Consider the following 57671-nt stretch of genomic DNA (forward strand, 5'->3'; position numbering starts at 1 on the left):
CGTGCGGGCGCCGTGACGGCGGCCAGCGTTGGGCTGATGGTCTCGATGACCGGTGGGGCTCAAGCCGCCACCCCGAGCGTTCCTGCGGCCAGCGCGACAGGCAAGACGGTCTCAGCGCTGCCGACGTTGCCTGTGCCCTCGCACCCGACCACGACCACGGTGCGTTGGGGCTCTCGTGGGGGCACGGTGGAAAGTGTCCAGTCGGTCGTGGGCACGACCGCTGACGGAATTTTCGGCCCGGTCACTCATGCTGCGGTGAAGCGGTGGCAGTCCCGTAACGGGTTGGTTGCTGATGGCATCGTTGGCCCGTTGACGAGCAGGGCGATGGGACTGAACGCCACGAGCAGTGATAGCCGTTCTCAGCAGAGCTCCTCACGGAGCAGCGCCCGTTCTTCGAGCACGAGCTCGAGTGGGGTGTTGGGTTACGCGCAGCAGTACACCGGGATCATGTACTCCTGGGGTGGCACCAGCCCTCGACGGGTTTCGACTGCTCGGGGTACACCCAGTACGTCTACGCCAAGGTCGGTGTTGATCTGCCGCGTACTGCTGAGGCGCAGCGTCAGGCCACGACCCCCTTTCAGAGCCCCGCCCGGGGATTTGGTGTTCTGGGGTGCCCCGGCATGGCACAACGCGATCTATGCCGGCGACGGAATGATCTACGACTCCGGCAAGCCCGGATCCCGACCCAGAAGCGGAAGATGTTCTCCGGCGTGACCAGCTATGGCCGCGTTGGCTGATTGGTGAGTGGACTGGTGGCCCGTACCCGATCGTGGGGTGCGGGCCACTGGTGTCCGGCACCAGACGCGTCGTTACGATAGGTGGTAGTAGCCCGGTTGGTCACGCGGAAGGGACGTTCGTGGAGGCAAGGCAGCGTGTTTGAGGTGGGGCGGGCCTCGCGTGGTGCTGTCTGGGGCGCATGGGTGAGCACGGTGTGGATGGTCGTGGTGGTGTTGTCGCTGGTGTTGATGCATGGTCTGGGGCTGTCCCACACCGGCACCGCGCCGAACCTGGCTGCGCCTACGGTCGCTGCTGCGTCTCACGCTTCAGAGGTGGCCACGAGTGGTGGCCACGGTGGACCCACCGTTCCGGCTGCGGGCCGCATTGGGCACCAGGAACCGGGCCCTGGGCATTCCACGGCGCTGGCGCAGGCCTGTCTAGCTGTGTTGACCGCGCTGATTTTGGTGGGGACCTTCTTGCTGTTGATGGGCCGGGGGTGGGCCCGGTCTGGCCGTCGCCTGCGGGAGTTGGTCGCGTCACCGTTCTGGGACCCGGCGATGTGGTGGGTGCACCCCCGTACTCATGAGTTGTGCGTGATGCGCACCTGAGGGAGGCGTTGTAGCGCCGGCTGAGCGTCGTGGTCTGGCCGGCCTCAGCAAGGTCCTTTATCCTCCCAGTACCAGGAGCACTCTTATGTTCTACCCACGCACCTTCGCGATGCCCGCCGTCGCTGTTGTCATGACGTTCGCGTTGTCCGCCTGCACCACCGAAGAACCCGGTTCTACCGAGCCCAACGCCTCGGACCAGCAAGAGTCCGCCGAGGAGTTCAACGACGCCGATGTCGAGTTCACGACCGGGATGATCCCGCACCACCAACAAGCCGTGGTCATGTCCGAGATGGCGATCGACCAGGGCGGACCCGAGGTCGCTGATCTCGCCGAACGGATCCAAGCCGCCCAAGACCCTGAGATCGAGACCATGACGGCCTGGTTGCAAGACTGGGGCGTGGACGTCCCGACCGGGATGGGCGGGATGGGCGACATGGGGATGATGAGCCCAGGTGACATGCAAGACATGATGGACGCGCAGGGGGACCAGTTCGACACGATCTGGTTAGAGATGATGATCGAGCACCACGAAGGCGCGATCAGCATGTCCCGCACCCAACAAAATGAAGGCCTCAACACCGACGCGGTCACTCTTGCCGGAACCATCATCGATGCCCAGCAGAGCGAGATCGATGAGATGGAGCAGATGCTGGGCTCGGACCAGTGAGGTCACCAACTCCCGGGCCGTCCCCGCTCCCACGCGCCTTCACAGCCCTGGGCGCGGCCCTCGGCATTGTTCTTGTGGCGGGGTGTAGCAGCACCCCAGAACGCTTAGCGCCGCAAGAGCCCACGGGTTCGGGACTGGCGATCGCGGACACCCACGTCCACGCCATCGAACGGGCCGGGCCATCGGGCGGCATCGTGTTAGCCACCCATGACGGGTTATGGGCCGTCGACGGGAACCAACTGTCCCAAGTCGGTCCCCAGATCGACCTCATGGGTTTCACAGTGCTGAACGAGAGCACGTACCGGGCTTCGGGGCACCCAGGCCCGGGCGTGGAGCTGGCTGAGCCGGTGGGCCTGATCGAAACCAACGACGCCGGCCGGACCTGGTCGGCGCTGTCCCGGGCAGGAGAGTCCGATTTCCACCTCCTGGACGGCAACGACACCGTCACCGTCGGTTTCGATGGAACGGTGCGCTCCAGCACCGATGGGCAAACATGGCAGGACGCCGCGACACCAGAAGACCTCATCGACCTGGCACTGCGACCAGCAGGAGGAGAGCTACTAGCCAGCACGGCCAGCGGGCTACAACGCAGCCCCAAGGCGGGAAACAGGTGGGAGCCTGTGCCATCAGCCCCACCCTAGTACTGCTGGACTGGGCTGATCAAGACACCGTCGTCGGCATCAGCGACACCGGGGCCGTCCACGTGTCCACCGACGGTGCTGCCACCTGGCAGGACAGCGAACAACTGGCCTCAGCAATCCAAGCGATGTCCGCTCAGCGAACACCCCGGGGTGACATCGAACTTCTCATCGCTGGGGAAAACGATGTCCAAGCGGTCATCATCGACTGATAGTTCTGAGCGCAACCCTCACGCAAAATGGTGGACCGGGCGCGGTAGTGCAACTCCGGCCCGATCCCAGACGCGCCGTCCCGTAGGTGCTGATGGGCTCGGGCTTCAGGAGCGTACTAACCGGGCGATAGCCGCAGAGGCCTCGTTGATCTTGTCCTGCGCTTCGTCGCCGCCACTGTGGATGGCCTCGCTCACGCAGTGGGTGAGGTGCTCGTGCAGCAGACTGATCGCCACGGCTTCCAGTGCTTTAGTGGCTGCCGAGATCTGGGTGAGGACGTCGATGCAGTATGTGTCTTCTTCGACCATGCGCCGTACCCTCGCACCTGCCCTTCGGCGCGTTGGAGTCTCTTGATCTGAGAATCCTTGGTGTCGGCGTACCCGGGGCGCGGGCGCCTCTCCGCTTGTTGTCATGGCGATATCACTTTCACGCGGATCAAGGGTGCGGGTGCACTCAGAGGTTCTGGGTACGTAAGCGTAGTGCGTTCCCGATGACGCTGACCGAGGACAGCGACATCGCGGCCGCTGCGATGATGGGGGAGAGCAACAACCCGAAGACCGGGTAAAGCACTCCGGCCGCGATGGGGATGCCGGCGCTGTTGTACATGAACGCGAAGATCAGGTTCTGTCGGATGTTGCGCATCGTCTTTGGGACAAGCTGCGTGCGTGCACGATGCCGGTCAGGTCACCACCCAGGAGCGTGACCCCGGCGCTTTCCATGGCCACGTCCGTCCCGGAGCCCATGGCCAGGCCTACGTCGGCTGCCGCTAACGCTGGGGCGTCGTTGACCCCATCGCCGGCCATCGCGACCACCCGCCCCTCAGCGCGCAACTGGTTCACGATGTCCACTGTGCTCCGGCAGCACCTCGGCCTCGACCTGATCGATCCCGAGCTGGTCTGCGACAGCGCGGGCGGTGGTTTTGTTGTCACCGGTCAACATGATGACTTCGATGCCCTCAGCGCGTAGCGCCTTGACCGCGTCTTTGGTCGTGTCCTTGATCGCGTCGGCGATCGCGAACACCCCGGCGGCGACCCCGTCGACCCCGATCAGGATCGCGGTCGCCCCTTGGGCGCGGTACTCCTCGGCTTGGTCGTGCACACCGCTGGTGTCCACGTCCTGTGACTGCAGGAACGTGGCACCGCCGATCACCACCGGCGGCCTTGCACGGTACCGCTCACCGCGGCCCGTGGGCGCCTCGAAATCGCTGACGTCAGCAATCTCGAGGTTCTGGTCGTGAGCGGCCGCAACGATGGCCTCACCCAACGGGTGTTCAGAGGCCCGCTCGACGGCGGCCGCCAACTGCACCAGCTCCGTGGTGTCGAACCCGTCGCTAGGCGCGGTGTGAGTCAAACTGGGCCGGCCCTGGGTGAGCGTGCCGGTCTTGTCCACCACCAACGTGTCGACTTTCTCCATCCGCTCCAACGCCTCCGCGTTCTTGATCAGCACACCCAGACCTGCCCCGCGGCCCACCCCGACCATGATGGACATGGGCGTGGCCAGACCCAACGCGCACGGACAGGCAATGATCAACACGGCAACAGCAGCAATGAGCGCGTAAGCGAAGCGGGGCTCGGGTCCCACGAAAGCCCACACCGCGAAGGTCAGGACCGCTACTGCGATCACGGCCGGAACGAACACTCCTGCGACCCGGTCGGCCAGGCCTGGATCGGCGCGCGGGAGCGTTGGGCCTCGGCCACCATCGCCACGATCCGCGACAACATGGTGTCGCGTCCCACCTTCTGCGCGGTCATCACCAACCCACCGCTCTGGTTGATAGTCCCCCGATGACGCTGTCTCCAGGCGCCTTGGTCACCGGCATCGACTCACCCGTCACCAACGACTCATCCACCGATGACTGGCCCTCTTCGACCTCACCATCGACCGGGACCCGCTCCCCGGGACGGACCCGCAACCGGTCGCCAAGCTCAACGTGTTCTAACGCGATCTCTTCGTCGCTGCCATCATCACTCACCCGGCGCGCGGTCTTGGGGTCATGTCCAACAACGCCTTGATCGCCCCGGAGGTCTGCTCCCGGCCCGCAGTTCCAGGACCTGACCGAGCAGGACCAACACGGTGATGACCGCTGCCGCTTCGAAGTACACCGCGACCGTGCCGTTACCGTCCCGGAACGAATCGGGAAAGATCCCCGGGGCCAGGGTGGCGATGACGCTGTACAACCACGCGACGCCGGTACCCATCGCGATCAGGGTGAACATGTTCAAGTTGCGGGTACGGACCGAGGCCCACCCGCGCACGAAGAAGGGCCACCCCGCCCACAACACCACCGGGGTCGCCAACACCAACTGGATCCACGCCGAAACTCGGGAGGGCACCACGTCATCGACCGCACCGAACAGGTGCGTGCTCATCTCTAGCAAGAACACCGGTGCCGCCAACGCCGCGCCCACCCAGAACCGGCGCGTCATATCCACCAACTCGGCGCTGGGGCCGTGTCAGCGGTCACTGTCGCGGGCTCCAAACCCATCCCGCAAATCGGACAAGCGCCCGGCCCCATCTGACGGATCTCAGGGTGCATCGGACACGTGTACTCCACCTCCTCACCCCGGCCCCTCCCGGGCAGCCCCAGAAGGTTCACCGTCGTGGTCGGCCTGCGGTGCGGCATAACGGTCCGGGTCAGTCGTGAACTTGCATGGCAACCTGCGGAGCAGAAAACGAACCGCTGACCGTCGTGCTCGGCGCTCAGAGCATCTTCGTCTTTAACCCGCATCCCGCACACCGGGTCCGTTCCCGCCCCAACCATTGACTCTCGCTCGTCTTCCACATGACTACCCATACGACCAATATACCCCCTAGGGGTATTAGGCTGTACCAGTACCCACAGCCAGCTGACTCCATCCCGGTCAGGCGGCGACGGTGTTCCAGACCGCGCCGGCCGCGATCCCGAGGCCGACGCTGAGGGCTGCGGTGGCCACGGCCAAGCGCCCGGACCAGCGCCCTATGCCTAAGGGGTCGGGCGCTGGGTCACTGCCGGGACGGAACGGTTGGGCGATCCACCTCAGGTAGTAGAAGAGGCTCAGCAGCGTATTGATAAGGACGACGATGGACAACCAGGCCAGGCCGCCGTCCCAAGCTGCGGTGACGGTGGTGAGTTTGCCGACAAAGACAGCCGTCGGCGGGGTGCCGACGAGACCGAGCAGCGAAACCGCCAGGCTCACGGCAAGCCACGGGTGGCCGCGGGCGATCCCGCGGTAGGACTCCAAAGTGCGGTGCTGGGGAAGCGCAGCGGTGACAGAGAACGCGGCGATGTTGGTGACGGTGTACCCGGTGAGATAGACCAGCAGCGAGGGCAGGGCCAGCGCGGAGTGGCCGGCTACGGCGATGGGCACCAGCAGGTAGCCAACCTGGCTGACGGTCGACCACCCCAGCAGCCGTCGCGGGTCGCTCTGCCAGTAGGCCGCCAGATTGCCGAGCGTCATGCTGACCACGGCCAGCACCGCCACGAGTAGCGGCCAGGCGAGGGTGTCCGGAAGCGTGAGCATGAGGCGGTATGTCGCGATGACGGCCCCGATTTTAGGGATCGTCGTCAAGAACGTGGCGGCCGTGGCGTTCGCGCCCTGCGCGGCGTCCGGCACCCAGAAGTGGGCGGGGAAGCCGCCTGCTTTAAACATCAACCCGACGACAATGGCCAACACTGCTGAAGCGACCGCCCCAGCAGGTGCGGCGGGAAGGCGGTCGGTGAGCTCGGCGTACCCCGTGGTACCGGTCACGCCATAGAGCACGGTGACCCCACCCATCAGCACAATGCCGAACAGTGCCCCCAGAAGGTAGGTCTTCATGGTGGCTTCGGCGCTGGTGGCACCGCCAGTCAGGCCGATGAGCCCGTAGAGGGGAATGCTGGCTAGGAGGAACCCCACGGCCACGACCATCAGATCGTCGGCCCCCGCGAGCACGAGGGCGCCGGTCGCCGAGAACAGCAACAGCGCGTACGTCTCGCTCTCTCGAGGCGAGCCGGAAATCTCGTCGGTGGCTATGCCGAGCACGAGCAGGGTTCCCACCGCCACCAGGATCCGGGCCACCCCAGTCGTGGTGTCGACGGTGAATGAACCCTCAAACGCGGATTGCGCCGGGCCGCTCAACGACAACGCTGCGCTGACCCCCGCTCCGAGGAGCGCAAGGGCGGCGACGATTCGGGTCACCCACTGCCGGTCGCGGGGCAGGAACGAACCGCCTAAGAGCGCGGTGGAGACCACCGACGAACAGTATGATCTCCGGCAGGAGCAGCAGTGGGCGCATCGACTACCGACCGACCAACGTGATCAGCGTCTGTGAAGCCGGCTCGATGATGGCCAGCAGGGGGCCGGGGACCACCCCGATGGCCAAAAGAGCAGCAGCAGCGGTGCAACCGCCCACATTTCGGTGGGGCGCAGATCCGCGAAGTCCACCGAAGCGCCACGCGTTGTGCCGGTGAAGAGTCGTTGCAGCGCACGCAAGAAGAGTGCAGCGGTCAGCAGTATGCCGAGTAGGGCGACCGCGGTGATGGGTGCGGTCGCAATACTGCCGGTGAAGATCTGAACTCGGCGATGAACCCGGACAACCCCGGCAGCCCCAACGAGGCGAAGGCTCCGATGGCGAACAGGGTGGCCATCCGAGGCGCCGGGCCGGCTAGTCCGCCGTAGGCACCCATGTCGTAGGTCGCGGCGCGATCGTGCAGCACCCCGGCCAGCAAGAACAGGGCCCCGGTGATCAGTCCGTGGCTGACCATCTGGGTCACCGCCCCAGTGACGGCGACCTCGCGTGCGGTGGCGTTGTCGCCGGCAACGAGACCCGCGACACCGACCGCCATGACGATGTAACCCATGTGGTTGACCGAGGTGTAAGCAATCATTCGTTTAAGGTCCTGCTGTGCCAGCGCGACGAGCGCGCCGTAGAGGACGGACACCACGCCCACCGCGATGATGATCCACGCCCATGATCGCCACGCTTCAGGAAGCATTGGCATCGCGACCCGCAGAAACCCGTAGGTACCCATTTTGAGCAAGACCCCGCCAGGACTGCTGATCCGATGGCGGGGGCGTCGGGTGGGCTGGCGGCAACCAGGTGTGAACGGGACCGTCGGGGTCTTGACCGCCAGCCCGAGCAGAATGGCGCCGAGCACGAAGCCCCTGGCGACCGGTCGACCGGCCAACGGCATCTCTTGGGCCAGGCGGACCATGTCGAAGGTGTGCGGCTGCGCTGCGACGTAGAGCCCGATGAACCCGGCTAGCAGAGCCAAGGAGCCCAGGAACGTGTAGAGGAAGAACTTCAGTGCAGACCGGGCCGCGTCCCCGTGGCCCCACCCGGCAATGACGAAGTACATCGCCACGATGGACAGGTCGAAGAACACGAAGAACAAGATCAGGTCGGCGGCCACGAACACGCCGAGGCTGACGCTCTGCAAGAACAGGAACAGCGCCGCCTGAATGCGCGTCCGCTCGCCCTGACGCAGGGCATAGACCGCGCAACTGAGGAAGATGATCGCGCTCATCGCAAGCAGCGGAAGCGACAACCCATCGACTCCCACGTGGTAGCTGCTGTCGACGCCGGGGATCCATGGCACCTGTTCCTCGAAGGCCAAGGCTCCGGGGGCAGGGCTCTGGTAGCGGATCCACACGGCCACGATCAGCGTGAGGTCGAGGGCGGACACGACCACCCAGGCCCGTCCGGCCACGACCGGCGAAAGCTTGGGCAGGGCGAGGAGCCCCACGGCTGCGGTCAACGGCAAGAAAACGATCAGACTGAGCACGTTCATCCCCCACAAACACCAGGAGCAGGAAGCCGACCGCGAGGATCGCGACGACCTGGAGGGTAGTGGTGCAGCTGACCGGTCTGCGGCCGACGGGCCAACGCGCCAAGACTGCGGACCCCGCGGGTGACCCACCCCACCGCACCGTCGAAGACCCGGTCGTCAAAGTGGCCCGCACGATCAGCCGCGCGAAGCGCCACGGCCGAAACCACACCGACCGTCCCATCGAGCCCTCGGTCATCGAATCGCCCGGCACGCTGTGCCAACCGAAGCGTCGCGGCCGAGGCCGCCATCACCCCGGCGTCGAGCACCCGGTCATCGAAGCGGGCCAGGGCATCGGCCAACCTCACCGTCGGGGTCACCACGACGCCTCGAGCGGCGGCCTCCAGACCCAACCAACCCCGAGCCCACCTCGGTCCAGGTGCCCCCCAACGGAAGACTGCGCCGAGCACGGTGAGCGCCAGTGCAACCGAGATCAGCAACTCGAGGGCGCTGGCGCTGGGATGGTTGCGACCGTCGAGGGAGTGGGCGAGCGCCGCGCCCCACGGGCCGAGCGCCAACACTCCGAGCAGGACCGCACCCGTGGCCAACATCACCAGGGCGGGTATGCGACGGCAGGCACCTCTCGCGTCCCTTGCTGTTCGGAATCGTGTAGCGCCTGGGCCTGCGCTGCTTCTTCCGACGAGGTTCGACGCCACACGACGACCAGGATCTTGGCCGCATACCCAGCGGACAACGCCGCCGCCGCCAGCCCGACGACATACAGCGCCATCGAGCCTTCGAGGGCTGCCGCAAGGATCTCGTCTTTGGTGGCCCACATCGACAATGGCGCCACGCCCGCCAGCGAGAGGGCCCCGAGTCCGGTCACGACTCCAAGCAGCGGCCACCTCCGCCCGGCCCCCGCAAACCGGGCAAGGCCTTGGTGCCGAGCGCGGTGAGCCACAGCCCTGCGGCCAGGAACAGCAGAGCCTTGGTGGCTGCGTGTGCGACTAAGTGGGTGGCGCCGCCGGCCACACTGCCCACCCCTGCCGCCAACACCACGAAGCCGAGTTGGGCACAGGTCGATGCGGCGAGAAGCTGTTTGAGGTCGCGCTGGGCCAGCGCCACGGCACCCAGAAGCAGCGCTGTGGCCGCACCGATCCACGCAGTCACGGGCCCGGCCCACCCGGTCATGGCGAGCAGCGGCTCGACCCTCAGGAGTAGATAACCGCCCATCGCCACCATGGCCGCCGAGTGCAGCAGGGCGCTTACCGGGCTGGGGCCGGCCATCGCCGAGGACAACCAGAACGAGAACGGCAGCTGCGCTGCCTTGCCAGCGCGGCCACCAACACCCCGGCCGCGATGACGTGTCGCCACCCCGGGGAAGCATCGCCAGGTCGCCTATAACGAACCCGGCGCCACCGGCTAAGGCGGCAGCCGCTGCGACATACAGTCCGACGTCGGCGCTGCGCGTGGTCACGAAGGCGGTCAGTCCCGCGCTGACCCGGTGGTCGTCGCGCCACCAGAATCCGATCAGTGCGTAGGACGCAGCGCCCATCAACTCCCACGCAAACAACAGGGTCGGCACGGTCGTCGCGGTCGCGGTGATCAACGCGAAGGCCGCGAAGAGCAGCATCAGCCCGAAGAACCGGGGCCGGGCATCGCCGATCTCACCGGTGGCCACGATCAGAGCCAATGCTGCCACCAACGCGATGGTAGGCACCAGCAGCGCGCTCAGGGTGTCGACCGCCAAGGCGAAGTCGGTGCCCAGCACGAACGGCACGGCCACGCTCGGTCGCATCACCGACACGCCGACCGCGAGCCCAGCGGTCGCTGCCGCAGCGGCGATCGCGACCGGGGCGGCGATCCGTTCGGCGCGCGGGCTTAGGGCGAGGACGGCACCGACAATGGCAGGCAACACCACCATGGACCACAACAGGGTCGGAGCGAGAGCGATCACCGGGACAAGTCCGTGGCCATGTCGGTCATGTCGGCCCCCGCCTGGCGGTGCATCAGTGTGGCCACGGCGAAGCCCATCGCCATTTCCACGGTCATCGCCGCAATGACCACGAGCAACAGGACCTGCCGGAGGGCTCGGGTGCGGTGAACCACCAGAATCCGGCGGCCGCGATGATGACGCCGTTGATCATCAGTTCCAGGCCCATCATGACCATGACCACGACCTGCTGCGAGATCGCGCCGTAGAGGCCGATACTGAAGAGTGCGGCGGCGAGTAGGAGCACCGTTTCCAGGGTCATCGTCCGAGTCCTCCGGGTTGCGGGTCGCTTGCGGGTCGACGCTTGAGGTCATCGCCCATCCGGTCATACCGGGTGCGGTGCGCGGCGAGCACGACCCCAGCAACGATGGTGGAGACCATCACCGGGCTAATGACGGCCATCACGAGCATCTGGGGCCCATCAGCGCCTCGCCCAGTGCTGCGGTCACGTCCGGTGCAGGCACACCTCGCCTGGTGGGCCAATCGATGAGGAGGATGCCGGCCGCAAGGACGGCAAACGTCAGGGCGGCTGCCGCTATGGCGCGCCGGTTGTCGTGGACCATGCTCATCGGCATCAACGCCGGGTTCATACCCATAAACATGACCATGTAGACGGCCATGATCGCCATCTCCATGACCATCATCAAGATGATCGTGACGCCGATGTAGTTCTGCTGCAGCAGGAGCACGTCGATGCCGACCGCGACGAAGGAGATCGCCAACGCATAGGTGGCACGCGCCATGGAGTCGACGTAGAACACGGCGGCGCCACCGACGATCGCCACGATAGCGAGAACCCAGTGGGCGATGTCGATCAGGATGCTTGCCTCGGTCATGACCCGGTCCTGACGACGGCGACGATAGAAACGATCAGGTCCTGCGCGACCACCGCGGGCAGCAACACCACCCAGCCGAGTTCCATGAACGTGTCGGGGCGCATGATCGGCATACGCCGGCGAAGCCAGACCAGGGCGCTCAACAGCAAAACCGTCTTGACCAACGTCCACACCCAGTCGGGCGCGAAGGGCCCGGATCCGCCACCGAGAAACATCGGCACGGCAAAGGCGGCACCAGCGGCGAGCAGGGCGTAACGCCCGGCGGTGAACAGCAACCGGTCGACCCCGGACAACTCGGCACCCACGCCTCCACCGATGTCGGCACCCAGTGCAGCGGCGAACGGTCCCCATACCGAGAAGGCGACGACTCCCAGGCAGTACACGCCGAAGGCGACCGGCATCCACACCACGAACCACTGGCCCTCTTGCGCGGCGGCGACCGTGCCCACGTTCAAACTCCTGCGGCAATCACGGGCGCCACCAGCGCGAACATCAGCGGCAACTCATAACCCAAGCCGTGCGCGAGGAACCGGTATCCGCCGACTAGCGAATGCGCCGAATTGGGCCCCCAGCCGACGAGCCACACCAACGCCCAGACCACGACGTCCATCGCGTTGAACCAGACCACCCCCACGTCCAGCGGCGCGATGGTCCATCGCCCCAAAGGTACGACCGCCACCATCAGCAGGGCCACGACGAGCAGGCCCGCGCCAGAGCTGCGCCACAACAACGAGTCGGCCGACACGGTGCTGCGCCGGCGTTGCCGCAGAAGCCGCGCGCTCTCCTCCATCGGCCCCGCGACCGCACCCCTGAGGTATGCCGAACCGTCGGATCCGTTGGTCCGCTCCGCCCGTGCGGTCAGGACGCTATTCAGCGCGGCAGACAGAAAGACCATGACCCCCAAGATCGCCGCGCCGACGATCGCCCAGCCCGGCGACACCGCGACCATTTCAGCCCCACCCATGGGTGGCCGGGATCGGCGCTGGTGTGGGCGGCATGTTCAGGGACGCGATGACGAGGCGAGCCGCGGCGAGGTCCAGGCCGACGACAGCAATGGCGACCGCACTCGGGCTCAGTCTCGGGGCCCGCTCGCGTGTGTCATCGGCCGCGTTAACAGCGGCGGCGTCGACGGCTTGGTCGAGCATGGTCCTCAGGCGATCCCACGTATCGCCCTCTAGGTGCTGCGGAAGACCGTGTATCTCGATCTCCTGAGGCGTCAGCGGTCGCAACCCTCTCAATGACCTTCGCAGCACTAGAGAGCGCGTGACTTGGCGGCGCAATCGCTTCAGCGAAGCGTGAACCTCAGGTGCAGTGTCAATCTCTGATGAACTGTATGAAGTGAGTTGTGCGTTGCGGATTCGGCGGGCAAGGAGGCGGCGTCCTCCCACCCGGCTAAGGCCAAGAAGCCGGCCAGGTTGTCGGCGCGCCAGGCCGAATTGGGTGCCTGCGAGACGGTGGAAGCACCCGTCTCGGGGTCATCGATGATCGATCCCTCGGCGCGCAAGATGACGTCGCCACCCGCGGTGCAGCTCAACACGAGCCCGGCTGGCCAGTGCGGCAAGACAGGTCCTAGGCGCAGATGGAGCACATCCATCTCGAGGACCATCCCTATCCTCTTCTCCCTCAGCCAGCGCGATCCCGTCCGGCGCCATTTCCATGTTCCCGTGGTCCATGTCCCCGTGGTCCATGTCCCCGCGGTCCATCGCCTTGTCATCGCTGGTTGATTGGCGCTCGTGGTCCCGATGAGCCGCGTCTTTGCGGTGGCTTTCGGTGTCGACAAGTTGATCCGCGACTGCATCCAACGCTTGGACGATGTCGGTCGTCTCGTCGAGATCTGTCCGCACACGTGGCCCCGGCATCTCCTCCCACAGTCGGCTGACCACACGGCTCAGGTCAGGGCCAGGCATGCCACACACAGCTAGCACGTCGGCGTCGGCCGGGGTGAGGCCCAGACACCAGCCACGCTCGATGAGGTCCCGTTCCAATCGGGCCCTCACCAGCCAGGAGCCGGGTGTCTCGACAATGAGTACATGAGCGCGACGTGCTGCGACCCGGGCGAGCACGTCGCTTAAGCCCATCGCAGACCGCCTTCACGCCATACCCACAGCACCGCCACTAGCAAAGCTCCGAGGAAAAGGAACATCTCTAAAACCGCCGAAAATCCAAGGTTGGCAACAACGACGGCCCATGGGTACATGAAGAGCATCTCAACGTCGAAAGCCAGGAACAGCAGCGTCGCGACGTACCACCGTGCGTGATATCTCGACAGGGCGTGCTCTTGTGGTGCCCACCCCGACTGGAACGGAAGCGAGATCAGGGCAGCGGGCGACACCGCAGTGAGACGGCAAAGACCGTAGACCGCGGCCACCGTAGAAACGGCCACGGCCACCATGGACAGGATCCCGAGAAACACCACATCTCTTTCCTCATGCAGAGACAAAAAGCGAACCTGCGGCACGGCAGGTGGATACCCCAGTACAGTATGCCCTCTCGTGCTTCGGCGCAGTCTTCATGCTCCAGTGAAGGAGTAGGTCTGCTGCGGACACAAGCGCCTTGTCCGGTCACACGCGCGACATAGAGTCATTCTCGTCGGGGCCGGCCCTGCATCACCTCGACATCCGCTCTCGAGGTGTCACGACAACCTCACCGCAATTGGGAAGAGCCGGTAAAACACATGGATTGGTTGGCGACTGCAGCGGGCGTTGTGCTCGTTCTACGCGACATCTTCCACACGCTGGGAGACCCCGAACGGTAGGGGCTCCTTAGCCGTTTCGTGTTGCGGACTGCGTGGCGACTCGCGCCAACCAGAGACAGTTTTCGTTGTCAGATCTCACGGCGACCAACCTAGCCACGGAGTCCTCCTAGGCATCAACCCAACATCTGGACGCCCCACTGCCGGCCCCCCGCCAACCCGCGTCGCCGGACTCCTTCTCCCGCTTCGAGTGCCCCCAGAGCCCGTCCTCAACGAGGACGTCGCGGTCGAGCAGACCGAGATCCCATCGGTAAGAACCACCTAAAGTGGACTTTGGAACTGGGGCGTCCCCTTGCGCGAAGCCGAGTTCGGCCGGGACATCGTCGGCGCAAATCCAAACGCCAGCCTCCCCGGGCTTTCAAAACGCTTCGCCAGAGTCTTCTTGCCCAACCCTGGAAAGACTATGCCCGACCTCGGTCCTTGACCCTGTTGGACTCACGTCCGCCCGTGCCTACCCTGACAGCGGCCTTCGCCACGTTGCTGCGAACTCCGTCGACGGTGCGCGTGCCGAACGCTGGCGCGGTCGTTGCCCGCGCCAGCTTGCTGCCGCAGGCACCTGGTGTTCGCGCATGGCGGCCTGATCGGCGCGGCTGTCTGCTCGTGTCCTCGCAGCGGCGGCCGCCTGGCTTTGACGTGCCGCTTCGTCGTCTGCTCGTGCTTGTCCGCCCCGCAGAGCCGGGGTGTCCTGCAGGCCCGTGTCTGGCTTGCTGTTGAAACGTTCCCCCTCGGGGTCGTTCACGCGCTCCTCGGCCAGGTCATGAGAGAACTTCTTGACGAGGCTCTGCTCGGCGGCAGCGGTGGTCGCTTCCCGTTCGGCCAGTGCCCGGTCTGACCCGTTCTGGGTGGTCAACCATGCAGCATCCCCTGGGACTGCTTGATCTTCCTGCCCGCTGCGAACCTTGCGCAGGTAGTCCTCGACGTCGAAGCCGAAGCGGGTGCCCATCGTGGTCTCCAACGCTTCGCGGGTGGTGTTGTCGCCGACGATGCTCGCTGCCCGCCATGCCGCCGCGAGATCCTCACTGCTTCCTCGTTCGCGCCACCGGTCATCGCGGGCCCGTTCCAGCAGGTCCCGCGGGACCTCTTGGCTGCGGTCGCCACCTCAGATTCTCGTTCCGTGGATCCGGTGGCGCGGGTGAGCCGGCGAGCTGGCACGCCCCAACGGTCTTCACAGAGGGCATCGAGCTGTTCGGTAGCGGTAGCCGCGCGGGGATCGCGGTCAGCCCACACTGTGGCCAGGGTGTACCCAGCGGCCACCGTCTCCGGCTCGGCACCAGCGAAGGTGCGGGGGTTGGTCAACGGGGCGTACACCTGGTGTGCGGCCTGCCTACCCCGATCCTGCTCCCGCCCGCCAGCGCGTGTGGCTTCTCGGGTCGCGGAACGATCCTGGCGTTCTAACCGGTCAGCCGCCCGGGAGGCAGTCGCCGCGCGATCGCGTGCCTCATCCGCTGCCGCCCGGTCCTGGTCTGCGCGCCGGCGGGCCACCATCTCCACCATCCGTCCGGCGATCATCATCGCCATCCGGGCCTGCTGAGTCAGGGCTTGCGCGCCTTCGTCGAGTTCGTGCTCAGCCATCATCGTCCCCGATCGTCCAGGTTCCGGTCCCGTTGGCCCGGCCGGCCCACGTCGTCATGGGTGCGCCACCGGCGACACCCAACGTCTCTGCTTTTCCTCGCAACTGCGCCTGCACCTGGGCCAACCGCTGGCTCTGGACGGTGGCTACTCGCTGCGCGCGGACCCGTTCACCCCGTGCCTCCTGAGCGGCGCGCACCGCCTCGGTAATCCGCATCATCTGCTCCACCACGGCGAGGGTTCCCCGCGCGCTGGACGGTGACCCTGCCATCGCCAACAACGACAGGTGCCGTGCAGCGTCGCGCATCCCCGAGGTGGCCGCCCGTGCTTGGTAACGCCGGTCCTGGCTGGCCCGGGCCATCTCCCGAGCGGCAGCCGAATACGCCGCAGCTTCTGGGCCTTCAGATTGCAGCGCCAGTTGCGCCCAGACCGCCGCCGCCTCCCGGGAGGCTGACATCCACTGCCCATCAGCCGGACCGACCTTGCCCAACGCGATCGCCTGCGCGGCCAAATGTTGCTGCGTGGTGTTCCACCGTTTCAGATCCAACGGGGTCTCTTTGCGGGGTGGGACCGTTGCGGACCTGGTCCACAATTCCAAAGCCTGCGCCCGATTCTCCGGGGTGTCCTCCCACGTCTTACGCAGACTGGTCAACGACAAGTCGACACCCAACTGCTTGCCGCCTTTCCACCCCGCATCCGACCCCTTATCGGCCGTCACCGAGTACCCCGACACGACACTGCGCCCACCCTTTTCAAACCGGGGCCGGATACGCACCCCTGCCGGCGAACGTCCCTAATGAACTGGGCCTCCGTGGCGGCCTTGACCGCGCTCGAACGCACCACGTTGCTCAGCCGCGTCAACGCGTCAATCGGCTCCTTGGAGTGCTCCCACCAGTTCGCGCGGCGGAAATCCCCCGCGATGGTTCCGGGCTTGCCTTGTGCTGAGCCGAATCTCGCACCGGCCGCAACCCGTACCGCTCCTCAATACCGTCGGCAGCCGCACGGGACCGCACCTTCCAGTAGCTCTCATCCCACCACGCACCAGCACTGTTGACCTTGCTGGCCATGATGTGAATGTGGTCGTTACCGTTCTTCGACAGCCCGTGACGCACCGCCGCCCACCTCGCATCGGGTTCCCCGGCCCGCCCGGCTAGCCCCAACTCCTGGACGTAATCGGCGGCGATACGACCCACCGCTCATCACTCAACTGCCCTTCCTCTGAGCTCAGGGAAAGCACCGCGTGAAACACGTGCGGCCTATGCGCAGGCCCTTCCCGGCCCACCCACGGTTCGTCGACCAGGAACTCCCCATCACGTTCAATATCCGCCGGCTCCGAACCAGAACGGTTCTTCGGGCCGGCCTCCTCGCTTACTCCTCGGCCCCCGGCAGCCACCAACAAAGACTCACTCTGCTCAGACCACGCCGATTCCATCGCGCGCCCCAAGGCCCTGCTCGTACTGAACCGCCATTCCTCACCGCCGTGAATCATCGCGTCGTCTCCGGGGAACCACAACGGCGTCGGCCCGTCCAACACCGCGGCGCCCGTACTCGCAATGATCCGCTGCTGCGAATGCTCATTGTTCTGTCCCGGCCCCAACAAATAACTCATCCCGCGGCCTAAGTCGCTGCCCGGCTGACACACCTTGGCGATCATGCGCTCGGGTCCAACGAATCGGCCAAGGCCTCAGTCCGTGCGATAACCCGCTGCATCGAACGCAACGTCGGCTCCAACTCCAACGGAGCTTGTCCCGTGGCATTTGTCGCAGCGGTCAGCTGGTTCAACAACACACCCTGACGGCCCATCAACCGGATCAACCCGCGCACGTCGTCATGCACCAGCTGCGCCTTCATCGCAGCCACACTGCCCCCACTGAACGTGGACCGGATCATCAACCTGGCCACCGACAGCCCCTGCTGCTCGGCCATCGACGACAACCGCTCGTACTCCGCATCGTTGACCTTCACCACCACCCGCCGGGATCGACGGGCCCCGGCCTGCGGACGCCGGCGCTTCACACGTGCAAAGCCACCATCACCACCCACCGCAGCCACCTCCCAACCGGTAGTAAACAGCCCAGCGCAGCGACCCACGACCGTGGGACCCAAACCCCAGTTTGGCACAACGACCGCCAGGACGACAGTATAAGGTACACCTTTGCTACATCTTGCTCGTATCTAACTAGGTAATAGAGCGGCCTCGGCCCGGTCCATTGGATTCCCCTCCCGCGACCTTTGAGCATCGGAACCGCGCGGGCCCTGTCAAGGGCCTCCGCTTCGCTTCGGTGCTACACATGGCCTCCGGCCACCCTGGACAGAGCCCGCTTATACGGAGCCGGTTTTAGACGCGGCGGGAGGGGGAAAGGATGGTTGGGGAGCAAGTCTTTCTGTTGTCTCAGCCATGACACAGCCAAAACTGTTCTAACGCCTGTTACCTTGCGCCTACTTGTCCAACCGAAGGGGGAGCATGCTCCACAACACACTGGACCTCTCTGCTGCTGTAGGCCGATACGCCGTGGCGTACGTACGTGAGGTGTGCGCTCAGGCACATGTCGGTTTCAAGGAGACCTCCGCCGGCGAAGATCTACTTGCGGTCGACGGGAGTATTGAGTATCCAGCGCTCGATCTCCGCGTACAGATTAAGGGCTCGACAACGCCCAGCCTTGCACCGCAAGCCGGAACTCTGAACTTCGCGATCAAGGACAGTTGGAGGGAAAATGGCAACGTAATGCGCTACCCACTTACTTCATTTATGTCCTCATGGAGAGGGACGTAAAAGCGTGGTTCGAGTACGAAAAAACCAACACCCAAGCGGGCGCCTACGCCCTCTGGTCAAGGGTTGACAATCTTTCTGGGACGGCCACCCACGTTGAGTTCGATCGTACGCAGCGTTTCAAATCCGACACTGTCGGTGCTTGGTACGAGGGTGTCTACATGAGCGGCTACGGCGGAACGTGGACCAATGTCTGACCCCACCTACGGGCGCAGCAACCTCCCCAGAGCAGGTCGCCTGCAGGCACCTTCCCAGCTTGAAGTGATGACCGCCGCTGATGCGGTGCTCTTTAGGAACTGGCTGCGCCAGGTCGGGTGGACGCAGCAGAGCGAGGGGCCACTTGGTGAGCTTCTAAACTTCGGCGATTCCACAGTGGCATTGCCTAGAGAACTCTGGCGGGACCCCATCGTCGCGGTGGGAGTTGCGGAGCGAATTGCCTCTGCGATGAATCGTGATCTTCGCGACGTGCTGCGTCGCCTCGTCGTACCGCTGACTGACCGCATCGAGTTTCGTCTGGTCGGCCTGGCATTGGAGAACGGCAGAATCCCACTTGGCGCCGCATCTGAGGCACTCAAGAACGGTCGCAGACTGCTCTCAGCAACGGGCACAAGTGCCATCGCTCCTGCGCGGAGCGTTGCTCGTAGGTACCGGCCAGCCGCTCAACAACTCGCACGAGATGCGGAACTAGCCCATACCGAGGATGGCTCCTTCATTTTCCCACTGGTCATCACCCTCGAGCGGACCACCGACCCGTTGATCACCTTCGATCAGGATTCGGTCGTGCCAGAACCCTATGAACGCCGGGTAACTCGAACCCTTGCTACCGCTGTCGCGTCCGCGGTAAATCTCACAGGAAGATCTATCGACCAGCTGCGTGATGACGATCTTGACACCGCGTCGAGCGTCGGCGTTAGTCGCGAGCTATGCCTATCTCTAGACGAGATGGTGAGGAACTCTTCGGTTGACGAGGTCGCTATCAGCTTTGAGTGGTCGCCTGCCTTTGGTCCTACCGATTCACTTCCAACCACCGTCTACGTCCCCCGCGAGATACGACCTCAACTACGAAAATTGGCACGGCGGCTGGCCCGCCCTGAGCCGATTCCCTCGGAAGTTTATTCGGGCCCCATCCTAGAGATCGGTCACTCCTCAGAGGACGACGACCAGGATGGCTTCTTCTTCGTCCTCGACACTTACTTCCGGGAACGAAAAGCAAGTTGCGAGTGATGCTCACGAAAGAGAATCACGCCCGTTCAATCTCTTGGTACCGGGACCGCGCAACAGTCATCGTTATGGGCACCGCCCATCAGATGCAATCTGGGCTGTTTATGTCCCAGACTGAGCGAATTGAGGCATGGACCAGTAACACTCTGTCCTCGTAAGCAGGTGGCTGAACCGACATGGTGTACTTCCGCAGTTGCGGCTGCTGTGAAGTCGAGCGAACCCAGGATATCGATAGCCCGGGATCACACCTCTCTTCTTCGTCATCCGAGGGGCGCCCGCCAGCTGCGGGCAGCGGACACTGCTTCATCCGCTGCTACTGGTCGCTTAGGTAGCCCTAGCGGGGTCTACTGTGTTTGTCCGGTACCGGTATGCCACTAGAGCCCGACACGAGGCCCGCCAGCCAGGCGACGAACTCACCTGCGATTCCTTGCCAGCAACCTGCAGTCGAGTGTCTTAGAACAGGAACGGGTTAGACGGAGCAAAGCGTCCATAGCGGGAATGTCGGTGGTCGTACCTAGCATCGAAGGATGGCTTACGGATGCACTGCCCCCGTCTACGGACACCGCTCATCTGCGGCAGCTTCGCGATGCCCAGCGTGTGGCTTCGTTCGCTTGGTGGCGGGGTTTTTGCAGCGCTCCGTGGCGGTCTTGTTGCCGCGATCACGCAGGACTGGCAGCAGGTAGGTGTCGCGGTCTGAACCGAGAGGGTGCGCCCGGTCGGGGCCGTTTGGATCGCTGCCGCTACGTCAGAGTCCGAAGGCTCCACCGCCGACGAGGATCACGATGCCGAGGCCGATGAGAACAATGGGGAAGAGGATGTGCTCCCAGCGTTCGAGCACTTCGGCGATCGGGGGGCGGGTGGCGACGAACTTTGCCAGGGCCACCAGGACCGCGACAAGCGCGAGGAAGACGATGCAGTAGGCGACTACCGCGAGAGGTTCCACGCTGAGGAAGACAGGGTGTAGACGCCGATGTTGTCGCCGCCGTTGGCAAGGGTGACGCCTGCGACTGTCCACACGCCGACCTTCTTGCCGGCAACCTTGGCCTCGTCGTCATCGTCGTCATCGTCTACGCGCCAGGCCTGCCATGCGGCCCAGAGGCCGAGGCCCAGAGGATGAGACCGAAGTACGGGATGGCTGCCGAGGGCAGGAATGCTCCGGCACCGATGGTCACCAGGACCGCGGCACCGAGGATGCCGGCGAATCCGAGGTACTGGCCGGCCAGAATGCGGGCGGTAGTGCCGCGCTGGCCTGCCCTCGCGCGAAGAAGAGGGAGAGCACGATGATGTCGTCGATGTTGGTCGCTGCGAACAGGCCCATCGCCTGCAAGACCGAGGTGAGGATCATGCGCCCTCCCCAGCTGCGTCACATCCGGGAAGCGAGCAGGCGGGATCGATGCACGGGGCGTCTTCGTCCACTGCCAGGGTGGCATCGACCAGTGCCGTCAGCGCCTGCGCCAGGTGCGAATCGGCGATCTCATATCGTGTCCGACGACCCTCGGGCTCGGAGACGACGATCCCGCAATCGCGCAGGCATGCCAGGTGGTTGGACACGTTCGGGCGTGTCAGGTCCAGATCTCGGGCCAGTTCCGCCGGGTAAGCGGGATGGTCGAGCAGGGTCAAGATGATCCGGGATCGAGTGGGGTCGGCCAGTGCACGACCCAGGCGGTTCATCACGTCGAGACGCGAAGCAATAGTCAGCATGCACTGAACTATACAGCGCGCACTGAACACTCGGTCACAGGCGTCAGCCCAGATCGCATGCCCGTAAGGGGAACCCTCACCGGACACCACCGCTACTTATCGAGAGGAACGACGGCACGCCTGGCGGGCTGTCCCGCAAGACCCGTCCGGTGAACTGTCCGGTGAAGGGAGGCTATATGACACACTGGGGAGCATGTCCCCCTTGAAGGTCGGCTATGCCCGAGTCTCCACCGACGAGCAGGACCTGACCGCGCAGCGTGACGGACTCGCGGCGTTCGGCGTCGATCCCAAGCGCATCTACGTCGATCACGGGCTCACGGGCCGCAACGCCGACCGTGAGGGCCTGCGGCAGGCGCTGGCTGCCTGCCGGGACGGCGATACGTTCGTGGTCACCAAGCTCGATCGGCTGGCGCGTTCAGTCCGTGATGCCCACCAGATCGCCGACGACCTCGCGGCGCGGGAAGTGAAGCTGAGCATCGCCGGATCGGTGTACGACCCGACCGACCCGATGGGGAAACTGTTGTTCAACGTGCTGGCGATGGTCGCCGAGTTCGAAGCCGACCTCATCCGTGCCCGCACCCGCGAGGGGATGAAGGTCGCCAAGGCCAAGGGCCGGCTGCGCGGGAAGTCACCGAACTCACCCCCGGCAAGAAGCTCACCTCGTCCAGCTACATGCTGCCGACGAGCACACCGTGGGCGAGCTGGCCGAGCTGTTCAGCGTGGGCCGCTCCACGGTCTACCGCGCCCTTCAGCGCGCCGAGCGCGGGCGCGAGAACGCCTTGCAGTAGGTGCGTCGTGGACGCTCGAGCGCGGTGGCGAATCCTCAGGCTCCACGTCGAGGACCAGGTGCCCCTCGCGCGCTTAGCTCGCGAGACCGATGTAGGGCTGCGGACCCTGGAGCGCTGGCACGCCCGCTACCGCGCCGACGGCTACGCCGGACTGGAGACAGCCTCACGGGCGGACGCCGGCTCCCGCCGCCTTCCGCCCGACCTCGTCGACCTGATCGAGGGCCTGGCACTGAGCAAGCCGCGGCCGGCCATCGCCACGATCCATCGCAAAGTCACGGGCATCTGCGCCGCCCGGAGGTGGCCGGTCCCCTCCTACTCGGTGGTGTGGGACATCGTGCGGACCCTGGATCCCGGCATGGTCACCCTCGCCCTGGAGGGCGCAGCGTCCTACCGCGACAAGCACGAGCTGGTGCTACGCCGGCAAGCAGAGCTGCCCCGAGGTCGGCGCGGCGTGCTCCGGTCACCGCCAGGACGATGGCGGCGATAGTGAGCACGGCGGCGGTGCCGGTGAAAACACCGCGCCGAGACCGGCTACACCGAAGGCCAGCAGCAAGGGTGCCCGATGCAGAACAGGCGCACTGCTGCACCAGTACCGAGGACCAGGCGTCCCCGGCGCTCCGGCCCGGGCCTCGGATTGGGCCAGTGGATACGAGGGATCTCAGGCGCAGCAGGACGTCGGCATCTGGTTGCGGAAGAGGCCGGCGACGATGCGCAGACTCTCCGCCATGGTCAGGTACGGCGCCCAGGTGTCGGCCAGATCATCAACGGTCATGCCGGCCTTGATGGCGTAGGTGGCCGCCAGCATGATCTCCCCGGCGCCGTCGGCCAGAGCGTGCACGCCCAGCACCTTGCCGGTCGTGGCGTCAACTACGAGCTTCACCGCGCCCCTGGTGTCGTGCTGGACCAACGCCCGAGGGACGTCGGATAGGCCCAGGACCCGGCAGTCGCACACGTACCCGCGGGCGAGGGCCTCGTCCTCTGTCAGCCCTGCCGAGGCCAGCTGGGGCCTGGTGAACACGACCGCAGGCAGACCGGTGTAGTCCACGCGTGCGGGCGTGGCCCGACCGTCGTCGGCAAGTGCGTTGAGCGCGGCGGCCCGACCGCCGGCGGCGGCTACGTAGACGTACTGAGGAGCCCCCGAGACGTCACCGGCGGCGTAGATGCGCGGGTTGGAGGTGCGCTGGGACTCGTCGACCACGACGAAGCCCCGCTCGTCCACGTCCACCGCGGCAGCGGCCAGGTCCAGGCCGTCGGTGCGCGCGAAGCGCCCGGTGGCCACCAACAGCCGTGCTCCGCGGACCTGCGCGCCGGAGGCGGTGCTCACCACGACGTCCTGTCCATGAGGACCGATGCCGGTGGCCACCGCGGTCGCGTGCTCCTCGACCACCGTGATGCCATCGTCGGCGAAAACCTCCCGAAGCCCCTGGGCCAGCTCCGGCTCGGCGTGGGGCGCCAGACGCCCGACCACCGACACCCGGGCACCGAGGTGGGCGAACAGCTGGGCCTGCTCCATCCCGACATAGCCGCCACCGATGACGACCAGGGACTTGGGCAGCTCGGTGAGCTCCATCGCCGTGGTCGAGGTCAGCCAGTCCACGGACTCAAGGCCGGCCACGTCCGGGACGGCGGGGGTGGAGCCGGTGGCGATCAGGTAGGCCGGGCCCGCAGCACCGCGCCGTCGACGGCCATGGTGTCCTTGTTCAGGAAGGCGGCCTGGCCCGAGCGGACCTCGAAGCCGTAGGCGGCGGCTACGTCGGCGTACTTCGCCTCGCGCAGGCTCTCGATCAGGCCATCCTTCTGCGCCACTAGGGCGCCCAGATCCACCGGTCCGGCTGACGTCGGGACGCCTGCGAAGGGGTTGGTCAGCGCGGCGTGCCGCGCTCCGGCGGCCGCCAGCAGCGTCTTGGACGGCACACAGCCGATGTTCACGCACGTGCCGCCGAGGACGCCGCGTTCGATCAACACCACCTCTTGCCGGCCTGGCTGGCCGCGATCGCCGCCGACATGGCCGCGCCTCCTGACCCGATCACGGCCAAATCGACGTCGTAGTCCTCACCCATATCGCACATCTCCTTTGCGTTGCACGTCTCCAGTGACCAGAATGGACCTTCCAGTGCAGGAAAGGTCAAGATGAACGTGGAAGCCGTTCGAGCAAGGAGGCGCCGTGCGGATCGGTGAGCTGGCCGAGGCCAGCGGCACCACAACCAAGACGCTGCGCTTCTACGAAGAAGCCGGGCTGCTGCCCGCACCGGACCGAACCGCCAACGGCTACCGCGACTACGCCGCTGAAGCCCTGGCGCGCCTGGGCTTCATCCGCCGCAGCCGCACCGCTGGGTTCACTCTGGCCCAAATCCGCGAGGTCCTCGACATCCGCGACGCCGGGGTCGCACCCTGCCGGCACGTGCAAGATCTGCTCGAGACCCGCCTGGACGACCTGGACCGCCAAATCGCCGACCTACAGGCACTGCGACACACCGTCGCCCAACTCAGCGACGCTGCCGCCACGGTCGACCCGACCAACTGCGACGCCACGACCATCTGCCGCTACCTGTGATCCGCACGGTCCCGAACCTGGCTGGTGCAGTGCCCACCGCTTGGTGCCGAACAGCGTCCCGGGGACCGATCGACCCGGCCCCGCTGGCCATCGCTCGTCAGTGAGACCGCCACGAAGCGACCGAAGAACCCCGCCAATTAGCGGACGGAGTCACACTCGAGAGCCTCGTTGAATAGGTCCAGCACTTCGTCCCGGCCCGACAGCACCGGGGGAGAGACCCCAAACGATGGTGTGAACGGGTTCTGACTCGTCACCACAACAACACCCCACTTTTAGAAACCTTTAGCATCTTCATCATTTTTAGCATGCCGAGATATCTCCTGTCCGAGCACTGGCGCGCCAAGCAGGGGAGGAGCGGCAGGCTGATTCGTAATCGACCGTTTACGAAGCAGCCTGAACACTGACGGAGGAAGTGGTAGTTCGTGCTTGCGTGTTGATCCGAAATCTTGACTCGAAACTAAAGTGATCCGATACTCGTGGGGGAGAGTGCTTTCGGGTCACGAACGGGTTGATAGGGGAGTGGAGTGGCTGAATATGGGTACGCCCGGGTGTCCACGGCAGATCAGTCGGTCGCTCTGCAGGTCGATGCTCTGGTTCAGGCTGGGGTGCCGCTGGAGAACGTTGCCCGGGAGAGTGCATCGGGGACGAGTACGACGCGGCCCATGCTGAATGAACTCCTTGGTCGGCTGGAGCCGGGGACAGGCTGACGGTTTGGCGGTTCGACCGTCTGTTCCGTTCAACCCGGCATCTTTTGGAGGTCACGGACGATCTACGCAGCCGTGGTGTTGAGTTTCGTTCACTGCGAGACAATATCGACACCACTACTGCTTCTGGTCGGTTCTTTTTTACCGTGACCGCAGCCCTTGCTGAGATGGAAGCCGATCTCACTCGTGAACGCACCAAAGCCGGCCTCGCAGCAGCCAAGGCCAGCGGAAAACAACTGGGCAGGCCCACCAAGATCACTCCGGCCCAAGCAGACATGATCCACCGACTCATCAAAGAAGGCCGGTCGCAGAGGCAAGCGGCCGCGGCCACGGGAGTGTCCGCATCCGCGGTCGGCAGACTAGTGCGTTGCGAAGTTGTCCCGCGCCCTTAGTCACGACCTCGCCACAACTCAGTCCGCAGCAGGTGCAGAACGGGAAAGGCATGAGATTCCCGGATGCCATCATGATTTGGCTGGACTAGCAACTGTCCTACGCAGTACCAAGATGGGAAAGCAGGCTATGGCCGTTCCAACATACGAAGCAATGATGCGTCCAACGCTAGAGGTTCTCGCAGATCGGGGCCGTCAACCGTTTCGACAACTTGCGGAGCTCGTCGCAGACGAGATGCGCATTGAGAAAGCTGAGCGTGCCAGCACCATTGAGAGTGGACAGACTGTCTACGTGAACCGGGTCGGCTGGGCTGTCACCTACCTGGTCCAAGCAGGAGCAATACGTAGACCCCAACGGGGTATTGCTGAGATCACGGACCGAGGACAAAAACTTCTCACCGAAGTCGGCGGACCTATCTCAAATGCGGACCTTGCTCAGTTCGAAGATTTTCAGGAGTTCCGCAAACGCAGCAGACGTAAGACCAAGCCTGCGGGTTCTGCGATGGCCGATGACCTGAGCCAATCCACGCAGACACTGAACACTGACGACACGCCGGAAGAAGTCATCGTACACACTGTGGCCACCGTCCATGCTGCGCTGACTGGTGAACTTCTTGATCGCGTCATGCAACTCCACCTACTGCTTTCGAAACGCTCGTGCTCAGGCTCCTGGAGCCATGAAGTATGGAACCTCTGGCCAAATCGAGCCGACTGCAGCCTCGGGAGACGCGGGCATTGATGGTGTCATCAGCCAAGACCCATTGGGCCTTGACCGTATCTATGTTCAAGCGAAGCGGTATGACCGCGATAGGTCCATCGGGCGACCGGTTATGCAGGCCTTCGTTGGTGCGTTGCAGGGTCAACAGGCGGACCGAGGTGTTTTATGACCACCTCTCGATTTACTGGCGAAGCCCTTAGCTACGCCGACCGGGTCGGTGTTCGCATCATCCCCATCGATGGCGATGAAATGGCCTCTCTCATGCTTAAACACAGCGTGGGTGTGCAACCGGGCTACGCGGTGACCCTCATGAAACTCGACGAGGATTTTTCGAAGACCTCTAGCAGCCACCACTAGGGAGCAGTAGGGCTACATAGGAAGACGTCTTTTCGTTGAGGCTTCGCCGCGGATGAGGGTGACAATCCAGGCGGACGAGATCGGCAGTGGGAGCGGTGAGCTCATTCCCTCAGGGCCATGTGCTCAAGGCCAGCAGTGTGGCACGCCACCAAGTGCGTGGTCGCGCGGACAACCACGCACTTGGTGCCGTGGGGGAGTGGGCTCAGCTAATCAAGACCTAGTCAGTTGGCGGCGAAGCCTACACCCGGTAAACGTGCAGGTCGCTAGTCTTCGACGATCTCGAGGTCTGGAAGGGAATCCACGATTTTCATGGTTTCTACGGACACTGTTGTGACCTTGGCGATGAGGTCGAGGATGTAGCGGGGGTTGCCCATTTCGCGTGACCAGTCGTTGGGGTCGTTGACGATGCCCGAGGGTTTGTCGACCTTGACTTGGTACCGGTCAATGATCCAGTCCAACCCTGAGCGTGAGCCCAGCATGTATCGCTGCGCCTCCTCAGGTAGGCCGGAGATGGTGATCGAGGGGGAGTAGTGGATGACGGTCTGGTCTTTCTCCTTGCCCTGTTTGCCGTATTTCATCTTTTGCACTCGTAGCGCGTCGTACAGCGCTTCCCCTTTGAGCCCTTCCGGTATGCCGTCGACGACAATCGGATAGGGCTCGACATTCTCGTAATCGATATGTAGTCCCAGGAGTTTCTCGCCGGCGTCGCGGAAGGTGGGAAACTGGTTTACGTCGATGCGGGGGATGCGTGGGAGCGAGCGGTTGAGGTCGGCAGCGAAGCGGGTGCGGTAGTCGGGGGAGTGCAGGAAGCCATAGATGAACGCGAAGACGTCGTCTTTGGTCACGTCGTTGCCGTACCAGGTCCGGTACTCCTTGAGCGTGGCATCAGTGATGTTGTCGATTCGACGGTAGCCATCGACAACATCAGCTGAGAACTCGAGGGTGTCGCTTGCGACGGCTTCGTAGGTGTATCGGGCGAAAAACTGGCTTGGTCCCGAGCCCCACATGCCGAGGTCGGGGAGAGCGTCCACTGCATGGGTTGAAAATGGCTTGTCGTTTCCGGGTCCCATGACGACGAAGCCGTAGTTGGGGTGGTTGGGGTGGGGAACATCGACGGCAGTTTGCCTCGACGATGATTGAACATTGCATCGAAGTGCACTGCCATCTTCGAGAAGGGCCGATATGCCCCCACGACAAGGTTGCTCTCGGTCGCAGCTCGCTTGCGTCGAACGAGGCTTTGTTCCAGGCTCGACGACCAACTGATCCGTGTGGGGTCATTATTTTTGAGTTCTTTAGCTGACTTCTTAATCTCTATGCCGGGGTTGCTGGCCACAAACTGATTGAGCTTCTCTACCTGGGCATTATAAAAGTTAGCCATGCGCGAAACATTGGCTTCTACCGCGGCGGAGGAGTAGTTGTAGATCCACGGATCGCGGGTTGTCTCTAGTCCTCGGGTGGCTGCGGCGAAGATCGCCTGTTTGTCGCCGCTCACCGCTTGCCATTGTTCGAACTGTTGGGAGCGTTGGTTGGTCCAGTCGCCTGCGTCGTTTGGTTCGATGGTTTCCCAGTTGAGCGTGTCTAGGTGCGAGTCGTTGACGATGGTGAGTTTGTCTTCGCGGGTGAGGTAGTTCCCGATGTCTCGATAGTGGACGGTTGCTCTGTTGCGGTTGGCGTTGGGGTTCTTAACGAGGAAGGTGACGGCGACGGTGTTGCGTGACCCGGAGCCGAAGACCTTGCCACCTTCTTTGCGGGACTGTTCGCCGGCGGTGCGCTGGTTCCCGCGCAGGTTGTAGATGTAGATGTCGGTGAATTCGTCGGCGAGGGTTTTGCGTAGGCCGTCGGCGGTGTTGGCGTCGATGAATCCGCCGTTGGTGACGAACCCGATGAGTCCGGCGTCGCCGATGCGGTTGGTTGACCAGCGGATGGCGCGGACGTAGGAGTCGTAGAGGCTGTTCTTGTTTTTCGCGGTTGATTTCTTGGCGAAGGTGTTTTCGATGGATGTGTCGAGGTGGGCGTATTTGATGTTGGCGTTGTTGTCGTTGCCGCTTGTTTGGCCGACGGAGTAGGGCGGTTCCCCCGACTGTTGGCGCGTGTTGCACGCTCACCGACGCGCCGAACGACGGGGCCTCCTTGATTCGCATGAGGATCCATGTGAAACTTTCAGGCATGAATTCACGTCTGGCTGGAACCGACTGCGGCACCGACCGTCCCTCCCAGTTGCCGTCCGAGGGCATCACTTCGATGGAGTACCTCAGCTCGTTGGCTGACCTCGCGACCCGGATCGTACGCCAGCGCATCTCAGACCTCCCAGAGTCAAGAGGTGAGTGGGACATGATCCGCGCACTTCTCAACCAGATGGTCGATGGAGAGGAGGGCGAACGAGCGCGACAGCTGCTCGTGCAGAAGGGAATCCGCTGCGTCCGCAAGCCCTCGGAGCGCGACCGCTTCTGGTTCACGATCCCAGGGTGTTCGAAGCCGGTGCACGTGGTGGCCCGTCCAAAGACCGCGCCGCCCGCCCCTGAAGTTGTCAAGGTCCAAGGCGAACTTGAGCTCAGCGGGTTGGCGGAGGCAGAGCAGGACGCCGGCCTTCGGCTCTTCATGCTGTGCGAGAAGGATCGCGGCGGTATGGGTCTGGCCTCCGTCTCCTTGGCCCTAGTGTCCAACCCGCAAGCACGGTGGATTCTTGAAGGGTGTCAATCGTCGATGAGGTCCTGGTCTTTGCGGGATCAACATCGGCGATGGCGTCAGCATCGTCTCTGTCCGACGAGGACGAAGGTGTGTTCCGGTCGGCGATGGCTCGTCGCGACGTGGTTGTGGCCGACGTCGACTTGGGTTCGCTAGGTGGGGAAGGGGTTGAGTCCGCAGCCGAGCCGGAGCAGATGGGTGAGTCCGGTGCCTGAGACTTTCACCGTTTTTGGAGACCGGGTTCGGTGGGCTCGACAGTTGCGCCGCCTGCTGGCGCGTGAGGTAGTGGAATCGCTTCCGATCAGTGCGCCGACCTACTCGCGCATCGAGAACTCCGATTCAACCGAAGTCGACCCACTTGTTGCGCACGCACTTGCCTTGGCCTTGAGTACCCCCCTTGGATGGCTCAACGCACCTCCACGAGCCTTCGCCACCTCGAGTGGGACACAGTTTAGGGCGAACAGTCGGATGACGAAGGAGCGCAGCAGACGGTCACTTCTTGGTTGACTATGTACGCAGAGCTCCTCGCGACACTGGACCGAGTTGTCACCCTGCCGCCGACCACGTTCCCGTTCCAGACTGTCCTGGACGCCGAGCCGCGTGACGCAGCGCAGCAAGTGCGTGCGTCCTTGCGGCTCGGCCCGCCCAGCCCATCGACAACCTGATCCGTTCCTTGGAGAGGCTCGGCGTGTTCGTTGGGGTGGTCAACTTCGAGGAAGAAACGCACCTCCGCAACCATGACGCATCCTCAAGTTGGTTCAACCTGCAATCCGGCCGCGCTGCTCCAGTCGTCCTCATCCGGGAGCACTCGTCATGGGAGCGTGTCCGATTCTCGGTGGCCCACGAAGCTGGGCACCTTGCGCTCCATCGGCAATCAAGTGGCCCTGAACGGGAACAAGAAGCCACCGAGTTTGCGGCCGAGTTGCTTCTCCCCAGCGCAACCCTTCGGGCGCAGTGGCCACGGCACGTGACTGTCATGGGCCTGTTGGAACTGAAGGAACGATGGGGCATGTCCATCGCTGCTCTCATCCAGCATGGCTACCGCAACGAGCTCCTTGACGACGACCGGCGAGTGTCCCTCTTCAAGCAACTGTCGAATGGGCGTGATCCGAGGACCGGTGAACGCTGGCGGTTGCGTGAACCTGGGGCGACCTCCCGAGCAGTCGAGCGACCCCTCCTCGTTGCTAACGCGATCGAGGTCGGGTTTGGGTTATCCCCCGACCTGCAAGCGTTGCAGGGTGAGCTTCCGCCAGCTCGGTCGGGCGAGGTGGTACTCGGAGTTCCTACTGAACTTCGCGACCAGCTGGTCGCGGAGCATGCGCGCTCAGGTGGAGGCTCGGGCGACTGAGCGGCTGGACAACGTGCTTCCGCTGCGGCGTTGATCAAGACGACGCCGCCCCCGCATAAGGACTTGGCGGCTGGGGGCGGCGTCAGGCTGGGCGCGGCCTCGTGCCCGCGCCAAGCCTACCGATCCTGCTCCTTCGTGTAACCGTCGGGTAGAGCGTCGATCAGAGCACTGAAGGGACCGATGTCGTACTTGTTGCACGCGTGGGTGTAGAAGTGGAGTTCCCCCGACTCGAGGGTTAACCCGTGTTGCTGTCCCTTCAGCGCTGACCGCCGTGACCGGGGACGATCGGAACCCGCCAGCCAAGGGTGCCCGGGCTAACAACTTCCTTGGCGGCTCCGGTGCTCCGGTGCTCCGATGGATCGACTACTTCCGTGTCAGTCCCGCGCGACGGGCAACGCGAGCTTCCCGCTGGCGTTGGGCGACCGCGGCGATGGCCTCAGCCATCTGGGTTTTGGACATCTCGATTCGCACGTCGTCGGGTATGTCGTCCCTCCTTCTGCTCCCGGACATGATCGCCTCGCAGAACTCGGTCCCGCAGTTCTCGCACCAACCCGCCTCTGTCATCCGGCCGTACTGCTCGTCGTCGGTGAGCCGGTCGATGGTCTTGTCAGCCCACAGGCCCGCGCTGGGCGGGTCATCCCCGCAACCACACGAGTAGGCCAGGTAGTCGTTACTACGGATTCGGTCCCAGACGGAGCCAGCGATGACGATCTGGTGACGGTCCGCGGCTTGTGCGCACTTCGTGGCGTAGTTGACGGGCCGCCCAGCCCAGACTGCTTCCTGCTCAGCTTGGTTGCGTGGTGTCCCCAGGTTCTTCACGAGCACCCGACCCATAGCGATGCCGACCTTGAAGCCTGTCTCTGGCCCACCGCTCGCACCCCACTTCGTCTCCAGCTTATCCACTAACGTGCTGCTAAACGTGCGGATCGTGACCCCTGTGCACAGGGCCCTCGCGATCGCACGATCACCCCAGAACAGACCGAAGCCGCCGTCCCCCTGGATGTCGATGAAATCGGCTCCGAACCTGTTCAGGATCTTCACTGACCCTTCTACCGCTGCCTCGTATGCTCGGGCGGTGGACGTGTCGTGACGGCCTGTGCCGAGTTGGGTAGAGTTCTTCAGATCCGCGACGACAGCGACCACACGCGGGATCTTGAGCCACTTCTCGGAACCCTGACCGGGAATGTCGCCCAGGTCCGGGTCGTCAAGATGCACCACAGGTGGGACGGCGTGCAGGGTCCCCTGCACATCTCGTCCCAGTTCGTCCAGCAGATCTGTTAGCCCTTGCGCTTCCACAGGTGTGCCCCGTTCTCGTTGTGTTCTTACCAGGGTAGGCGGGGCGTCCGACAGACCTGCGCTGTCACAGGAGGCTGACTTGGATTGTGACGAGGGCGAGTAGCACGCCGGCGACAAGACCGGCACGCACGGCCCACGCGACGCGCTGGTTCTTCGCGGTGGCGATGGTCGCGTTGGCGTGGATCTGGTCGGCCAGTTCCTCCACCAGTGCCTGGCTATCTATCGATAGCCGACTTAGTTCGTCCCTGTAGGCGAGCCGCTTCCCCCTGTAGTTCGCTGCGATGCTGGCGAAGAATAAGCTATTGACCGTGTCGGGGACCGCGTCCTTGTCCTTTATGCGAGGCGCGATCGTCCAGCCGGCGAGCAGCACTGCCGCGAAGAGCAGGGCGCAGGTCATGACAACCGTCACGTCCAACCAAGCGGTTCTTCGATGCAGTTCATTCACGACGTTGTAGAGCAGTGTGCCCATCGCCCCAGAGAACGCGAGGGTGGCGCCCGCCTTCGCGTCGGCGAACCTGATCCACTCGTTCACCATCGAAAGGAGCTTCCACGCCTGCTCGTCGGTGACCACGACCTCAGGAGCAGTTGGTGCAGCCGTGGACTCACTCTTGTTGCGGCAGAATTTTCCTAGCACGAACCCTCCCGCAGTAGTTCAGGGCACGGGCTGGTTCGGGAGCGATTCAGCATCCGAGGCTCCCGGGACAGCCCTTCTACTGTGTTGTCATCCTTCATGTCGAGCACCCTTGTGGCTGGCCGCACTCAACCCAGCCGCCGCTCACCGCAGGTTTCCGATCTGGCCGGCATCGAGTCTCGCGAACTCTGTGAACAAGGCTCTCTGGCGCCCCTCAAGGTTCTGGTCAGCATGGTCCAGGCCGAAGATGGCGTCGAGCACATTGTCAAGGGCGTTGTGAGCCGTGGTCAGTTCGGTCGGCATCGAGTCTGCCCTGTACAGCTGGGCGAGGGAGTGTGATGGGTAGAGCGCGCGTGCCTCGACCACAGACTGGCCGGCGCCGGTGACCGCATTGCGCTGCTGGTCGTTGACGTCGGGAAGAGGAAAGTTGTTCCACACGAGCGTGTTGGAGAAGGAGGGGCGTGACTCGAGCCGATTGCCGACGGTGAGCTGCCACGTCAAGAACATCGAGGACGAAATCACGCTGAACTGGAAGCCGTCGCGGTCTGGTGCAACGTAGAGCTTGTTCGATGCAATGACGTTCGCTGGCAGTCGGGCAGCTGTGTAGTAGGGCCTCGACTCCGAGACCACGGCTGGGATCGCTAAGTACGAGTCAAACATCTCAGCTGCCCGCTGGCCGAAAAGGTGTGGGGTGGTGGCCATCGCTCTCGTGCTGCTTGCCTTACTCGCGAGGCGCATCTGACGGACGCCTTCGATCCTGTCCCTCAGCACGCGCGACTGCTGGACATCAGCGGGATCCATCGCAGTGAGCCAAAGACACCACCGTTGAGTACCTCGGACGAGTTCTTCCGACCCTGGGAATGGGCGCACGTACTTAGCCGCGACGGGATCGGACATCACCTCGTCGTACGCGTCGGCTTCGACGATGAGGTGGCCTCCGTCGCGTGGCATGTTCCCGAAGGTCACTGGCGCGATGTGCGGTGACAACGGGGTCCTGCGCGGCCTCACGAGGACGTCCGGACCGTCAACCAGGTAACCGTTGATGGCAGCGACCTGGGTCTCCTGGGGTGCTGAAGACGCGCTTTCGTACTCGAAGAGCCGTGCCGGGCCGTTGTGACGATCAAAGCCGATGATGTTGCAGTGAACTGTCGCCTTGCCCACTGCCTCCGATGTCCAGGCGAAGGTCCTATGGGCGAACCGGATTCGCCAGCCACCTTCGAACACTGGCCCGAAGAGGCGTGGAACCTGGTCGCCTTGGGTCACGGAGTTTGTCGAAACGAATGCCCAGCGCCCCGGCGTGTCCGCGAAGTACTGCAAGGTCTTGGCGTACCAGGCTGTGACGTAGTCAAGACGACCGATGTCCGCACCGCCCCAGGCATGACGGAGGTCTTCGGTTTGCTCCGCATTGCGGGAGATGTGGCCGAGGAACGGTGGGTTGCCAGCAATGAGGACGTATTCGTCGGGGCGGCACACCCTGTCCAGTCCAGCCGTAGGGCGTTGTCCACGACGATGGTGGCCTGTTCCTGGATGGGCAGGCGGTCGGGGGCGTGGCCGAGGGAGGCTTCGAGTTTGAGGTCGCACTGCCGGTCGACGAGGAACATTGCGGTCTCTGCGATGCGGGCGGGCCACTCGTCGATCTCGATGCCGTAGAAGTGGTCGAGTGTGACCTTGAGTCCGACGTTGGCCAGGAGCATCGGGTTGTCCCCGGTGATCTCCTGGAGGCGTTCCATGATCGCGAGTTCGAGGTCGCGCAGCTCGCGGTAGGCGACGATGATGAAGTTGCCGCAACCGCAGGCGGGGTCCATGTAGCGGATGCGGCCAAGCTTGTCGCGCAGTTTGCGTAGCCGGTCGGCCTCGTACTTGCCCAGGGTTCGGACGTGTGCGAACTCGGTGCGGAGCTCGTCGAGGAAGAGAGGGTTGAGCGTCTTGAGGATGTTCTCCTCGGAGGTGTAGTGCTCTCCGAGTTGCCGGCGGGTTTCTGCGTCGCGGACGGACTGGAACATGGACCCGAAGATGGCTGGGCTGATGCTGGCCCAGTCGCGGTCGCACGCTTCTAGAACCGCGGTACGGAACTCTGCGTTCAGGACGGGCAGGCTCAGCGGCTCGGAGAAGATCCGACCGTTGACGTACCTGAACCCGTCGAACCCGGCCTGGCGGGTGTCGCGCTGGTCCTCTGGGGTGTCGAGGAACGTAAACAGGTCGCTGAGCTGAGCGCCGATGTCTGAACCGTCGGCGGCCGTGTGGTCGCGGATGAGGGTGCTGAACAGGTCTGGTGCCCACATGTCGGTGTCGTCGCCGAACATGAGGAAGAGGATGCGGGCGAGGGTGACGGAGATCTCGTGGTCCCGTTCTTCTCGGGTGGTGCTCTGGGGGTAGGCCTTCTCCATAGCGGCGTAGAGGCGGGCCATGAGCTTGGAGGCGTGCTTGGTCTCGTTTGCGGCTTCGACGTCGAAGGCCTGGCGGACCTTGGCCAGGACGGCGTTGCTGTCCAAGATCACGTCGTAGGGGAGGCGGATCACGTCCAGCTTCTCGGCGAACCGTGGGTCTGTGTCGCCGTTGCGGTGCCGGTGTCGGCTCAGTCTGGTCGTGGTGGTGCTACCGACTGCTCGGCGCACGGGCCAGCGCCACACCTGTTCGTGCTCGTCGTGGAAGATCAGGATGCGGTCGGTGCTGCTCTTGGCCAGGTGCTGGTCGAGGGTGGCTTCGAGCTTGGAGTCGGGTTTCTCGTTGACGACCCAGACGCGCAGTCCCTTGTGCGAGGAGACGTTGGTGGCGCTGACCTTGCGGCCGTCGTACTCGACGGTGACTGGGGGCTGGTCGGGCCGGGACCAGTTCAGGTCCTGGATGAACAGCTTCTGGTAGTCACGCTGTTCGGCGCGTTCGATCAGGGCGGTGGTCACGAGCTGGTCACTCCTAGCGAGCAGACGATCTTGATGGTGTCGGTGTCGGTGGCGCCGATGACGAGCCTGTCCTCGTCGTGCAGCTGGTTGATGAGGTCGGCTAGGTCGTCCAGGCTGTACTTGTTGCGTCGTGCTTGGCTCAGCCGCATGTTGGCGTGCTCGGTCAGGGGCCGGGTATGCAGGGCGTCCAGGGCTGCGGAGGCCTTCTCCCCGAAGACGGTGCCGCCGAGGCGCTGCCAGGCCCACTTGCGTACGCCCTTGAGGTTGCCGGCTGCGATCGTCTCGGTCTTTAGCGGTCCCTGGACCAGGGCGGTCTCGCGGTCGAAGTGGTCGGGGCGTAGAGGGGCCGTGGGTGTGGTGGGTTCGGCACGGAAGATCCGCAGGGCTTCCAGGGGGTGAGGATCCGCTCCTGGACGCCGTGGTCGGTGATGGTGGCGGTGGCGAAGGCGTCGACGCCGGAGCCGGTGGAGATGTAGCAAGTCACCCCCGTGGGACTCGTTCATGTACTGGTCCCGGGTGGAGTGGATCATGTCCTGCAGGCGGAGCACCCTGGCGGTGATCTGGGGGTGCTTGTCCAGGGCGTTGGACCACACCAGCCAGGCTTCGCTGACGGAGTCGACCTCGGCCTCGTCATCGCTGTCGTCCTCGGTGACCCGCCCCTTGTAGAGGTCGTCGAGGATCTTGATCTCCTTGTCGCCACCGAAGAACTTCTCGTCCGAGCCGAACGCCTCGGCGGCGGCTCCTAGTCGTTCCTTGATGCGCTGCCGGAGGCGGATCTGCTCCTCGATGTTCTCGTGCGTGATCAGGTAGAGGTTGACGGTGTCGGACTTCTGCCCGATGCGGTCGACGCGGCCAGCGCGCTGGATGATCCGGATGATGGCCCAGGGCAGGTCGTAGTTCACGATGATGTGACTGTCCTGCAGGTTCTGGCCCTCGGAGAGCACGTCGGTGGCGACGAGCACGTCGACGGGCCGCTCCACCTCGACCGAGACGCTCTGGTCCTCCGAGGGGAGCCGGTTGGAGTTCGGGGAGAACCGGCGGGCGACCTCGGCGGGGTTGTCGGTGTCGCCGGTCGCCAGGGCGACGTTCGCGATACCGGCCTCGGTTAGGGCGTGGGCGACGTAGTCGGCCGTGTCGCCGTACTCGGTGAAGACCAGGACCTTCTCCCCGGGATGGTCGTTGGTGAGCAGGTCGACCAGGGCGTTGATCTTGGAGTCCCGGGTGGAGTCCCAGTCCCCGAACCGTTCCAGCAGCGACGTGATCGTCTCGGTGTCTTTGACCAGGTCGTGACGCAGGGTTGGCTTGAAGACGGTGGTGTTGACCCACTTGGTCTTTGCCGGCAGGGACTCGGCGAGGCTCTTGTAGCGGGTCTCGGCGCTGCCGTGCAGGCTGCCGTCGGTCTCGATGTCCTCGTCCGTGACGTTGATCTGCTTGTCGGTGAACGAGCCCAGCGGGATGCGTAGCTTGTGGTCGATCGCGTGAATGAACAGCTCGTTGCGGGCTCGTTGGCGTTGCAGCGACAGGATGAACGAGTAGCCGGATGAGGACAGTCGCTTGAACAGTCCGATCCTCACGAAGCCGCTGACGTTGCCTCGGCCCGAGCGGATGTCGTCCAGGTTCTTCGTGTCCTCGTCGGTGTGCGGGGCCTTGGGGTTGTCGTAGTCGGCGAGCCGGTACCGGGGCAGGAGCAGGTCGCGGACGGCGTCCAGCGTGGTCTCGTCCTCCATCAGAGCGGCTGGGTCGTCCGCGGCGAACTGGTGGCTGACCGGGGTCGACACGCGGGTCGGGAAGTGGAACTTCTGACCGTTGGCGAACTGCAGGTACTCCCGCTCGGTCGTCGTGCCGTCTGGGCCGGTGACCAGCTCCTTCTTGGCGGTGCGCTTGATGAAGGAGCGGGTCCGGCGCACGAGGTGGTCGCTCATCAGCCTCTTCCAATCCTCCGGTTCCTCGGACTTGCGGAACGCGGTGAGGGTGTTGATCTTTCCGTCGACCCTGGCCATCAGGTTGGGGTCGTTGTGCAGCGCCTCGGTCGGGACGATGCCCAGGTCGTCGTCCTCGTCGATGTACAGGCCGATCTGGTTGGCGACATCGGTGAACGCCAGGTTGTACGGCGTGGCGGTCAGCAGAAGGACTTTGGAGCTGTTGGTCCGGATGTACTGATGGATCGCGTCGTAGGCGATGGTGGAGTTGTTCCGCAGGTTGTGCGACTCGTCGCAGATGACCAGGTTGAACCGTTTGAGCTCGGGCAGTACCTTGTCGGCCATCGAGTAGGGCACCACCCGTCCGTTGATGTCGTACTCCTCGATGTGCTTCTCCCACATCGGCTGCAGGTTCTTCGGGCACAGCACGAGGGTGGAGTAGTCCTCAGCAGCCTGCAGCATCAGCGCGGTCGCGACAGCGGTGAGCGTCTTGCCCAGACCGACGACGTCGCCGAGCATGGTGCCTCCGCGGCGCACGATCCGCCTCGACAATGTCCGCACGGCGCTCTCCTGGTAGTCCAGCAGCAGGTCACTCATCGACTTCGGCAGCACGTACCCCATCCCGTCACGGGCGTCCTGGGACAGGGAGTGGCAGACCTTCAGGTACACCTCGAACGGAGTGGGCTGGTCCTCGTCCGCCCACGAATTGGCGATCAGGTCGATGATCTCGGCGGTGATGTCCAGGGAGAACCTGTCTTCCCAGCGCTCCTGGAACCAGGCCGCCAGCTTTTGCGTGGCGTCGGAGTCCTGCACGTCGATGTTCAGCTCCAGGTTGCGGTTCAGCCCCGCCCCGGTGAGATTGGAGGACCCGACGTACCCCATCTGGATCCGTGCTTCTTGCCCGGCGCGTGGAAGATGTACGTCTTGCCGTGCAGCGGCTTCTCGGTGAACACTTTCATCGCCACGGTCCCCTGCTCCAGCTGACGCTTCAGCGTCTGCAGAGTCTGCTGTCCCTCCCGGGTGGCCAGGCCCCGCATCAGCTGGGTGCGCAGGTGGGCAACCAGCCGGTCGCGTCGGGCGATGGCTCTCCAGGTCGTGGATGCCGGACCCGTACTCGGAGGCTGCACGTCGTCCTGCAGCATGTCGAGGAGCTGCTGGGAGTCTGCGGGGGCGACCATGCCGACCAGGACCCTGGCGGTCGGGGGTCCTCCTCGGCGCTTCCTTTTCGTCCAGGACGTCGGCAAGGTTGGACCACCCGCGTAGGTCGATGTACCCGGTCGCCACGTCCACGCTGTCGAACTCGTCCAGGGAGTCCGTAGCGCGGGCCCGAGACGGGTCGGGTCGGTCAGGTTGTCGAAGATGTTGGGCACTACTGGTTCCCCTCGGTCGGCAGGTCGGTCTTGTCAGGTACTGGGCGTAACCGGGGCGGGCCGGCCTCGGCTGGGGTCGTCGAAGAACGGGTGGCCTCGAGTGCCTCGACCGCGATGTGCCGCTCGAGCATCGCGATGGTCGACCTGGCTTCCCGCAGCTGTTCGCGCAGGCGGCGGTTCTCCGCGGTCACGATCTCGATGCGTTCCTTGAGCGCCCTGACAGGTTCGGGGTCGGTGCCGTGCGCGGCGATCCGGTCGCGGAACTCGGCCTGCAGGTCCTGGTGCCGGTGGGTGAGGATCCACCGTTTGAGACCGGCCTCCTCGGCGAGGGACTTGATGGTCAGTTTGCCGTCGGAGCGGACCGGGTGGCCCTCCAGCAGCCTGGTCATCGCCTCCCGGATGGCGCGGCGTTCTGGTCCGTGCTCGGTCATTGCCCGTCACCATCCTCCGCGTGGTGAGCGTTGACGATGGCTTCTCGCCGGTCGATCTGGGCGCGGATGCGGTGTCGCATCGGTTCAGGTGTCGTGGGCGAGTCGTGCTCTTCCTGCAGCGCGGCCAGCTCTGCTCGGACTGAGGTGATGTGCTCCTCGGTGCGGGCGATGTTGGCGCACCGGTGGTCGCAGGCGGTCAGGTCCGGAGGTCTGCCACCCGCGTGGTGGTGTCCCTGCGGCAGAGGGCTTTCCGTGGGTCGAAGCAGCAGGCGAGGGTCTGGCCGGGGGCATCGTAGACGCGCATGGACGGGTTGGCCATGAGGGCTGCGGCCTGCTTGGTGGTCAGGGCCAGGCCCTGGAAGCGGTCGCGGTACTCGCCGGCGGCGGCCTGGTAACGGGCGGCCGCGGGACCGCTGACGTGCGGGTGTGCCTGAAGGTGCTCGGCGGCCCGGTGCAGGGTGTCGCTGAGGGCGAAGGCTTCTTCCATCGGGAACAGGTCTCGCAGGCCGGTCGAGGCCCTGCCGCCGTACCCGTCGGAGGTGGCCGTGTGCAGGTGGCCGTACTGGACGCCGAGGGCGACCCGGCCGCCGGGGCGGCGGTAGATGAACCAAGCCAGGGTCCGGCGTAGTCGTCGCAGGTTGATCGGTCCGTCGGGGTCCTCCGGGATGACGTCCTGGGGACGCTCCAGGTCGTTGGCGAGCTGGTTGCACCAACCGGTCAGGTGCTTGATCGCGTCGATCACCCGCCTGGACGACGGCCCGCCAGGGTCTAGGTCGGTCCCGTTCACGCGGGCCTTGAAGAGGGTGTCGCTGAACAGGAGGTCACCCTCGTGCAGGCCCTCCATGACTGCAATCGCGTCCGCGACGGGCTTGATGGCGACCCAGGGTGTTCGCGGTCGACTCCTTCGGGAAGGCTCCGGCCTTCGGCCACGGCCGCCTTGTAGGTGCGGCCTCTGATCTCGTAACCGGCCGCAGATCTGCCGGGGGTGCTGGCCGTGGGTGTGCAGCAGCCGCGACGTAGGCCCAGGACCTCATCAGCTCGCATCCCGGTCAGGTAGGCCACGGTGATCAGGCACGCGGTGCTGACTACTGGCCGATGGGCCTCGGCCCTGTCTTGGCCGAGTTCGGCGCTCCAGGGCAGGGACGTCGGACCGCCCGCCGCGGCACGGGGATACTCGGGCTCAGGCTGAGCAGGTGGATCAGGCGTGGCGCCTCCTGGACCAGTCGCAGGCACCACACGAGCAGCGCGGACATGGTGGCCGGGTGGACCGGGATGGATTTGTTCTCCGCAGTCCATTCGCTCTTGCCGATGACCTGGTCCATGCCTTCGCGTTCCCAGAACGGTTGCCTCAACCGGGCGCTCGGACGCATGTAGGGGCTGAGCAGCCACAGCCTGCTGAGCCCGAACAGGCGACGCGACTTGGGGTTCTGCCCGACCGGTGCATTGGCGACCTGGGCGGCGTACTCGCGAAGGTCGTCCTCGTCGAGCTGGGCGAGAGTGCTCAGGCCGCGTTCCTCGAACCAGCCGAAGAACGGTTTGAGGTCCTCGAACAGGGTCTTCAGTGTGGAGGGCGCGAGCCGTTTCCGGGCACTGGCTGGCCGGTCGAGCTGCTCCAGCGGGGTATCCATCGTCAGCAGCAGGTAGAAGAAGTGCTTCAGATCGGCGCGTAACGCCTCGGGGCAGGGGTGAAGTGAAGCCGGATCCACCGGGTGGTCGGCCGCGGACACAACGGGCTCAGGTCCCAGACCTCGTCCCCGAAGACCGAGCCGCCGGGAACGACCGTGGCCCCGGCGGCCGGAAGTGATGGAATGGAACGGGCCAGGAACCCACCCAGGCGGTCCGGGGCTGCTGCTGTCGTCATGCGTCCAGGTCCCTTCGCAGGAGCCGTTCGATCACTGCCAGGTCGGCGTCGGTGGCCTCGTCACGGGCGGTGGCTCGCTCGGCCGTGGTGGTGCTGGACTCGAGCAGGTGCTGCAGCCGGTCCCGGTGCTCCCGGTAGCGGGCGTCGAAGCGGGCAGGGTCGACCGAGGCGAGGTTGTCCAGCGCCTCATCCAGCAGGATCAGCCGGGGCAGGTGCGCGGGCGTGGCGACCGCGTTCGGGCAGGCCAGGCACATCAGGAAGGAGGCGGTGCACGGCTCTCCTTCCGGCGTGAACGGGCTCTGGTTGAAGTCCAGGCACGCCGTCGCCGCGGTGTCCAGACTGCCGGAGCGGACGGCGTCGGTCGTCTGCGCCGGCAGGCCCAGGTCCTGCACTTGCGCGTAGCGCAGCCGCATCGTGTCTGTGGCGTGCTCGACGGCCGCCGCCTGGCCTTCCAGGATCACGTCCTGGTGAAGGTGGGCGGTCAGGGGTCCGGTCGACGGTAGATGTCCTCACTGACCGCGGCGGAGTTCTGGCTGGACCTGCGGTTGATGACCTGCTCGGACAGGCGCAGCCGTCCGAAATGCAGGTGCAGCAGGCCTCCGTCGTCATCCCGCAGGCCAGCGAGCTGGTCCCACCGGCGCACTGTGCCGCCCTTGGTGAAGCCGCTCGTGACGAACCACCTGGTGGCGTGGTCGGTGGCCCCGTTCGAGGACCCGGAGATCAGCAGTCGGTCCGTGGCATGCCCCAGGTTTTCCATGCACTCCCGGGCTGGTGCGGTGATCGTCAGCGCGGTGCGCAAGGTCCGGGCGTGAGGCCCGGAGAAGGAGTTGGTGAAGTACCTGCGGTGTCCCCTCCTCGGCTTGTCCAAGTGCGAGACCAGCACCTCGTCCCGTCCGGGTTCGGAGGCCAGGTCGGGCACCACCATCGACTCCAAGGTCGACAGGTTGTACCCGCGGTCGCACACCAGCGCTGCCATGATCGACAACACCTCCACCCTGGTCGGGAAGAGGGCGTAGGTGGGGTGCAGGTCCCCGGTGCCCAAGACGGTAGCGGCTTGTCGGGCAGCCTCGCTCGCGCCGCTGCCGAACCGCAACCGCCCGTCCTGCACGAGCCGTTCGAGGAGCTCGCCCCGGGTGAGGTGGGTCCCGTCGTAGGGAACATCGGGCCCGTCGTCGAACTGGCCGTCACGGTGGCGCTCGAGCGCGGCGACGTTCGCCGAGATCCTCGCCTCGCACACCCGGCCCAGCTCGCCGGCGCGACGGCGAATGGCCTCGAACTCGGCGACCGAGTAGGAGTCGTACAGCCTCTTGCGTGGTTTGTGGGTCCGCTGGGCGAGGGCGCGCCTGGTCAGGGCACCGACCTCCGGTACCTCCTTGAGCAGGACCCGCATGATGTTCACCTGACCAGGCCACCGGTTACGTGCCTCCCGTTCGCCACGCCAGGCCCACCAGTGCTCCGGGCCGAGGTCGCTCAACGTGGTGATGTTGATCCCCAGCGGTTCCAGGCTGCGCAGGAACGCCAACGAGGTGCGGTGCGCGGTGTTCATCGACGCGGCTGAGCGCCACCTGCCGTCAGGTCCGGTGGCCGCCGCGAACGCGTCGACCAGTTGTTGGCGTACCTGACCGTGGGCCGGGCCTGGCTGAAGTCGAACGGGCCAGCCTCCTGCCCGTCCGTGCCGATGACCGACACCACCAGCCGGGTCGGGTCCAACCGGTCGGGGCGGCGGTAGCCCGCTGCTGGCATCGACACCGGGGTCACCGTATTCCTCCGCCGTCGTTGACGAGGCCGGTGGCGGTCAGGTGCCGCTCCACGAAGTCGGTGAACTCCTGCTCGCTCTTAGTGGAGTCCTCGGCGTTGAGGAACAGGTCGACCTGCAGACCCGAGACCGGCTCCAGGTAGATGTCCCGGGTCGTCTGAGGGTTCGTGTGCCCCAGCAAGGTCTGGACCAGGGTCCACGGGTCGCCGAACAGCATCCGGTAGTCCTTGCGTTCCTCCGGCGTCAGGCCCATCCGTCGGTCGAACGCGTGCAGCAACGTGACCAGCATCCGTAGCGCGAACGAGTGGCGCAGCATGTGCGGGTAGCAGGAGACCGGGACTCCCAGTCGGGCGCACCGCCGGTTGGCGGTCGAGAACACCGCCTCCCAGGACTCGTACCGCATCGGTAGCCCCGAGTCGCCCAGGAACAGTGCGGCCGGTGCGAGGCCTGCCTCCTCCTGGACGAACAGATGGACGCGGTCGCGCCAGTCGAGCTGGTCGAGGGTGGTTGTCCGCACCTGTCCGTCCCCGTCCCGGACCCGGAGGCCTAAACGGTCCTGGCCGGCCACGACCTGACGGCCCGGCATGTCCTCGTACCGGCCCTCACGTCGAGCTCGGGACACCGCTTCGGCCCTGGTGGAGAGCACATAGGCCTCCAGCTGCCGACGCGCGGAGGCGGACAACCAGAAGTCCCGGCCCCGTCCCTTGGCGACGCCAGCACCCACCCTTGCCCGCAGGAACTGGCCGCGGTTGTCGACGGCGGGCAGCTCCTGCACCAACAACGTGCCGGCCTCCTCAGCCGCAACCCGCTGGACCAGAGCAGGTCGGCGAAGGCCACGTTCCGTCCATCGTTGCGCCCCCGCCAGGAGGGGTCGGCCGAGCCATCTGGCAGCCGGCCGGCAAGACTCACGTCCCGCCACTGCCGGTACGCGCCCGGTGTCAACCACTTCACCCGGACAGGCCGAGCATCCCGGGGCCGCAGCGAACGCGGGCCTGCACCCTCAGCAGAAACGACTTCTTCGGCGGCCGGGTCACTGGCGATCACGCCACGCTTGTGCTGCCAGGCGAAGAACTTCTTGCACGCCGCAAGCTCACGACTGAACTTCGCCCCGGAGACCCGGTGCTCGTTGTCCGGATCGCGCCGACGCCAGTACTCGAAATCCAGAAGATCTGACGTCGCCGTCTCCCTCCACGGCCTTCCCTGCGACTCCAGGAAACTCAGGAAGAGACGCAGATCCTTGGCGTAGGACAACTGGGTCTGCTCCGAGAGCAACTTGTAGCTCGCCGACGCGAAGAAGGACAGCACGTCTACGTCGGGCGCGCCGTCCGGTCGGAGCAGGAAGGGCTGCCCCGGACCCAAACCTGCTGATCGCTCCTCACGACGAGCTCAGCCGCCCTCGAAGTGCCCACCCCGTGTCCCTCAAGCAGCGAGCGGCCCAGCCTCCACATCACCGGGGTCGGGCTCGACATGGCCACACAGTACCCCGCAACACCCCCGCTTTCGGGGGAACAGGGGTTGCCGATGATGACGCGGATGTCGAGGGCGCGTTGGTTTTCGACGCGTTCGTTGTTGTTGGTGAAGATGACCAGGTCGTTGATGTCGTCTTTTTCGGTCATCTGGAAGGTGTCGGTCAGCACGATCCCACCAAAAGCCTCGTATGGGGCTTCAATGTCGGCGTTGGTCATTTGCTGTTGGAATGTGGTTTCGATGTTGATCGCTGCGATGTAGTAGGCCAGCAGCATGATCTCGTTGGCGTGCAGCTCTGAGGCGTATTTGCGGGCTAGGTCGTGGGGTTCGATCAGGCCGGAAGCGATCAGTCGGGTGATGAAGGTGCCGGTGCCGGTGAACGGGTCGAGGACGTGCACGCCTTCATCGGTGAGTCCTTTGCCGAAGTGTTCGCGCGAGAGGTGGTCAACGGAGCGGATGATGAAGTCAACGATTTCGGTGGGGGTGTAGACGATGCCGAGTGCGTCGGCTGCGCGGGGGAAGGCGAGTTTGAAGAACCGTTCGTATAGTTCGGTGATGATGCGTTGTTTGCCTTCAGCGTTGTCGATACCGGCCGCGCGTAGGCGCACGGATTCGTAGAACTTTTCTAGGGGTTCGGTCTCTGCTTCGAGGTTCGCGCCTTCCAGGGTTTCGAGCATGGTCTGCATGACTTTGGATACTGGGTTGTGTTCAGCAAACTGGTATTCGGAGAACAGTGCGTCGAAGACGGGTTTGGTGATCATGTGTTGGGAGAGCATGTCGATCGCGTCGTCCCGGTTGATGCCCTCGTTCAGGTTCGCTTGCAGCGCCCGGTGGAAAGCATTGAACTCCTCGGCTGCGTGCCCGGATTCTAGGATCGCCAGCAACCTGGTGCGGTGGTTGTCAGCGATGGTGGCGACGTCTTTGGCCCAGTCTTCCCAGTAGCGTCGGGTGCCGACCTTTTGAACGATTTTGGCGTAGATCGCGTCGCGCCACTCTTCGAGCGCTTCCCAGTTGAACGACAACTGCTTGGGTTCGGGCTTGTCTGTGGTGTTTGTGGTGGACTCGTCGTCGTTGCCGCCGACTCCGATGACGTTGATGCGTTGGTCGCGGGTGTTGTTGAGCTCGATTTTGTTGATCATGGCGTTGAAGCGTTCATCGTGGGCGCGTAGGGCTTGGAGCACGTCCCAGACGACGCGGTAGCGGTCGTTGTCTCTGAGTGCTTCTTCGGGGCTCATCCCTGCCGGGATGCCGATCGGCAAAATGATGTAGCCATACTTTTTACCTGGTGAGCGGCGCATGACACGGCCCACGGATTGGACGACGTCGACGACAGACTTGCGGGGGTTGAGGAACATCACGGCATCCAACGCAGGCACGTCCACGCCCTCAGAGAGGCACTTAGCGTTGGTGAGGACACGGCAAGAGTCTGTGCCGGGGTCAGTTTTGAGCCAGTCGAGTTCTTCGTTGCGGGTGAGGATGTTCATTTTGCCGTCGACGTGATGCACCGTCGTGTTCAACGGTGGCCGCTCACCATCGTCCTCACCGATGCTTTGGTTGCGGACGTAGTCGCCGATAACTTCATCGAACACGCTGGCGAACTGTTTGGAGGCTTTGATGTCGCGGGAGAACGCGACAGCACGCTTCATTGGTTCAGGGTCAACGGAAAAGTCGTGCTCGGCCTGACCAATTTTGCCAAGCCGTTCCAGCAGCCCACGATCCTGGCCACATCATCGAGTTTGAGTTCGCTATTGGCTTCCATCGTCCCTTGGAACGTGCGAGACACCGAACCTTCATCAACGGCGAGGACGAGCACTTTGTAGTCCGTCAAAAGGTTTAGGGAGACCGCTTCGCCGAACCCGAGCCGGTGAAACTCTGGGCCGAACAGGTTCTCGTCGTCCATGGAGGCAAGGATGGCGTTGGACTGCCCGGCTTTGGCTTTGGAATTGTCGTCATAAATGCGTGGGGTCGCCGTCATGTACAGGCGCTTAGACGCCTGGATGAAGTTGTCATCGTGGACTTTGACGAACGCTGACTCATCCTGACCGGCCAAGGTTGCGCCGGTGGTGCGGTGCGCCTCGTCACAGATGATCATGTCGAACTCGGGTAGCCCAGCATCTTCTTGTGCCTTCGCGACCACCTCAATGGACTGATAAGTCGAAAACACCACCGTGATGCGCTTCGCGGCTACGTCCGGGTTGTTGACCTGCCCAGCAAGTTTGACCGGGTCCGTGGTGGCCGGAATGGTGAGGTCAACGAGAGAGATCTCGGGGAGTCATCACTGCGGCCGACTTTGATGTCCGAACACACCGCGAACGTGCGCAGCGAGTTTTCGGCCTCGATGGACCATTCACGCAGCGTCTGTGACAGCAACGCGATCGATGGCACCAAGAACAGCACGGACCCGCCCAGGGGCACTTGTTCTTCGACAATCTTCAAGGAGGTGAAGGTCTTACCCGTGCCGCAGGCCATGATCAGTTTGCCGCGGTCACCGGTTTCGAACCCGGCCCGGACCTTGTCCAGGGCCTCACGCTGGTGAGGACGTAACTGTTTACGTTCTTTCAGTTCCAGAATTTCCGGTGTTGAGATATCGAACTGGTGCCAATCGATCGAAGACTCGACCAAGTCATGCAAACCAATACGGCTCACCGGTTTGGTCTGGCCTTGAATCGCAGCCTCAGCGTTCGGTCCCCAGTTCAGAGCCGTCGAAACCACCAGACGCTCGGTAAACGGGGCTTTGCCTGAGTCAGACAAGAACGAGTCGATGTGCGACTTCTGGAGCAACGTGTCAGGGTCGTAAAATTTGCACTGCACCGCGACCAGGTCACCGGTTTCACGTACACGCGCGACTAAGTCGATGCCGGTGTCCCGCTTGCCGGCGCGGCCGGGCCATTCCATCCACTCCCACACCTGATCAAACCGCTGGGCCCATTCCACATCGTTGAGCAGGAACGATTTGATCAAACGCTCAAACTTGCTGCCTCGCTCCACCGTGGACTGTGATTCGAGGAGAAATTTTTCAAGGAGTTCTTCAACAGTGGATGCCATGGACACAGTTTGGCCCACGTAAGGTTTTGCGGACGGCAGATTCACGCCAATTTTGTTTCTAGTTCGGCTGGGCTCGACCCTCAGCGAGGCTCAGTTCTTCAACCGGGGGTAGCGCAAGAGAGGGTTGCTCAGCCTTTGCTATGGAGTGGCATAGGCGCCGCGAGCTTGTAATGCGTCGTAGAGCGCGCGTCGGGAGCAACCGAGGTCGCGGGCGATTTTGGTTTTGGGGATGCCGGCTTCGACCTTGTCGTGGGCTTGGGTGATTTGTTCGGGAGAGAGGGCTCGACCTCGTCCTTGGTAGACGCCTTTGGTGCGGGCGATGTCGATGCCTTCGCGTTGGCGTTCTTTGATGAGGGAGCGTTCTAGTTGGGCGACGGCTCCGAGCATGTGGAGCTGGAACATGGCGAACGGGTCTTCGGCGCCGGCGACGAAGGTGAGACGTTCGGTAACGAATTCCACCTCAACCTGCTTGTTGTTCAGTTCTTGGATGATCTGTGCCAGGTCAATCACCGAGCGGGCGAGTCGGTCCATCGAAGAAACTCGGACGGTGTCACCGCGACGGACATGGCGCAACATCCGGATGAGTTCTGGGCGTTCGGCGCGGGATTTTCCGCTGACATGGTCGGTGAACGTTTCATCGACGGTGCCGATGGCGGCGATCTGCCGTGCTGGGTTTTGCTCGACGCTGCTGACTCGTACGTAGCCCACGATTTGTCCCGACATGTTCAGACCCTAGAACAGATGTGTGCATCTATGGTGTTTGATACTCCAGATGCTCCGATAGGTCATTCGGTGTGGATGTGTGTGTTTGGGGTGTACCCCAGACGCTCACAGGTCCCGTGGTGACGCTTGGGAGTGCGCCCGGAGGGGAGTCCTACAAACTTTCGTTTCATTCGTTTTGCCGGTAGACTCGGTATATGTCGATGCTTACACGCCGCCTTGTTCCTGCTGATGTAGCGGAGCGCGGAAGTGCGCTGCTCCGTGAGTCACTCGATGATGCTTCGACCATCACCTTGGGTTCTGTCACCGTCGAGGTGAGCGATCATGCCCGGACGGTGTTGACCGAGGTGTTGGATGAACTCGCGGCTGGTCATCGGGTCGACGTTCTCCTGTTAAGGAGATGTTGAGCACGCAGGAAGCAGCAGACCTGTTGCGAGTGAGCCGACCGACTCTAGTGAAGATGCTCGAAGACGGACTGTTGTCCTACGAACAACCAGGAGTGCATCGGCGAGTGGCCCGGTCCGCTATCGACGACTTCTTGGCCCACCGCCGCAGCCGTCGTGCCAAGGCCCTTGACGAACTAGCGGAGACGCACGGGTCGTCCGCTCCTGACGAGATTGTCAGTACCCGTTGAGGGACATTGTCGTACTGGACGCTTGTGTTCTAGTGCCCTACAACCTGTCCAGTTTGTTGCTGGCCTTGGCCGAAGAAGGGCTCTACGAGCCGCGGTGGTCCGAACACATACCGAGGAGACCGAGCGGGCGCTGGTCCACAAATTGGGCCAGCCTCTCGACAAAATGGCGCGACGAATCAACGCAATGCGTAAGGCTTTTCCAGAGGCAACAGTGCACGGCTACGAATGGATGGAGGCAGGACTCGAGTGTGACCCGAAGGACCGCCATGTGCTTGCCGCTGCTGTCGCATCGGGTGCCAGCATCCTCGTTACCACCAACTTGAAAGACTTCCCTGAAGATGCCTGCGATCCACATGAGGTGGTCGTTGTGCACCCTGAGCAGTTCCTGTTCACGCTGCTGAACGAAGACACACCCGCCTGTGCCGAAGCCATCGAGAGAGACGCCACACGCAAGAGTCGCCCGCGGATGACAACGCAAGACTTGCTCGCCGGGATCACCGACATTGCGCCCACGTTCGCCAATACGATGCACCAGGTGCTGTTGGCCGGTGCCGAGCCGAGTAGTGACATTCCGGCCCTTGTCGCCGCGCCAGCCGAGAATTCCCCGGCGACCGCATGGAGCAAAAGCCCCAATCCGAAAGACCCGTTTCATGTTGCGCTCAGCTGGTGGACAGCGCTCGGGGAGCGAGGTACATAGACGCCCTGCACGACACCACCCACACTCCAGAGGCTTTCGGGGACTACGCCTGGTGCGATGCGCTACTCGATGACCTGGCGATCGCTTCAGAGGTCTACTACGCAGTCGACGCCCCAGAGCACGTAGCGTTCGTGCGCTTCTTGCCGGGATACCAGAGAGCTCTCAGGTGTTCGCGGCGTTCACCACGCGTAATGGGGCCTTCATGACCTTGTGTAAGTACGCCGACGGAACCTGGCGGGTGGGGGGACTCGGCAAGCACATGATCGGCTCCCGCAGCGTGATCCTCAAGGAGGCAGCAACCTCGTAGGAACAACCGACCTCACGTCGAGGTGCCAGCCCCCAACACTTCCTCGAGTTCGGTTACCCCAAAGTCCCCACGTACGGCCCCGGCGAAAAGACCGCGTCACGCAACCCAGCCAGGCACCTTGGGTACCGAGGGAAACCGACTTAACCACCACCATTCCCGCCCCTTCGTCCCAAGCCGCAGTGCTGAACCCTAAACGCAGCTCGACACGCGTTCTCACACATGGGCCCACGCAGGTGCTGTGGTTGTCTTCAAAAGGCTGGCAAGAGCGATGAACGCTAACGACCGTTTCTGATAGGGAAGACAGGTGACTAGTTATCTATTTTTAGATAGATGGATAACTAGTTTTCACAAGATGAGGGTTTTGCTGGGGCTTGCTAGGCGTGCGGGGTTGAGGATGGGGGATGACTGATAAGAAGGCGAACAGGGCGGGCAAGGATCCACCTAAAAAGGCGGGTTGGTGGGATCAGCGTTCGTTGTTAGTGCAGGTGGGTATGTCCGTTGGGGTGTTCATTGGGCTGTTGGTTGGGACGTTGCTGGGGTTGTGGCTCGGAGGATTGCTTGATGGGGGTATGGGGCCGGCTGTTGCTGCGGTGACAGTGCAGGCGGGTATTGGTGTGGGTGCTGTTGCGGTGGCGACGGTGGGTTTGCGACGTCAGCGTTCAACGGAGGAGGCGTTGAAGACTGAGAAGAAGCGAATCAAGAACGAGCAGAAGAAAGATCGGGAGAAAGCTGATCTTGACCGGGGTAATGCTGAGCGTGAGCGTGTTCGGGGTTTGAGGGATCGGTTTACGACGGCTGCTGGCCAGTTGGGTGATGAGAGCGCTGCGATCCGGTTGGCGGGCGTGTACGCGATGTCGGCGTTAGCTGATGACTGGCTGACCCAAGACGAGCCGGCGGAAGCGGAGGCACAGGTGTGTGTGGATGTGTTGTGTGCGTATCTGCGTACTCCGCGTGATCACGGGATGCGGAAGGAGGTTGAGCCCTATGACGGCGAGTCACCTACGTCGATCTCTAAACATATGAAGGCGTTGTTTGGGCCTGGACCGACGGAGGTCATGTCAGCGATGGGCGTTCTCCCAGGTCAAAGATCTGAAATAGGTCCCTGCTATGTCGTTAAGAACCACCAGTCTTCGAGCGAAACCGATTATCTATTTGGTGAAGGTCTGGACTTTCTGCTGTTGCGCCCCTAGAGTGCAAATACGTTTAGCGAATGCAGGGGAGAGGCAGCCATGAAGCGAACCGCAAAAAAGTACACCGTTGGAGTTTTGGCAGGGTCTCTGTTGGGTTTCGGTTTAGTCGCTCCGGCACTGGCTGAAGGGAATTTCTCAGGATCGTTTAGTAGTTTTTATACTGACAGTCGGTCCAGAACCTGGTACGACGCCGCCAGCGACTCAAGTTCTAATCGCGTGTACTTCAACAGCTGCAACAAAGACTTCTCCGTGAACATTCGCCGCGAGAGGTATGGTCCGGACGTAACCGTAAATACCAGTGAATACAAGGCCAACTGTTACGGCGGAGGAGACTCCATTTACTACACTCAGGCATCGTTTGGCGATAACTACCACTGGAGCGTAAGAAGTGGGTCAAACGTGAACGGTGCTTTCAGGGCTTGGTACTAGCAATACGGCAGTGAGGCTGACCTTCTTCCCCAGGGCCTGGGAAAGGTCGCCTGGCAGGTGCTGTGACCTGGGAGAACGTTGGGGTCGTGACCGGCGTGGCGTGTGTGACGGATGTGGCCTGTGGGCTGGGATTGGAGTTCCTACACAACGACTCCAGACCGAGGGCCACATCCGTCGATGCCATCTTCCCCGACTGTCGGCGCGAGCAGACTCGAACGCGCCGATGACCTCATGTCCACGCTCGCCCGCGTGCCTGATCCCCGCGCCCGACGAGGAAGGCGTTACCCGCTGGCAGGGCTGCTCGCCGTCGCGGTCAGCGCCGTCCTGGCGGGCGCGAAGTCGTTCGTCGCGATCGGCGAGTGGGCCGGTGCGCTGCCTGCGGAGTCGCTGGGCGGACTCGGACTTGACCGGGCACCGGAGGCCTCGACCCTGCGCAAGCTCTTCGCCCGCATCGACGCAGCAGCGCTGGACCTCCAGCTCGCTGCCTATGCATGGGCACGGGTGGAGGTGATCCAGGGGCGACGCGTGATCGCGATCGACGGCAAGAGCGTGCGAGGAGCCCGCGACAGGCGCGAGGCCAACGGGGCCATGCCCCACCTGGTGGCCGCGCTCGACCACGGGACCGGCGTCGTCCTGGGGCAGGTTGCGGTGACCGCCAAGTCCAACGAGATCCCCGCCCTCAGGGAGCTCCTGGCCGGGTTCGACCCTGCTGACCTGCACGGCTGCGTGGTGACGGTGGACGCTCTGCATACCCAGACCGACACCGCGGACGCCATCCTCACCGCTGGGGCGGACTACATCTTCACCGTCAAGGGCAACCAGCCCAACCTCCTCAAGGCACTCAAGCAGCTGCCCTGGAGCAAGATCCGCGTGGTTCGCAGAGCACCGAACGCGGCCACGGCCGACGCGTCACCCGCACCATCAAGGTCACCGACGCCCCCGCCTGGATCGGCTTCGCCCAAGCGGCCCAGATCGCCCAGCTCCGCCGCACCGTCACCCGGCACGGGAAGAAGAGCGTCGAGGTCGTCTACCTCATCACCTCCCTGCCCCACACCAGCGCAGCGCCCGCAGTCCTCGCTGCCTGGACCCAGGGCCACTGGAGCATCGAGAACAAGCTGCACTGGGTCCGCGACGTGACCTACGACGAAGACCGGTCCCAGGTCCGCACCGCCCACGCCCCTCACGTCATGGCCTCCCTACGGAACACCGCGATCGGACTCCTACGCCTCGCAGGCTGGAGCAACATCGCCGCCGCCCTCCGACACCACGCCCGCCAACCACCCGAAACCGTGACATGGCTCCTCACCTGCTGAAACCCGACTTTTCCTCGGCCCTGCCTTCTTCCCTATGGGGTTTCTTAGTGATGTCACCTGAGTACACTAGTAGAATGCTGCAAACAAAGTCTGTGTCGTTCAAATACAGGGGAATCAAGCGCCGTCAGGTTCTGAAAGAAGTAGAATTTACGCTACCTAAAGGGTCGCGGGTGCTGTTGTTGGGACCGAACGGCGCCGGAAAGTCAACTCTGCTGAAACTGTTATGTGGGTATGAGAAGCCGAGCTCAGGCAGTGTTTCGGTGGGCGGAGTCACGAGTAACAAGGCTTTGCGCTCTGGGGTCTCCTGGATGCCACAAGATGCTCGGGCGCTGAGGGGCCTTTCGGTGCACGACCAGATGGAGTATGCAGGTTGGTTGTGCCGGTTGTCGAGGAAGGACTCTCAGTCTAAGGCTGCGGATATCCTTCGTCGTGTCCGGCTGGCCGACAAGCGTCATGAAGCTGCTGCCTCCTTGTCGGGGGGGCAGATGCGGCGTCTAGCCTTGGGGCAGGCGCTAATGTCGCCCGCATCCTTCCTCCTGTTAGATGAACCGACTGCGGGCCTTGACCCAGCTCAGTCGGCTAATTTCCGGGAGATGCTTACTGAACTGAGCAGCGAGGTTGGGCTCCTGATTTCGACGCACTTGGTCGCTGATATTGATGGGCTTTTCGACCGAGTCGTGGTCATTCTGGATGGCTCCATCCGCTTCGACGGCACGCTGGATGAGTTTCGAGCGTTGGGGCCCGATGCTGAATCATCGAGCCTGGCCAGCGTCTTCACCCATGTCGTTTCCGGAGGTCTGCATTGAGCGTTTGGGTGGCGATCAGATGGTCTGGAGCGGTCTGGGCCCTGCCGCTAATCTTTGCCGTCTCTGTCTACGTCGCGGTTATGGAGCGGGCCTACGTAGACGTGGGGTATGACCTAGCCGAGATAGCCCGGAGCTTGGGAGGGTCAATCCTGGCTGGTCCGGTTCTGGCAGCGATCTGCGCTCTACGGGCGCGGCCCTTGTGTGAGTATCTGCAGTATCAACGCCCACGCAAGGGAATGTTGACCTCTGTCGCCTTGACGTTGTGGCCTCTTCTCCTCGGCGGCCCACTTATGGTGTGCTTGGCCGTGGTGAGCGTAACCAGGGCTGTCCCCACGAGTTCCCTTGGCCTGCTCATGATGGCCGCAGTCTTTTTGTCTGTATGTGGCTGCGCTTGGCTCGGAGTGCTCGCCGCGATTTCCCTGCCGCGGGTGCTTGCAGCCCCGGTTGCAGCGGTGGTGTGTTTTGGCTGGATTGCCCTTCCACGGGGAACTCTGAGCGTCGCCCTGCGTAATATCAATTCGACGTTTGATATGTGCTGCGCCTCGACATCTCAGCCCTCTGACGGAGCCTTCTGGGGATCGATCACTTTCTCAGTCATGCTGATTGTCGGGGCGATGATCCTCATCTCCAGCCTCAACCGGACCCGTTGGCGCAGGCCCACCCTCTTGGTTGCCGTTGTTACTCTGATGTTGGGTTCCGCAGGAGTCGCCACCGCGGCAGCACATGCTTCAGATAGCAACCTCAACGTTAATGGAGTCCAGGCACGCGGCGAAAGCACTGTCTGTCGCACTCAGGAGGGCCTCACAGTATGTGTATGGCCCGAAAACGTAAACCGAATCGGCGAAGCCCTCGAAACAGGGCTAGAGTTCAACGCGGGTTTGGAAGGGTCGGTCTACAACCCATTAGCCATATGTCGGAAAAAGCCAACGAAGCCCCGGTCATGTTCGTGGCTAATGTGAGGTTTAGCGATGTTGCTTTACGGCAATCTATCGCTCGTGGCCTGGTGCCGGAAGCAGACACCTGTTTTACTGAGTCGGAAACACCGGCGACTGAAAAGTTAGCCAGAAAGTATGCGCTATTGGGAGGCCTGCCGCTAAGTAGCCTGGTCCAGGCGGGCGTCTCAGGTAGCGAGCTATCTGATTTGCAAAAATTTGCTGAATCCCGGGTGATGAACAAGTCGGCGCTATCCAAGCAGCCCAATCTTTAGTTGAGCAAGAATGCGTGGTAGATGATCCAAGCGGCTGAAACCTACCTCAAAGTAAGACGCTTGACGCTCTTCGTTGCAGCCACCCTGGCTTTCGCAGCGCTCTGCGCGATGTCGCAACAGCGAGTCCTCGAAGTCCCAGGGATCTTCGGCGGCGGAGCTGGCTCACTGCCGCTTAGCGCCATCCCCGTGCTGTTGCTTGCGGTAGCCCTGGCCTATTCGTTCAGCGCGCGACACGCCTACTTTGAGGCATGTGCTCCACGACAACTCGCCGTCTGGGACAGCGGCCTCTTCCTCGCGATGCTGGCCCTCGTCTGCGCTGTGCTCGGTCTGGCAGCGCTACTGTTTGGCATCGAAACTGCCACGATAGTCAGGCACGCTCTCCTGCTGTGTAGCGCTACAGCGATTGTCGGGAACATCACCAACTACGAGCTGGGAGCCAGCGCAGCCACCCTCTGGCTACTCACGGCCAGCGTCTATGGTCCTCGACTCGACCACACAGAATATATTCGCCTCTTCCAACCAGAAGCGTTACCAGAGTTTGCCTGGGCCCTAGCCGCAGTCCTGGTCCTGACTTCTGTTGCGTCGTTCTACGTGCCAGCTAGGCTTGCGTTCCACCATCAGGGCAACCTGGCGTAGAACCACTGCCTCCCACCAGGCGGTGCACAGCGTTGCTACAACTGGTGTCCCGAAAACGCATCAACTGGAACATAGGTAACGCCATCGTCGCTTCCCCGCTCGCTAGGCTGACTGGTCTGAACCGCCGTCTAATCGCCCGCATAGAGACCCTGAACAGGCAACATTACATAATATTGATTATCGGCGCTCTGGATGGGCCCTTGCAGATAGCAGGGAACGCTCCGTTTTCTAGGGCCTCAGTCGACGTTGAGCAACGCTGAGTCCTGGCGAATCTGATCGAGAATCTCGTCAAAGGTGGGCGCTGCCTCGCTGCCGTAGTACAGCTCTTTCATAGCAGTGTCATGCCGATGAGCTAGTTCCTGGGCGAGGCCTGACTCTGGGTTGAACGCTGCACATCTAGCGAATCCCCCTTAGGAGGCTTCGCATCACCGTTAAAGGCTGCTGACACTTGATAGCAGCTCTTGAGGATCGCTCCAAACTCCTCTTTGTCCTCGAGGAGCTTCCGGACTTCACCTGTTTTGAGAAGCTGGTAGATGTCATAGAACTGACGCCCGATCCGTGGCAACCCATGGATGGGGACTTCATGTGGGGTGGCAAAGTTATTGACTCGAAGAAGCTTCTCTATCAACGTACGGCCAGGGTGCAGGACCAGAAAATCAAAGCTCTGCAGATCGTCCCAAGCGTCGACATCGAAGCCAGCCAATAGCAACTGTCGGCCCATGAGCGAGCTAATCTGGCGCTGGTCGCTAGGGTCGCTTCCTCCAGACTGTCCCATTTCTAGGAGAACACTAGCCGGATCAGCAATACCTTCAGATGGAGCCTCAGAATGGTCAAGAGGTGGTTCTAAATACCCCTTGCGATGGTAGGCGCCCGGTTCCCCTCCGGATTGTGCATCAGTGATCTTTGCGTCAATGAAGGAGCCTGCGTCCGTCATGATCTGTTTCATGGCCCGCCTGGGGGCCCTGGACACACTGTCTGGGTCCACGAGGAGCAGGTCGAGATCTTCAGAGAAGCGCTCTATGATTCGAAGTTTCTCTAGGCTTGTTCCACCTTTGAAGATGACTTCTCCTGGGTGCTCTTTCGAGATTCCGCGCAGTACCTCACAAACCCAATAGTCCTTCTCAACAGCGAGTGGAATTACCCCAAGTTGCTCTGCTGCCGCCAAGATTGTTGCTGCGAACTCCTCGGGCTCAGCTTCGCGCCAAAGATGAGTCACGAGGCAACCAGTTCCTGGGGTCGCGCAACTAGATCGGCCAAGTCAGGCCGATCGGCCGTAGTCAACAACTCGGCTAACCGGGTCTTCACGTCTTCTGGCTCAGTCACTGATGCCGCAGCCAGTCGCTTGGCGTCCAGGGTGCCTGTCCTCAGCAAATGCTGGAGTATCTTCTCTGCGGCTGGCGATGGCTCCTCAACCACATCCTCCCACCGCGACAACACCTCCAGGAGTGCCACTTCACGTGGCCTCAACCCAGCTTTCACTCGACCGGTCCGGCTATTCCTCGACACGAAGTGAAGGGAACCCAGATCAGTCGGCGCCCGCATAGGGACGGCAAAATCCTGCTTCCTAGGGATTTGGGTCGACAACCTCAGTAGGTTTGCTGCAGCAAAGCCAGCGGGGCCAACACCAAGCCCGGGAACCAATTCAGCCACGAGCCTCTCAGGTGGTGGCGGCGACATGCCCAAGGGTGTCCGACGTCCGCGCCAATACAAGCCTCGTCTGACACGACGCAACTCACCTTCATCGACCAGACGCGAGAGCAGATGGTGAGTTGTTGAGCCTTTCAGCAAGAAATCCTTGGGTTGCCAAAACCTTGACGACGAGGACAGGATCCTGTCTTTGGCCTCAGCCGCACCCTTCCGATCGCGTGGAAGAGTTTCGGCACTCACAGAACCCTACCTCCGTGTCTCGATACGAATAACTGCACTAACTGTACAGTATTTCGATACGAGTAACTGCATTACTGGAGATGTCCCTCCCGGTCAAAGTGATACGACATGGCACGACGCTGCACCGCGTCTGGTGTTGATTCTGAGTTGCGTCTTGGGGTAGTTGGGTGTGTGGTGCCCACCGAGGGGGGGTCGGTGGGCACCACGCGGCAAGGAGCA

At 63.5% G+C, this 57671-nt stretch carries 52 protein-coding genes and 16 pseudogenes; 27 read left to right on the top strand and 41 right to left on the bottom strand.

The window, feature by feature from the left end:
• Window positions 1-45: 45 nt before the first annotated feature.
• The 6 genes and pseudogenes from L0A91_RS19370 to L0A91_RS16360 form a co-directional block, all read left to right on the top strand.
• Window positions 46-276 (top strand): annotated as a pseudogene (locus L0A91_RS19370) (peptidoglycan-binding protein); the annotation flags it as partial.
• A 179-nt stretch (window positions 277-455) separates the two neighbouring features.
• Window positions 456-737, top strand: a complete 282-nt coding sequence (locus L0A91_RS19375) for an NlpC/P60 family protein (RefSeq protein ID WP_311198198.1) — start codon at window positions 456-458, stop codon at window positions 735-737.
• Window positions 738-872: 135 nt separating this feature from the next.
• Window positions 873-1325, top strand: a complete 453-nt coding sequence (locus tag L0A91_RS16345; RefSeq protein WP_235246814.1) for a hypothetical protein — start codon at window positions 873-875, stop codon at window positions 1323-1325.
• A gap of 85 nt (window positions 1326-1410) precedes the next feature.
• Window positions 1411-1992: a DUF305 domain-containing protein gene (locus L0A91_RS16350; protein WP_235246816.1), complete on the top strand. Its 582-nt coding sequence runs from the start codon at window positions 1411-1413 to the stop codon at window positions 1990-1992.
• 74 nt (window positions 1993-2066) lie between these two features.
• The gene (locus L0A91_RS16355) at window positions 2067-2633 is read left to right on the top strand and encodes a hypothetical protein (RefSeq protein ID WP_235246818.1); all 567 of its coding nucleotides are present in this window, start codon (window positions 2067-2069) and stop codon (window positions 2631-2633) included.
• Complete coding sequence (locus tag L0A91_RS16360) at window positions 2603-2842, top strand: hypothetical protein (protein ID WP_235246819.1); 240 nt, start codon at window positions 2603-2605, stop codon at window positions 2840-2842. Before L0A91_RS16355 ends, L0A91_RS16360 begins: the two co-directional genes overlap by 31 nt.
• Before the next feature lie 105 nt (window positions 2843-2947).
• On the opposite strand, the pseudogene L0A91_RS16365 reads toward L0A91_RS16360, so the two are convergent.
• The 17 genes and pseudogenes from L0A91_RS16365 to L0A91_RS16455 form a co-directional block, all read right to left on the bottom strand.
• Window positions 2948-3195, bottom strand: a pseudogene (locus L0A91_RS16365) (metal-sensitive transcriptional regulator).
• A 98-nt stretch (window positions 3196-3293) separates the two neighbouring features.
• Window positions 3294-5634, bottom strand: a pseudogene (locus L0A91_RS17805) (heavy metal translocating P-type ATPase).
• A gap of 67 nt (window positions 5635-5701) precedes the next feature.
• Window positions 5702-7094 (bottom strand): annotated as a pseudogene (locus L0A91_RS16395) (NADH-quinone oxidoreductase subunit N).
• A gap of 211 nt (window positions 7095-7305) precedes the next feature.
• On the bottom strand, window positions 7306-8583 hold the full coding sequence (locus tag L0A91_RS16400) for a NuoM family protein (protein WP_235246821.1): 1278 nt from the start codon (window positions 8581-8583) through the stop codon (window positions 7306-7308).
• 7 nt (window positions 8584-8590) lie between these two features.
• Window positions 8591-10522, bottom strand: a pseudogene (locus L0A91_RS16405) (NADH-quinone oxidoreductase subunit L); the annotation flags it as partial.
• Window positions 10519-10820 (bottom strand): annotated as a pseudogene (locus L0A91_RS16410) (NADH-quinone oxidoreductase subunit NuoK). The pseudogenes L0A91_RS16405 and L0A91_RS16410, both read right to left, overlap by 4 nt.
• Window positions 10817-11394 (bottom strand): annotated as a pseudogene (locus L0A91_RS16415) (NADH:ubiquinone oxidoreductase subunit J). The pseudogenes L0A91_RS16410 and L0A91_RS16415 overlap by 4 nt, the downstream one beginning before the upstream one ends.
• Window positions 11391-12358 (bottom strand): annotated as a pseudogene (locus L0A91_RS16420) (NADH-quinone oxidoreductase subunit H). Before L0A91_RS16420 ends, L0A91_RS16415 begins: the two co-directional pseudogenes overlap by 4 nt.
• On the bottom strand, window positions 12345-12539 hold the full coding sequence (locus L0A91_RS19380) for a hypothetical protein (RefSeq protein WP_311198194.1): 195 nt from the start codon (window positions 12537-12539) through the stop codon (window positions 12345-12347). The pseudogene L0A91_RS16420 and the gene L0A91_RS19380 overlap by 14 nt, the downstream one beginning before the upstream one ends.
• Before the next feature lie 330 nt (window positions 12540-12869).
• Entirely contained in the window at window positions 12870-13472 is a 603-nt protein-coding gene (locus tag L0A91_RS19385) for a hypothetical protein (protein WP_311198195.1), read from the bottom strand.
• Complete coding sequence (locus tag L0A91_RS16430) at window positions 13463-13807, bottom strand: NADH-quinone oxidoreductase subunit A (RefSeq protein WP_235246871.1); 345 nt, start codon at window positions 13805-13807, stop codon at window positions 13463-13465. The genes L0A91_RS19385 and L0A91_RS16430 overlap by 10 nt, the downstream gene beginning before the upstream one ends.
• Window positions 13808-14597: 790 nt before the next feature.
• Window positions 14598-14996 carry a hypothetical protein gene (locus tag L0A91_RS16435; RefSeq protein ID WP_235246822.1) on the bottom strand — a complete coding sequence of 133 codons (399 nt, stop codon included), beginning with the start codon at window positions 14994-14996 and terminating at the stop codon, window positions 14598-14600.
• On the bottom strand, window positions 14993-15721 hold the full coding sequence (locus tag L0A91_RS16440) for a hypothetical protein (RefSeq protein WP_235246823.1): 729 nt from the start codon (window positions 15719-15721) through the stop codon (window positions 14993-14995). Before L0A91_RS16440 ends, L0A91_RS16435 begins: the two co-directional genes overlap by 4 nt.
• Window positions 15711-16448: a hypothetical protein gene (locus L0A91_RS16445; protein WP_235246826.1), complete on the bottom strand. Its 738-nt coding sequence runs from the start codon at window positions 16446-16448 to the stop codon at window positions 15711-15713. Before L0A91_RS16445 ends, L0A91_RS16440 begins: the two co-directional genes overlap by 11 nt.
• A gap of 124 nt (window positions 16449-16572) precedes the next feature.
• The gene (locus L0A91_RS20180) at window positions 16573-16908 is read right to left on the bottom strand and encodes a relaxase/mobilization nuclease domain-containing protein (RefSeq protein ID WP_397333887.1); all 336 of its coding nucleotides are present in this window, start codon (window positions 16906-16908) and stop codon (window positions 16573-16575) included.
• Window positions 16866-17369, bottom strand: coding sequence for a hypothetical protein (locus L0A91_RS16450; RefSeq protein WP_235246828.1), 504 nt, complete (start codon window positions 17367-17369; stop codon window positions 16866-16868). Before L0A91_RS16450 ends, L0A91_RS20180 begins: the two co-directional genes overlap by 43 nt.
• Entirely contained in the window at window positions 17366-17731 is a 366-nt protein-coding gene (locus L0A91_RS16455) for a plasmid mobilization protein (protein WP_235246829.1), read from the bottom strand. The genes L0A91_RS16450 and L0A91_RS16455 overlap by 4 nt, the downstream gene beginning before the upstream one ends.
• Before the next feature lie 943 nt (window positions 17732-18674).
• Here L0A91_RS16455 and L0A91_RS16460 point away from each other — a divergent pair.
• Window positions 18675-19709, top strand: a complete 1035-nt coding sequence (locus tag L0A91_RS16460) for a hypothetical protein (RefSeq protein ID WP_235246830.1) — start codon at window positions 18675-18677, stop codon at window positions 19707-19709.
• Window positions 19710-20451: 742 nt separating this feature from the next.
• On the opposite strand, the pseudogene L0A91_RS16465 reads toward L0A91_RS16460, so the two are convergent.
• Together L0A91_RS16465 and L0A91_RS16470 are read right to left on the bottom strand one after the other, a co-directional pair.
• A pseudogene (locus L0A91_RS16465) lies at window positions 20452-21051 on the bottom strand (cadmium resistance transporter).
• Window positions 21048-21407, bottom strand: coding sequence for a helix-turn-helix transcriptional regulator (locus tag L0A91_RS16470; protein ID WP_006590980.1), 360 nt, complete (start codon window positions 21405-21407; stop codon window positions 21048-21050). The pseudogene L0A91_RS16465 and the gene L0A91_RS16470 overlap by 4 nt, the downstream one beginning before the upstream one ends.
• A gap of 193 nt (window positions 21408-21600) precedes the next feature.
• Here L0A91_RS16470 and L0A91_RS16475 point away from each other — a divergent pair.
• Window positions 21601-22195, top strand: a pseudogene (locus L0A91_RS16475) (recombinase family protein).
• Window positions 22196-22253: 58 nt separating this feature from the next.
• Window positions 22254-22682, top strand: a complete 429-nt coding sequence (locus tag L0A91_RS16480) for a leucine zipper domain-containing protein (RefSeq protein ID WP_311198196.1) — start codon at window positions 22254-22256, stop codon at window positions 22680-22682.
• A 171-nt stretch (window positions 22683-22853) separates the two neighbouring features.
• On the opposite strand, the pseudogene merA reads toward L0A91_RS16480, so the two are convergent.
• Window positions 22854-24255, bottom strand: a pseudogene (gene merA, locus L0A91_RS16485) (mercury(II) reductase).
• Between the two features lie 104 nt (window positions 24256-24359).
• Between merA and L0A91_RS16490 the strand changes: the two are divergent.
• The 5 genes and pseudogenes from L0A91_RS16490 (at window position 24360) to L0A91_RS16505 (ending at window position 26917) form a co-directional block, all read left to right on the top strand.
• Window positions 24360-24749, top strand: a complete 390-nt coding sequence (locus L0A91_RS16490; RefSeq protein ID WP_010552305.1) for a heavy metal-responsive transcriptional regulator — start codon at window positions 24360-24362, stop codon at window positions 24747-24749.
• A gap of 548 nt (window positions 24750-25297) precedes the next feature.
• Window positions 25298-25845 (top strand): annotated as a pseudogene (locus tag L0A91_RS16495) (recombinase family protein).
• A gap of 127 nt (window positions 25846-25972) precedes the next feature.
• Window positions 25973-26581, top strand: coding sequence for a winged helix-turn-helix domain-containing protein (locus tag L0A91_RS16500; protein ID WP_235246831.1), 609 nt, complete (start codon window positions 25973-25975; stop codon window positions 26579-26581).
• A complete protein-coding gene (locus L0A91_RS20185; protein ID WP_397333888.1) occupies window positions 26520-26729 on the top strand; it encodes a restriction endonuclease in 210 nt (69 codons plus the stop codon). The genes L0A91_RS16500 and L0A91_RS20185 overlap by 62 nt, the downstream gene beginning before the upstream one ends.
• Entirely contained in the window at window positions 26726-26917 is a 192-nt protein-coding gene (locus tag L0A91_RS16505; protein ID WP_235246832.1) for a restriction endonuclease, read from the top strand. The genes L0A91_RS20185 and L0A91_RS16505 overlap by 4 nt, the downstream gene beginning before the upstream one ends.
• 263 nt (window positions 26918-27180) lie before the next feature.
• Here L0A91_RS16505 and L0A91_RS16510 read toward each other — a convergent pair.
• Window positions 27181-28409, bottom strand: a pseudogene (locus tag L0A91_RS16510) (type ISP restriction/modification enzyme).
• A 90-nt stretch (window positions 28410-28499) separates the two neighbouring features.
• Between L0A91_RS16510 and L0A91_RS17810 the strand changes: the two are divergent.
• The 4 genes from L0A91_RS17810 (at window position 28500) to L0A91_RS16525 (ending at window position 30950) form a co-directional block, all read left to right on the top strand.
• Window positions 28500-28634, top strand: coding sequence for a hypothetical protein (locus tag L0A91_RS17810; protein ID WP_260115347.1), 135 nt, complete (start codon window positions 28500-28502; stop codon window positions 28632-28634).
• 973 nt (window positions 28635-29607) lie between these two features.
• Complete coding sequence (locus L0A91_RS16515) at window positions 29608-29817, top strand: hypothetical protein (RefSeq protein ID WP_235246835.1); 210 nt, start codon at window positions 29608-29610, stop codon at window positions 29815-29817.
• Window positions 29818-30105: 288 nt separating this feature from the next.
• On the top strand, window positions 30106-30267 hold the full coding sequence (locus L0A91_RS16520; protein ID WP_235246838.1) for a hypothetical protein: 162 nt from the start codon (window positions 30106-30108) through the stop codon (window positions 30265-30267).
• A gap of 23 nt (window positions 30268-30290) precedes the next feature.
• A complete protein-coding gene (locus L0A91_RS16525; RefSeq protein WP_235246839.1) occupies window positions 30291-30950 on the top strand; it encodes an ImmA/IrrE family metallo-endopeptidase in 660 nt (219 codons plus the stop codon).
• A 363-nt stretch (window positions 30951-31313) separates the two neighbouring features.
• Here L0A91_RS16525 and L0A91_RS16530 read toward each other — a convergent pair whose 3' ends face one another.
• The 18 genes and pseudogenes from L0A91_RS16530 to L0A91_RS16610 all read right to left on the bottom strand — a co-directional run bounded on the left by L0A91_RS16530 (window position 31314) and on the right by L0A91_RS16610 (window position 48349).
• Entirely contained in the window at window positions 31314-32246 is a 933-nt protein-coding gene (locus L0A91_RS16530) for a hypothetical protein (protein WP_235246840.1), read from the bottom strand.
• A 64-nt stretch (window positions 32247-32310) separates the two neighbouring features.
• Window positions 32311-32817 (bottom strand): Pycsar system effector family protein, encoded by a 507-nt coding sequence (locus tag L0A91_RS16535; protein ID WP_235246841.1) that lies wholly within the window; start codon window positions 32815-32817, stop codon window positions 32311-32313.
• A gap of 204 nt (window positions 32818-33021) precedes the next feature.
• Window positions 33022-34038 (bottom strand): type IIL restriction-modification enzyme MmeI, encoded by a 1017-nt coding sequence (locus tag L0A91_RS16540; RefSeq protein WP_311198199.1) that lies wholly within the window; start codon window positions 34036-34038, stop codon window positions 33022-33024.
• Window positions 34030-35285, bottom strand: a pseudogene (locus tag L0A91_RS16545) (DNA methyltransferase); the annotation flags it as partial. The pseudogene L0A91_RS16545 and the gene L0A91_RS16540, both read right to left, overlap by 9 nt.
• A gap of 488 nt (window positions 35286-35773) precedes the next feature.
• Window positions 35774-38578: a helicase-related protein gene (locus L0A91_RS16550; protein WP_235246844.1), complete on the bottom strand. Its 2805-nt coding sequence runs from the start codon at window positions 38576-38578 to the stop codon at window positions 35774-35776.
• Window positions 38536-39066 carry a hypothetical protein gene (locus L0A91_RS16555; protein ID WP_235246845.1) on the bottom strand — a complete coding sequence of 177 codons (531 nt, stop codon included), beginning with the start codon at window positions 39064-39066 and terminating at the stop codon, window positions 38536-38538. Before L0A91_RS16555 ends, L0A91_RS16550 begins: the two co-directional genes overlap by 43 nt.
• A complete protein-coding gene (locus L0A91_RS16560) occupies window positions 39066-39497 on the bottom strand; it encodes a hypothetical protein (RefSeq protein WP_235246846.1) in 432 nt (143 codons plus the stop codon). The genes L0A91_RS16555 and L0A91_RS16560 overlap by 1 nt, the downstream gene beginning before the upstream one ends.
• A gap of 196 nt (window positions 39498-39693) precedes the next feature.
• Window positions 39694-40341, bottom strand: a complete 648-nt coding sequence (locus tag L0A91_RS16565) for a hypothetical protein (protein ID WP_235246847.1) — start codon at window positions 40339-40341, stop codon at window positions 39694-39696.
• A 241-nt stretch (window positions 40342-40582) separates the two neighbouring features.
• Window positions 40583-41224: a site-specific integrase gene (locus L0A91_RS16570; protein ID WP_235246848.1), complete on the bottom strand. Its 642-nt coding sequence runs from the start codon at window positions 41222-41224 to the stop codon at window positions 40583-40585.
• A 130-nt stretch (window positions 41225-41354) separates the two neighbouring features.
• The gene (locus tag L0A91_RS16575; RefSeq protein ID WP_235246849.1) at window positions 41355-41819 is read right to left on the bottom strand and encodes a hypothetical protein; all 465 of its coding nucleotides are present in this window, start codon (window positions 41817-41819) and stop codon (window positions 41355-41357) included.
• A 20-nt stretch (window positions 41820-41839) separates the two neighbouring features.
• Complete coding sequence (locus L0A91_RS16580) at window positions 41840-42904, bottom strand: hypothetical protein (protein ID WP_235246852.1); 1065 nt, start codon at window positions 42902-42904, stop codon at window positions 41840-41842.
• The gene (locus tag L0A91_RS16585) at window positions 42901-43116 is read right to left on the bottom strand and encodes a hypothetical protein (RefSeq protein ID WP_235246854.1); all 216 of its coding nucleotides are present in this window, start codon (window positions 43114-43116) and stop codon (window positions 42901-42903) included. The genes L0A91_RS16580 and L0A91_RS16585 overlap by 4 nt, the downstream gene beginning before the upstream one ends.
• Window positions 43113-43895, bottom strand: coding sequence for a hypothetical protein (locus L0A91_RS16590; RefSeq protein ID WP_235246875.1), 783 nt, complete (start codon window positions 43893-43895; stop codon window positions 43113-43115). The genes L0A91_RS16585 and L0A91_RS16590 overlap by 4 nt, the downstream gene beginning before the upstream one ends.
• A 326-nt stretch (window positions 43896-44221) precedes the next feature.
• Window positions 44222-44419 (bottom strand): annotated as a pseudogene (locus tag L0A91_RS16595) (site-specific integrase); the annotation flags it as partial.
• 2 nt (window positions 44420-44421) lie between these two features.
• The gene (locus L0A91_RS16600) at window positions 44422-46227 is read right to left on the bottom strand and encodes a helicase-related protein (protein ID WP_235246856.1); all 1806 of its coding nucleotides are present in this window, start codon (window positions 46225-46227) and stop codon (window positions 44422-44424) included.
• Window positions 46224-46748, bottom strand: coding sequence for a DEAD/DEAH box helicase family protein (locus L0A91_RS17815; RefSeq protein ID WP_260115348.1), 525 nt, complete (start codon window positions 46746-46748; stop codon window positions 46224-46226). Before L0A91_RS17815 ends, L0A91_RS16600 begins: the two co-directional genes overlap by 4 nt.
• Window positions 46749-46765: 17 nt before the next feature.
• The gene (locus tag L0A91_RS17820; protein WP_260115349.1) at window positions 46766-47626 is read right to left on the bottom strand and encodes a DEAD/DEAH box helicase family protein; all 861 of its coding nucleotides are present in this window, start codon (window positions 47624-47626) and stop codon (window positions 46766-46768) included.
• A 138-nt stretch (window positions 47627-47764) separates the two neighbouring features.
• Window positions 47765-48349: a recombinase family protein gene (locus tag L0A91_RS16610; protein WP_235246857.1), complete on the bottom strand. Its 585-nt coding sequence runs from the start codon at window positions 48347-48349 to the stop codon at window positions 47765-47767.
• Between the two features lie 194 nt (window positions 48350-48543).
• Here L0A91_RS16610 and L0A91_RS16615 point away from each other — a divergent pair, with 194 nt between their 5' ends.
• The 9 genes and pseudogenes from L0A91_RS16615 (at window position 48544) to L0A91_RS16650 (ending at window position 55565) form a co-directional block, all read left to right on the top strand.
• Complete coding sequence (locus L0A91_RS16615) at window positions 48544-48753, top strand: hypothetical protein (RefSeq protein ID WP_235246858.1); 210 nt, start codon at window positions 48544-48546, stop codon at window positions 48751-48753.
• The gene (locus tag L0A91_RS16620; RefSeq protein ID WP_235246859.1) at window positions 48747-48980 is read left to right on the top strand and encodes a helix-turn-helix domain-containing protein; all 234 of its coding nucleotides are present in this window, start codon (window positions 48747-48749) and stop codon (window positions 48978-48980) included. Before L0A91_RS16615 ends, L0A91_RS16620 begins: the two co-directional genes overlap by 7 nt.
• Before the next feature lie 94 nt (window positions 48981-49074).
• Window positions 49075-49677: a PIN domain-containing protein gene (locus L0A91_RS16625; protein WP_235246861.1), complete on the top strand. Its 603-nt coding sequence runs from the start codon at window positions 49075-49077 to the stop codon at window positions 49675-49677.
• A gap of 708 nt (window positions 49678-50385) precedes the next feature.
• Complete coding sequence (locus tag L0A91_RS16630; protein WP_235246863.1) at window positions 50386-51174, top strand: hypothetical protein; 789 nt, start codon at window positions 50386-50388, stop codon at window positions 51172-51174.
• A gap of 660 nt (window positions 51175-51834) precedes the next feature.
• Window positions 51835-52395 (top strand): annotated as a pseudogene (locus L0A91_RS17825) (ISAs1 family transposase); the annotation flags it as partial.
• A 62-nt stretch (window positions 52396-52457) separates the two neighbouring features.
• Window positions 52458-52916 carry an ISAs1 family transposase gene (locus tag L0A91_RS17830; RefSeq protein WP_397333889.1) on the top strand — a complete coding sequence of 153 codons (459 nt, stop codon included), beginning with the start codon at window positions 52458-52460 and terminating at the stop codon, window positions 52914-52916.
• Window positions 52917-52990: 74 nt separating this feature from the next.
• Window positions 52991-53722 carry an ABC transporter ATP-binding protein gene (locus L0A91_RS16640; RefSeq protein ID WP_260115352.1) on the top strand — a complete coding sequence of 244 codons (732 nt, stop codon included), beginning with the start codon at window positions 52991-52993 and terminating at the stop codon, window positions 53720-53722.
• 910 nt (window positions 53723-54632) lie between these two features.
• Window positions 54633-54929: a hypothetical protein gene (locus L0A91_RS16645; protein WP_235246866.1), complete on the top strand. Its 297-nt coding sequence runs from the start codon at window positions 54633-54635 to the stop codon at window positions 54927-54929.
• Window positions 54930-54950: 21 nt separating this feature from the next.
• Entirely contained in the window at window positions 54951-55565 is a 615-nt protein-coding gene (locus tag L0A91_RS16650; protein ID WP_235246867.1) for a hypothetical protein, read from the top strand.
• A 352-nt stretch (window positions 55566-55917) separates the two neighbouring features.
• Here L0A91_RS16650 and L0A91_RS16655 read toward each other — a convergent pair whose 3' ends face one another.
• Window positions 55918-56781 (bottom strand): nucleotidyl transferase AbiEii/AbiGii toxin family protein, encoded by an 864-nt coding sequence (locus L0A91_RS16655; RefSeq protein WP_235246868.1) that lies wholly within the window; start codon window positions 56779-56781, stop codon window positions 55918-55920.
• Complete coding sequence (locus L0A91_RS16660) at window positions 56778-57215, bottom strand: hypothetical protein (RefSeq protein WP_235246708.1); 438 nt, start codon at window positions 57213-57215, stop codon at window positions 56778-56780. Before L0A91_RS16660 ends, L0A91_RS16655 begins: the two co-directional genes overlap by 4 nt.
• Window positions 57216-57671: the final 456 nt, after the last annotated feature.

This window comes from Ornithinimicrobium sp. INDO-MA30-4 (assembly GCF_021535045.1).
GTDB lineage: Bacteria > Actinomycetota > Actinomycetes > Actinomycetales > Dermatophilaceae > Ornithinicoccus.

Bases quoted from the DNA above. Each gene is read 5' to 3' on its own strand.
- L0A91_RS16350 (WP_235246816.1), top strand. From the start codon at position 1,411: ATGTTCTACCCACGCACCTTCGCGATGCCCGCCGTCGCTGTTGTCATG.
- L0A91_RS19380 (WP_311198194.1), bottom strand. From the start codon at position 12,539: ATGCTCGACCAAGCCGTCGACGCCGCCGCTGTTAACGCGGCCGATGAC.
- L0A91_RS19385 (WP_311198195.1), bottom strand. From the start codon at position 13,472: ATGGGCTTAAGCGACGTGCTCGCCCGGGTCGCAGCACGTCGCGCTCAT.
- L0A91_RS16440 (WP_235246823.1), bottom strand. From the start codon at position 15,721: ATGATGGCTGAGCACGAACTCGACGAAGGCGCGCAAGCCCTGACTCAG.
- L0A91_RS16450 (WP_235246828.1), bottom strand. From the start codon at position 17,369: ATGATCGCCAAGGTGTGTCAGCCGGGCAGCGACTTAGGCCGCGGGATG.
- L0A91_RS16460 (WP_235246830.1), top strand. From the start codon at position 18,675: ATGTCTGACCCCACCTACGGGCGCAGCAACCTCCCCAGAGCAGGTCGC.
- L0A91_RS16470 (WP_006590980.1), bottom strand. From the start codon at position 21,407: ATGCTGACTATTGCTTCGCGTCTCGACGTGATGAACCGCCTGGGTCGT.
- L0A91_RS16500 (WP_235246831.1), top strand. From the start codon at position 25,973: ATGGCCGTTCCAACATACGAAGCAATGATGCGTCCAACGCTAGAGGTT.
- L0A91_RS20185 (WP_397333888.1), top strand. From the start codon at position 26,520: ATGAAGTATGGAACCTCTGGCCAAATCGAGCCGACTGCAGCCTCGGGA.
- L0A91_RS16505 (WP_235246832.1), top strand. From the start codon at position 26,726: ATGACCACCTCTCGATTTACTGGCGAAGCCCTTAGCTACGCCGACCGG.
- L0A91_RS16550 (WP_235246844.1), bottom strand. From the start codon at position 38,578: ATGGGGTACGTCGGGTCCTCCAATCTCACCGGGGCGGGGCTGAACCGC.
- L0A91_RS16560 (WP_235246846.1), bottom strand. From the start codon at position 39,497: ATGACCGAGCACGGACCAGAACGCCGCGCCATCCGGGAGGCGATGACC.
- L0A91_RS16565 (WP_235246847.1), bottom strand. From the start codon at position 40,341: ATGGAGGGCCTGCACGAGGGTGACCTCCTGTTCAGCGACACCCTCTTC.
- L0A91_RS16580 (WP_235246852.1), bottom strand. From the start codon at position 42,904: ATGAACACCGCGCACCGCACCTCGTTGGCGTTCCTGCGCAGCCTGGAA.
- L0A91_RS16600 (WP_235246856.1), bottom strand. From the start codon at position 46,227: ATGAAGCGTGCTGTCGCGTTCTCCCGCGACATCAAAGCCTCCAAACAG.
- L0A91_RS17820 (WP_260115349.1), bottom strand. From the start codon at position 47,626: ATGGCATCCACTGTTGAAGAACTCCTTGAAAAATTTCTCCTCGAATCA.
- L0A91_RS16610 (WP_235246857.1), bottom strand. From the start codon at position 48,349: ATGTCGGGACAAATCGTGGGCTACGTACGAGTCAGCAGCGTCGAGCAA.
- L0A91_RS16615 (WP_235246858.1), top strand. From the start codon at position 48,544: ATGTCGATGCTTACACGCCGCCTTGTTCCTGCTGATGTAGCGGAGCGC.
- L0A91_RS16620 (WP_235246859.1), top strand. From the start codon at position 48,747: ATGTTGAGCACGCAGGAAGCAGCAGACCTGTTGCGAGTGAGCCGACCG.
- L0A91_RS16630 (WP_235246863.1), top strand. From the start codon at position 50,386: ATGACTGATAAGAAGGCGAACAGGGCGGGCAAGGATCCACCTAAAAAG.
- L0A91_RS16640 (WP_260115352.1), top strand. From the start codon at position 52,991: ATGCTGCAAACAAAGTCTGTGTCGTTCAAATACAGGGGAATCAAGCGC.
- L0A91_RS16645 (WP_235246866.1), top strand. From the start codon at position 54,633: ATGTCGGAAAAAGCCAACGAAGCCCCGGTCATGTTCGTGGCTAATGTG.
- L0A91_RS16650 (WP_235246867.1), top strand. From the start codon at position 54,951: ATGATCCAAGCGGCTGAAACCTACCTCAAAGTAAGACGCTTGACGCTC.